At 71.0% G+C, this 57,671-nt stretch carries 46 protein-coding genes and 1 pseudogene (1 of these 47 running past the window's edge); 9 read left to right on the plus strand and 38 right to left on the minus strand.

Features of this window, described 5'->3' with window-relative positions; all coding sequences use genetic code 11:
- A pseudogene (locus tag AB0F70_RS17725) lies at window positions 1-535 on the plus strand (hypothetical protein); the annotation flags it as partial.
- A 62-nt stretch (window positions 536-597) separates the two neighbouring features.
- Here AB0F70_RS17725 and AB0F70_RS17730 read toward each other — a convergent pair.
- A complete protein-coding gene (locus AB0F70_RS17730; RefSeq protein WP_357450836.1) occupies window positions 598-2,067 on the minus strand; it encodes an RNA-guided endonuclease TnpB family protein in 1,470 nt (489 codons plus the stop codon).
- Window positions 2,068-2,115: 48 nt separating this feature from the next.
- Here AB0F70_RS17730 and AB0F70_RS17735 point away from each other — a divergent pair, with 48 nt between their 5' ends.
- Window positions 2,116-3,315, plus strand: coding sequence for a substrate-binding domain-containing protein (locus tag AB0F70_RS17735; RefSeq protein WP_357450840.1), 1,200 nt, complete (start codon window positions 2,116-2,118; stop codon window positions 3,313-3,315).
- Between the two features lie 122 nt (window positions 3,316-3,437).
- Here AB0F70_RS17735 and AB0F70_RS17740 read toward each other — a convergent pair whose 3' ends face one another.
- From AB0F70_RS17740 to AB0F70_RS17775, 8 genes are all read right to left on the minus strand, one after another.
- Complete coding sequence (locus AB0F70_RS17740; RefSeq protein WP_357450843.1) at window positions 3,438-4,976, minus strand: rhamnulokinase family protein; 1,539 nt, start codon at window positions 4,974-4,976, stop codon at window positions 3,438-3,440.
- On the minus strand, window positions 4,973-7,069 hold the full coding sequence (locus AB0F70_RS17745; RefSeq protein ID WP_357450846.1) for a bifunctional aldolase/short-chain dehydrogenase: 2,097 nt from the start codon (window positions 7,067-7,069) through the stop codon (window positions 4,973-4,975). The genes AB0F70_RS17740 and AB0F70_RS17745 overlap by 4 nt, the downstream gene beginning before the upstream one ends.
- Window positions 7,066-8,043 (minus strand): alpha/beta hydrolase fold domain-containing protein, encoded by a 978-nt coding sequence (locus tag AB0F70_RS17750; RefSeq protein WP_357450848.1) that lies wholly within the window; start codon window positions 8,041-8,043, stop codon window positions 7,066-7,068. Before AB0F70_RS17750 ends, AB0F70_RS17745 begins: the two co-directional genes overlap by 4 nt.
- Window positions 8,040-9,215, minus strand: a complete 1,176-nt coding sequence (gene rhaI / locus AB0F70_RS17755) for an L-rhamnose isomerase (RefSeq protein WP_357450851.1) — start codon at window positions 9,213-9,215, stop codon at window positions 8,040-8,042. Before rhaI ends, AB0F70_RS17750 begins: the two co-directional genes overlap by 4 nt.
- Window positions 9,216-9,396: 181 nt before the next feature.
- Complete coding sequence (rhaS, locus tag AB0F70_RS17760) at window positions 9,397-10,422, minus strand: rhamnose ABC transporter substrate-binding protein (RefSeq protein WP_357450853.1); 1,026 nt, start codon at window positions 10,420-10,422, stop codon at window positions 9,397-9,399.
- 11 nt (window positions 10,423-10,433) lie between these two features.
- Window positions 10,434-11,429, minus strand: coding sequence for an ABC transporter permease (locus AB0F70_RS17765; protein ID WP_357450854.1), 996 nt, complete (start codon window positions 11,427-11,429; stop codon window positions 10,434-10,436).
- Window positions 11,426-12,457, minus strand: a complete 1,032-nt coding sequence (locus AB0F70_RS17770) for an ABC transporter permease (protein WP_357450857.1) — start codon at window positions 12,455-12,457, stop codon at window positions 11,426-11,428. The genes AB0F70_RS17765 and AB0F70_RS17770 overlap by 4 nt, the downstream gene beginning before the upstream one ends.
- The gene (locus AB0F70_RS17775; RefSeq protein WP_357450860.1) at window positions 12,454-13,998 is read right to left on the minus strand and encodes a sugar ABC transporter ATP-binding protein; all 1,545 of its coding nucleotides are present in this window, start codon (window positions 13,996-13,998) and stop codon (window positions 12,454-12,456) included. Before AB0F70_RS17775 ends, AB0F70_RS17770 begins: the two co-directional genes overlap by 4 nt.
- A gap of 237 nt (window positions 13,999-14,235) precedes the next feature.
- Here AB0F70_RS17775 and AB0F70_RS17780 point away from each other — a divergent pair, with 237 nt between their 5' ends.
- Window positions 14,236-15,681, plus strand: a complete 1,446-nt coding sequence (locus AB0F70_RS17780; protein WP_357450863.1) for an APC family permease — start codon at window positions 14,236-14,238, stop codon at window positions 15,679-15,681.
- A gap of 120 nt (window positions 15,682-15,801) precedes the next feature.
- On the opposite strand, the gene AB0F70_RS17785 is transcribed toward AB0F70_RS17780, so the two are convergent.
- On the minus strand, window positions 15,802-16,185 hold the full coding sequence (locus AB0F70_RS17785; RefSeq protein WP_357450866.1) for an L-rhamnose mutarotase: 384 nt from the start codon (window positions 16,183-16,185) through the stop codon (window positions 15,802-15,804).
- Between the two features lie 62 nt (window positions 16,186-16,247).
- Between AB0F70_RS17785 and AB0F70_RS17790 the strand changes: the two genes are divergently transcribed.
- Window positions 16,248-17,273, plus strand: a complete 1,026-nt coding sequence (locus AB0F70_RS17790) for a LacI family DNA-binding transcriptional regulator (RefSeq protein WP_357450869.1) — start codon at window positions 16,248-16,250, stop codon at window positions 17,271-17,273.
- Between the two features lie 9 nt (window positions 17,274-17,282).
- Here AB0F70_RS17790 and AB0F70_RS17795 read toward each other — a convergent pair whose 3' ends face one another.
- Window positions 17,283-17,519 (minus strand): hypothetical protein, encoded by a 237-nt coding sequence (locus AB0F70_RS17795; protein WP_357450871.1) that lies wholly within the window; start codon window positions 17,517-17,519, stop codon window positions 17,283-17,285.
- Between the two features lie 160 nt (window positions 17,520-17,679).
- Window positions 17,680-20,025, minus strand: coding sequence for a rhamnogalacturonan lyase (locus tag AB0F70_RS17800; RefSeq protein WP_357450875.1), 2,346 nt, complete (start codon window positions 20,023-20,025; stop codon window positions 17,680-17,682).
- A gap of 167 nt (window positions 20,026-20,192) precedes the next feature.
- Here AB0F70_RS17800 and AB0F70_RS17805 point away from each other — a divergent pair, with 167 nt between their 5' ends.
- A complete protein-coding gene (locus AB0F70_RS17805; RefSeq protein WP_357450879.1) occupies window positions 20,193-23,039 on the plus strand; it encodes a Tat pathway signal sequence domain protein in 2,847 nt (948 codons plus the stop codon).
- 28 nt (window positions 23,040-23,067) lie between these two features.
- Here the strand turns inward: AB0F70_RS17805 and AB0F70_RS17810 are convergent, their stop codons facing one another.
- From AB0F70_RS17810 to AB0F70_RS17820, 3 genes are all read right to left on the minus strand, one after another.
- Window positions 23,068-23,721: a Poxvirus protein I5 gene (locus AB0F70_RS17810; RefSeq protein WP_357450882.1), complete on the minus strand. Its 654-nt coding sequence runs from the start codon at window positions 23,719-23,721 to the stop codon at window positions 23,068-23,070.
- A 151-nt stretch (window positions 23,722-23,872) separates the two neighbouring features.
- Window positions 23,873-25,168, minus strand: coding sequence for an extracellular solute-binding protein (locus tag AB0F70_RS17815; protein WP_357450884.1), 1,296 nt, complete (start codon window positions 25,166-25,168; stop codon window positions 23,873-23,875).
- A gap of 159 nt (window positions 25,169-25,327) precedes the next feature.
- Window positions 25,328-26,401 carry a substrate-binding domain-containing protein gene (locus AB0F70_RS17820; RefSeq protein WP_357450887.1) on the minus strand — a complete coding sequence of 358 codons (1,074 nt, stop codon included), beginning with the start codon at window positions 26,399-26,401 and terminating at the stop codon, window positions 25,328-25,330.
- A gap of 98 nt (window positions 26,402-26,499) precedes the next feature.
- Here AB0F70_RS17820 and AB0F70_RS17825 point away from each other — a divergent pair, with 98 nt between their 5' ends.
- Entirely contained in the window at window positions 26,500-28,530 is a 2,031-nt protein-coding gene (locus AB0F70_RS17825; RefSeq protein ID WP_357450890.1) for a DUF2264 domain-containing protein, read from the plus strand.
- A gap of 19 nt (window positions 28,531-28,549) precedes the next feature.
- On the opposite strand, the gene AB0F70_RS17830 is transcribed toward AB0F70_RS17825, so the two are convergent.
- From AB0F70_RS17830 to AB0F70_RS17875, 10 genes are all read right to left on the minus strand, one after another.
- Window positions 28,550-29,479, minus strand: coding sequence for a carbohydrate ABC transporter permease (locus AB0F70_RS17830; RefSeq protein ID WP_357450892.1), 930 nt, complete (start codon window positions 29,477-29,479; stop codon window positions 28,550-28,552).
- The gene (locus AB0F70_RS17835; protein ID WP_357450895.1) at window positions 29,476-30,465 is read right to left on the minus strand and encodes a sugar ABC transporter permease; all 990 of its coding nucleotides are present in this window, start codon (window positions 30,463-30,465) and stop codon (window positions 29,476-29,478) included. Before AB0F70_RS17835 ends, AB0F70_RS17830 begins: the two co-directional genes overlap by 4 nt.
- Window positions 30,466-30,467: 2 nt before the next feature.
- A complete protein-coding gene (locus AB0F70_RS17840; RefSeq protein WP_357450898.1) occupies window positions 30,468-31,802 on the minus strand; it encodes an extracellular solute-binding protein in 1,335 nt (444 codons plus the stop codon).
- A gap of 286 nt (window positions 31,803-32,088) precedes the next feature.
- Entirely contained in the window at window positions 32,089-33,201 is a 1,113-nt protein-coding gene (locus tag AB0F70_RS17845; RefSeq protein ID WP_357450901.1) for a Gfo/Idh/MocA family oxidoreductase, read from the minus strand.
- Between the two features lie 133 nt (window positions 33,202-33,334).
- The gene (locus AB0F70_RS17850; protein WP_357450904.1) at window positions 33,335-34,837 is read right to left on the minus strand and encodes a mannitol dehydrogenase family protein; all 1,503 of its coding nucleotides are present in this window, start codon (window positions 34,835-34,837) and stop codon (window positions 33,335-33,337) included.
- Window positions 34,830-35,684, minus strand: coding sequence for an ABC transporter permease subunit (locus AB0F70_RS17855; protein WP_357450907.1), 855 nt, complete (start codon window positions 35,682-35,684; stop codon window positions 34,830-34,832). Before AB0F70_RS17855 ends, AB0F70_RS17850 begins: the two co-directional genes overlap by 8 nt.
- The gene (locus AB0F70_RS17860) at window positions 35,684-36,619 is read right to left on the minus strand and encodes an ABC transporter permease (RefSeq protein WP_357450910.1); all 936 of its coding nucleotides are present in this window, start codon (window positions 36,617-36,619) and stop codon (window positions 35,684-35,686) included. The genes AB0F70_RS17855 and AB0F70_RS17860 overlap by 1 nt, the downstream gene beginning before the upstream one ends.
- Window positions 36,616-37,737, minus strand: a complete 1,122-nt coding sequence (locus AB0F70_RS17865) for an ABC transporter ATP-binding protein (protein WP_357450913.1) — start codon at window positions 37,735-37,737, stop codon at window positions 36,616-36,618. Before AB0F70_RS17865 ends, AB0F70_RS17860 begins: the two co-directional genes overlap by 4 nt.
- Window positions 37,738-38,967 carry an extracellular solute-binding protein gene (locus AB0F70_RS17870; RefSeq protein ID WP_357450915.1) on the minus strand — a complete coding sequence of 410 codons (1,230 nt, stop codon included), beginning with the start codon at window positions 38,965-38,967 and terminating at the stop codon, window positions 37,738-37,740. It lies immediately after the preceding gene.
- A 55-nt stretch (window positions 38,968-39,022) separates the two neighbouring features.
- A complete protein-coding gene (locus AB0F70_RS17875; protein WP_357450918.1) occupies window positions 39,023-40,033 on the minus strand; it encodes a LacI family DNA-binding transcriptional regulator in 1,011 nt (336 codons plus the stop codon).
- Window positions 40,034-40,160: 127 nt separating this feature from the next.
- Between AB0F70_RS17875 and uxaC the strand changes: the two genes are divergently transcribed.
- A complete protein-coding gene (gene uxaC, locus AB0F70_RS17880) occupies window positions 40,161-41,588 on the plus strand; it encodes a glucuronate isomerase (protein WP_357450920.1) in 1,428 nt (475 codons plus the stop codon).
- Window positions 41,589-41,662: 74 nt separating this feature from the next.
- On the opposite strand, the gene AB0F70_RS17885 is transcribed toward uxaC, so the two are convergent.
- Window positions 41,663-42,868, minus strand: a complete 1,206-nt coding sequence (locus AB0F70_RS17885; RefSeq protein WP_357450923.1) for a GDSL-type esterase/lipase family protein — start codon at window positions 42,866-42,868, stop codon at window positions 41,663-41,665.
- Between the two features lie 168 nt (window positions 42,869-43,036).
- Here AB0F70_RS17885 and AB0F70_RS17890 point away from each other — a divergent pair, with 168 nt between their 5' ends.
- A complete protein-coding gene (locus AB0F70_RS17890; RefSeq protein WP_357450926.1) occupies window positions 43,037-45,109 on the plus strand; it encodes an alpha-glucuronidase in 2,073 nt (690 codons plus the stop codon).
- 43 nt (window positions 45,110-45,152) lie between these two features.
- On the opposite strand, the gene AB0F70_RS17895 is transcribed toward AB0F70_RS17890, so the two are convergent.
- From AB0F70_RS17895 to AB0F70_RS17940, 10 genes are all read right to left on the minus strand, one after another.
- Window positions 45,153-45,359, minus strand: coding sequence for a pyridoxamine 5'-phosphate oxidase family protein (locus tag AB0F70_RS17895; protein ID WP_357450929.1), 207 nt, complete (start codon window positions 45,357-45,359; stop codon window positions 45,153-45,155).
- A gap of 206 nt (window positions 45,360-45,565) precedes the next feature.
- Window positions 45,566-45,904 carry a YnfA family protein gene (locus tag AB0F70_RS17900; protein WP_357450932.1) on the minus strand — a complete coding sequence of 113 codons (339 nt, stop codon included), beginning with the start codon at window positions 45,902-45,904 and terminating at the stop codon, window positions 45,566-45,568.
- A gap of 47 nt (window positions 45,905-45,951) precedes the next feature.
- Window positions 45,952-46,203, minus strand: a complete 252-nt coding sequence (locus AB0F70_RS17905; protein ID WP_357450935.1) for a hypothetical protein — start codon at window positions 46,201-46,203, stop codon at window positions 45,952-45,954.
- Window positions 46,204-46,305: 102 nt separating this feature from the next.
- Window positions 46,306-47,226: a hypothetical protein gene (locus AB0F70_RS17910; protein WP_357450938.1), complete on the minus strand. Its 921-nt coding sequence runs from the start codon at window positions 47,224-47,226 to the stop codon at window positions 46,306-46,308.
- A gap of 57 nt (window positions 47,227-47,283) precedes the next feature.
- Window positions 47,284-47,988 (minus strand): DUF624 domain-containing protein, encoded by a 705-nt coding sequence (locus AB0F70_RS17915; protein WP_357450941.1) that lies wholly within the window; start codon window positions 47,986-47,988, stop codon window positions 47,284-47,286.
- Window positions 47,985-50,045, minus strand: coding sequence for a beta-galactosidase (locus AB0F70_RS17920; protein ID WP_357450944.1), 2,061 nt, complete (start codon window positions 50,043-50,045; stop codon window positions 47,985-47,987). Before AB0F70_RS17920 ends, AB0F70_RS17915 begins: the two co-directional genes overlap by 4 nt.
- Window positions 50,046-50,124: 79 nt before the next feature.
- The gene (locus AB0F70_RS17925; RefSeq protein ID WP_357450947.1) at window positions 50,125-51,645 is read right to left on the minus strand and encodes a xylan 1,4-beta-xylosidase; all 1,521 of its coding nucleotides are present in this window, start codon (window positions 51,643-51,645) and stop codon (window positions 50,125-50,127) included.
- Window positions 51,646-51,730: 85 nt separating this feature from the next.
- The gene (locus AB0F70_RS17930; RefSeq protein WP_357450951.1) at window positions 51,731-53,377 is read right to left on the minus strand and encodes an extracellular solute-binding protein; all 1,647 of its coding nucleotides are present in this window, start codon (window positions 53,375-53,377) and stop codon (window positions 51,731-51,733) included.
- A gap of 76 nt (window positions 53,378-53,453) precedes the next feature.
- On the minus strand, window positions 53,454-54,347 hold the full coding sequence (locus AB0F70_RS17935; protein WP_357451151.1) for a carbohydrate ABC transporter permease: 894 nt from the start codon (window positions 54,345-54,347) through the stop codon (window positions 53,454-53,456).
- Between the two features lie 53 nt (window positions 54,348-54,400).
- Window positions 54,401-55,324: an ABC transporter permease subunit gene (locus tag AB0F70_RS17940; protein WP_357450954.1), complete on the minus strand. Its 924-nt coding sequence runs from the start codon at window positions 55,322-55,324 to the stop codon at window positions 54,401-54,403.
- A 194-nt stretch (window positions 55,325-55,518) separates the two neighbouring features.
- On the opposite strand from AB0F70_RS17940, the gene AB0F70_RS17945 reads away from it, so the two are divergent.
- On the plus strand, window positions 55,519-56,535 hold the full coding sequence (locus AB0F70_RS17945) for a LacI family DNA-binding transcriptional regulator (RefSeq protein WP_357450957.1): 1,017 nt from the start codon (window positions 55,519-55,521) through the stop codon (window positions 56,533-56,535).
- 10 nt (window positions 56,536-56,545) lie between these two features.
- Here the strand turns inward: AB0F70_RS17945 and AB0F70_RS17950 are convergent, their stop codons facing one another.
- Both AB0F70_RS17950 and AB0F70_RS17955 read right to left on the minus strand, forming a co-directional pair.
- Complete coding sequence (locus AB0F70_RS17950; RefSeq protein WP_357450960.1) at window positions 56,546-57,541, minus strand: SDR family oxidoreductase; 996 nt, start codon at window positions 57,539-57,541, stop codon at window positions 56,546-56,548.
- Between the two features lie 28 nt (window positions 57,542-57,569).
- Window positions 57,570-57,671, minus strand: partial view of a sugar kinase gene (locus AB0F70_RS17955; protein ID WP_357450963.1) — the final stretch only. The gene runs 999 nt beyond the window's last position; the window shows 102 of its 1,101 coding nt (coding positions 1,000-1,101); its start codon lies beyond the right edge, outside the window; its stop codon occupies window positions 57,570-57,572.

Here is a 57,671-nt window from a genome sequence, read left to right on the forward strand (position 1 = left end):
GACGGCGGCCGCGTCGTCGGTGAGCTGCTCGACGTCGGTCACGGTGAGCGTGTGGAACGTTGCGGTCACGTCAAATCTCCTTCACGTCTGGCAAGCCCGGCTGGATCTTGGCGGGGCCTATCCGGTGGACGGGCTCGAGCACTGGTGGCGTGCGGTCAGCCTGGATCCGGACGCCGAGGCGGTGACCGTCGAGGACTCCTGGACCTTCTCGGCCCCGCACATCCCGGCGTCCGCCGACAGCTCAACGGCCTGGCACTGGCTCCTCGCCGGCGACGTCACGCTCGTGCCCGGCCGTGCACAGGTCCGGTTCACCCCGGACGGCGGCCCGGCGACGGCACGCGCACTCTCCCTGACCTGGGATCCTGATGCCGTCGACGCCGAGCTGGACGTGCGCGACCTGGACGACCCCGAGCTGGCCGCCGTTTGGGGCGAACAGCTGACCCGGTTGCGGCTGACAGCGCGTACCGAGGCGCCGTCCGGCACATTCCGCGTAACGATGAGACCCACGGGGTCCGGACCGCAGGAGGTTGCATGACTGACAGCGTGTCTGTGAACTGTGGTGCTCATAGACACCGCCCTTCTCGGGCGTCCCCTGGTTCAGGCCGCGGGTGCGGTCTGGGCCGGGGTTCCTGCGTCGTCCGGGCTGGTTTCACTCACACGGGTGTGTGGGCCAGTGCCGTCCCGTCGGCAGGCGTTGATCACGGGGCCGGCTGCTTGACGGTCCCCGTCCTGGACTTCTTCACCACGGGTGTGGTCCTCGGCCCAGGCGGCGAGGTTGGCGGCGGCATTCAGATCCCGGTCTCGGACGAGACCACAGTGACCGCAGGTGTAGGTGCGCTCCCTCAGGCTCAGGACCTTCTTGACGTGCCCGCAGGACGAGCAGGTCTTGGACGACGGAAACCACCGGTCCGCGATCACGACCTGCCCGTTACGCCAGTGTTGTTTGTAGGTGATCTGGCGGGCCAGCTCACCCCACGCGGCATCACCGACGGCTCGGGCGAGCCTGCGGTTGGACATGATGCCGGTGATGTTCAAGTCTTCCAGGACCAGCCTGTCGTGGGTCTTGACCAGCTGGTTGGAGACCTGGTGCAGGAAGCGCTGCCGGGTGTCCCGCACCCGGAGATGATGCCTAGCCAGGCGCGTGGTGGCCTTGCGGCGGCCCATGGAGCCGCGCTTCTTGCGCGAGACGGCGCGTGCCAGACGCCGCTGCTGACGCAGGCCCACGGCCAGGACCTTCGGGGCCTGGACCCGCAGGGTCTCGGTACCGTCCCGCGTTCCGGCGACGACCAGGGCGTGCAGCCCACGGTCGACGCCGACCCAGCCGGTCGTGTCGTGGGCCGGGCGGGCGGGGTGCTGGATGGCGGGGTGCACCTCGGCGGCCTCGACGGTGATGGAGATCCACCAGCGGCGGACACCGCGGGTGATGGTGGCTTGCAGGATCCGGGCACGACCGTTCGCGATCATGCGGCGCAGGCGTCGGGTGTCCTCCTGGACCCGGAGGGTGCCGATCTTGGGCAGCGTCACCGACCGCAGACAGTCTGCGGTTCCGACGCGAATCGAGGACCAGTTGCCCCTGGTTCTGTTCCGCATCCGGAACGATCCGGCGGTGTGGTTCTTCTTCTTGAAGCGCGGGTGTCCCACCCGAGGTCCAGTGCGCTTCCCAGACCGGGACGCGGTCCACGCGGCCAGGCCGCGGCTGACGTCGACCGCGCCTTCCTCGAGTACTTCCGCCAACACCTCGCCCCGCCAGGCCAGGCCAGTCACCTCGACCTGCGTGACACCGCCACCCGTGACCAGGAACCGGCGTCCGGCGTCCTCAGACGCCTTCCACCGATTGAGCGCGTTGATCAGGCTGAACCGCGACCACGGCACCGCGTCCCGAGCCCGGTCCATGGTGTCGGCGTCGGCACCGCGACGGATGAGGGCGCGGTGGTGTTCGCGGGCGTCCAGGTGCAGCCGTAGGCACTGGTTGTACGCAAAGCGGGCCGCACCCACATGGCGGGCGAGCGCCACCGACTGCTCGACCGTGGGGTCGAGGCGGAACCGGAAGGTGGTGTGCCGAGCCATGACCCGAACGCTAGACCGAGACACTGACACTGACCCGAGCGAGGACACATGCCAAGTTCACAGACACCTTCTGCGGAAGCGCCGCTCCCCAGCGAGCGTCGGGCGCGCCTCATCGCGCGAGTGCGAGAGACCGGTTCGGCGCGCGTGAGCGACCTGTCGCGCGTGCTCGGCGTGACACCCGTGACGGTGCGACGAGACCTCGCCCTGCTCGTCGCGGACGGCACGCTGGAGAAGGTGCACGGCGGTGCCCGGATCCCGGCCCGCAGCGCCGGCCTGGGTGCTTACACGGGTGCAAGCACCGGCATCGCCCAGCCCGATCCGGCATCCGCCGGTCGTGTCGACCAGCTGACCATCGGCATGGTCGTGCCCTCCATCGAGTACTACTGGCCCGAGGTGATCCGTGGCGCGCGGGACGCCGCACGCGGCGAGGTGCGGCTGATCCTGCGCGGCGCGTCGTACGAGGTCGACCAGGTGCGGCGCCAGGTGGCCGCGCTCGTCGGCGAGGACGGCGGACCGGGCGTGGACGGCCTCCTCGTCGCACCGCCCGTCGACGGTCCCGAAGCGGCCGAGCTCGGCGAGTGGCTGGCCGGCCTGAGCGTCCCGGTGGTGCTGATGGAACGGCGGCTGGCGACCGGCCCGTACCGCGAGCCGCTGGAGTCGGTGGCCACCGACCACGCGCTCGGCTCCGGCGTGGCCACGCGGCACATGGCGGAGCGGGGGCACCGGCGGGTGGGACTGGTGACGTCGCGGACCAGCCCGACCTCGGCCGCCGTCCGACGCGGTTTTCTCGCGGTGGCGGACGAGCTGGGCCTCGACGTGGTGGTCGACCTGGAGACCGTGCCGATGTTCGACGCCGACTGGGCCGACGAGGCCGCTTCCGTGCTGGACAGGTGCGCGGAGACCGGGGCGACGGCGCTCATCGTGCACTCAGACCGGGAGGCGATCTCGCTGGTCGAGCAGGCGCAGGAGCGCGGCGTGCGCGTGCCGGCGGACCTCGCGGTGATCGCGTACGACGACGAGGTAGCCGGCCTGGCCGACCCCCCGCTCACCGCGGTGCGGCCGCCCAAGGCAGCGATCGGCGCGGGCGCGCTGGAGCTCCTGCTGCGGCGCCTTGCGGCCCGGGCGGATGCCATGGCGTCGCCGGGCAGCGACGGCGGCGACGCGGTGACCGGGGCGGACCGGCCGGTGCACCGCATCGAGCTGAGCCCGCGCCTGATCGTGCGCGCCTCCAGCGCTCCCCGCGGCTGAGGCTCGGAGAAGGACCTACTCCGCGGAGTGTGTTGCGCTCAGTGCACAACGTCTACTGAGCGCAACACACCTCACCCGGATACACATTGCCCGGCGCCTCCGCCCACGCCCACGCCGGGCGGCTACCTTCCCCGCGCGGGGTCATAGCGCCGCAGGGAGCTGCTCTCGCGCACCACGTCGCGGAGCGCCGTCAGATCGCCGGACACGACGCCGACCGCGCGTGCCTGCACGAGCACGTTCCCGAGCGCCGTCGCCTCGACCGGTCCCGCGATCACGGGCAGGCCCGCCGCCTCCGCCGTGAGCCGGCACAGCAGCTCGTTCCGCGACCCGCCACCGACCACGTGCACCGTGTCCACAACCACGCCTGCCAGGGCAGATGCCTCGGAGATCGCCCGAGCGGATGCGGCGGCCAGGCTGTCGAGGATCACGCGAACCAGAGCCGGCCGCGTACTGACCGTGTCCAGATGAAGCTCGACGCCGAGGCGGGCGACGGCGTCGGACACCCGGCGGGGCATGTCGCCCGGGGCGAGGAACTCGTCGCCGTCGACGTCCACGAGGCAGCGCCCTCCGGGCTCGGCCTCGGCCGCGGCGAGCAGGCCCGGCAGGTCGACGGGCGCGCCGTCGTCTGCCGACCAGGCCCGGACGCACTCGTCGAGCACCCACAACCCCATGACGTTGCGCAGGTACCGGACCGTGCCGTCGAGCCCGAGCTCGTTGGTGAAGTTCGCGGCGCGGCTCGCCTCGGTGAGCACGGGAGCCGACAGCTCCAGCCCGACGAGCGACCACGTCCCCGACGAGATGTACGCCGCCGAGGTCCCGAGCGGGGCCGCCGCGACGGCGGAGGCCGTGTCGTGCGAGGCGACCGCGAGCACGGGCACCTCGCCCAGCCCCGTCGCCTCCCGCACCTCGGGCAGCAGGTGCCCGACGGCGGCGCCGGGCTCGACGAGCCCCGGCAGCCGGTCGCGGAGCCCGGCGAGCTCGGGACGTGCTGCGGCGAGCCGGTCCAGGAGGTCGGCCGACCAGTCGCGCGAGCGAGCGTCGAGCAGGCCGGTGGTCGACGCGTTGGTCACCTCCGCGACCTGACGTCCGGTGAGCCAGTAGGCGATCAGATCGGGAATCAGCAGAAGCTGCTCGGCCCGCGCCCACTCACCTCGCCCACCGCTGGTCGAGCCTGTCGAGACCCCCGCAACCAGCTGGAACTCCGTGGTGAACGGCAGATGCTGCAAACCGTTGACCGCGTAGTGATCCGCGAACGGGATCTGCCGGTACACCTCGTCGGCGACCCCGTCGGTGCGCGCATCCCGGTAGCAGTGCGGGTCCGCCACCAGCTCGCCGGCGCCGTCGAGCAGCCCGTAGTCGACCGCCCACGAGTCGACGCCGATCCCACGGATCTCAACGCCCCGCTCGCGCGCGACGTCGCCCGCGGACCGCAGCCCGTCGAGGATCCCGCGCCACAGCGTGCGCACGTCCCAGCGGAGCTCGCCGCGCTCGTCGGATACGGGTCCGTTGGGGAACCGCCCGCACTCGACGAGCTCGACCCGCCGGTCGTCCACCACGCCGAGCATCACCCGGCCGCTGGTCGCGCCGAGGTCGATCGCGACGAAGCCGGAGGTCTCGACAGGCTCGACCGACGAAGCGGGCTCGGCCGACGAAGCGCTCACCGCAGGAACGCCGCTGACACGCCCGCGTCGACGGGTACGTGCAGGCCTGTCGTGTGCGAGAAGTCCGACGTGCACAGCGCGAACACGGCGGACGCGACGTTCTCCGGCAGCACCTCGCGCTTGAGCAGGGTGCGCTGCGCGTAGAACTCGCCGAGCTTCTCCTCCGGCACCCCGTAGACCGCCGCCCGGTTGGCGCCCCAGCCGGACGCGAAGATGCCCGACCCGCGCACCACGCCGTCCGGGTTCACGCCGTTCACGCGGATGCCGTGCTCACCCAGCTCGGCGGCGAGCAGCCGCACCTGGTGGGCCTGGTCGGCCTTGGTCGCGGAGTAGGCGATGTTGTTCGGCCCCGCGAACACGGAGTTCTTCGAGGAGATGTAGACGATGTCGCCGCCGAGCCCCTGGTCCACCAGCACCCGCGCCGCTTCACGTGAGACCAGGAACGAGCCCTTGGCCATGACGTTGTGCTGCAGGTCCCAGTCGGCCACCGTCGTGTCGAACAGCGACCGCGACAGGGACAGGCCCGCGTTGTTCACCACGAGGTCCAGACCGCCGAAGGCAAGCACTGCCTCGCGGATCCCGGCCTGCACGGCAGCCTCGGACGACACGTCCATGGCGACACCGATCGCGACGTCCGCCGAGCCCAGCTCGGCCGCGGCGTCGGCCGCCTTGGCGAGGTCCAGGTCAGCGACTACCACGCAGGCGCCCTCGGCGGCGAGCCGCTGCGCGATCGCCTTGCCGATGCCCGACGCCGCCCCGGTCACCAGGGCAACCCTCGTCGCCAGCGGCTTCGGCGCGGGCATGCGCTGCAGCTTCGCCTCCTCGAGCGCCCAGTACTCGATGCGGAACTTCTCGTCCTCGGCGATGGGCGCGTAGGTCGAGATCGTCTCCGCGCCGCGCATCACGTTGATCGCGTTGACGTAGAACTCGCCGGCCACGCGCGCCGTCTGCTTGTTGCGCCCGTACGAGAACATGCCGACGCCCGGGACCAGCACGATCGCCGGGTCGGCGCCGCGCATCGCGGGCGGCTCCTCGCCCCGCGCCCGCGCCGTCGCCGCGCCGCGCTCGTAGTAGGCCGCGTAGTCCGCCCGGTAGGCGGTGTGCGCCTCGCGCAGGGCGGCAACCGTCTCCTCCACGGTGGCCGACGTCGGCACGTCCACCACCAGCGGCTTCACCTTGGTGCGGAGGAAGTGGTCGGGGCACGAGGTGCCGAGCCCGGCGAGCGGCAGCAGCCGCTCCCGCGCGAGGAAGTCCAGCACGACGTCGGAGTCGGTGAAGTGGCCGACCTGCGGCGCATCCGCCGACGCGATGCCGCGGATCACCGGGGCGAGCGCTGCCGCCCGGGCGCGCCGCTCGGCGTCGGGCAGGGGCTCGTAGCCGGGGCGGACGGCGCCGAACGCATGCGTACCGTCGGCAGCGAGTGCCGCCGTCCGCGCCTCGATGAACGCCTCGGCACGGCGGATGATCCCGAGCGACCGCTCCTCCGCCTCGTCCGAGGTGTCGCCCCACGCGGTGATGCCGTGCCCGCCCAGGACGCAGCCGATGGCCTGCGGGTTCTCCGCCTTGATCGCCGCGATGTCGAGGCCGAGCTGGAAGCCGGGACGCCGCCACGGCACCCACACCACATCGGAGCCGAAGATCTCGCGGGTCAGCGCCTCGCCGTCGGCGGCAGCGGCCACGGCGATGCCCGAGTCGGGGTGGAGATGGTCCACGTGGGCGGCGTCGACCAGGCCGTGCATGGCGGTGTCGATCGACGGCGCCGCGCCGCCCTTGCCGTGGAGGCAGTAGTCGAACGCGGCGACCATCTCGTCCTCGCGGTCCAGGCCCGGGTACACATCGACGAGTGCGCGCATCCGGTCCAGCCGCAGCACGGCAAGGCCCTGCGCCTTGAGCGTGCCCAGGTCACCGCCCGAGCCCTTGACCCACAGCAGCTCGACGGGCTCGCCCGTCACGGGGTCGGTGGCGGTCCCCTTCGCGGACGTGTTGCCGCCCGCGTAGTTGGTGTTGCGGGGGTCGGCGCCCAGCCGGTTCGAGCGGGCGACGAGCGAGGTGACCGTCGGGTTGTCAGTCGCGTCGGCAGTCTGGTTCGTCATCGGGCTGCTGCTTCCGTTTCGGTGGGGTCCGCCTCGTTGGCCGAGCCTGTGGAGACCGAGGTCCCGGCGAGCTCGGCCGGCGGGGGCGTCGTCTTTCGGTAGTGCGGTGCTTCGTGCGGCGTGCCGACGAGGCCGTCGGCGGTGAGCCAGGTCGCGATGCGCGCGATGCTGCGTGCCGCGCCGGCGGTGCCTGGCTCGTTGAGGTGGCCGTGATAGGTGCTGTCCTCGCGGACGAGCAGCACGTCGACGCCGGCCGCGGCGAGCTCGGCGCAGTATGCCTCGCCCGAGGACCGCAGCGCGTCGTGGTCGGACGTGACGACGAACGTGGGCGGCAGCCCGCGCAGGTCCTGCCCTCCGGGGTGGGCGTACGGGGAGACCGGCAGGTCGCTGTTGCCGAGGTAGTTGGCGCCCATCGCACGCATCGCCTCGGGCGGGAAGTCCCGGTCGGGCGGCAGCGCGGCGATCTTCGCGGCGAGGTCCGGACTCGGCGCCGGGAGCTCGTAGTGCGCCACCGGGTAGGCCAGCACCATCGACCGCGGCTGCGGCCCGCCCGCGTCGCGCAGACGCAGCGACGCGCCGGCCGCCAGGTTGCCGCCTGCGCTCGCCCCGCCCAGCGACCAGCGGTCCGGCCCGACGCCGAGACCGGCGTCCCGCGCCCAGCCGTAGGCGAAGGTGACCTCCTCGGACGCGACGGGGAACCGCACCCCGCCGGGTGCCGCAGCGGCGGGCGGGTCCCGGTAGTCGAGCTCTGGCGCGAGCTGGTAGTCGACGCTCACGACCACCACACCGACGTCGGCGAGCCGCCGCGCGACCCAGTCGGCCTCCGGCATGTCGAGGTCGCCGTACATGAAGGCACCACCGTGCGCCCACACCAGACCGGCCACCCGTCCGACGTCGGCCGCCGGCTCGTAGACCCGTACCCGCAGGTCACCGTGCGGGCCGTCGAGCAGGCGGTCCCCGATGGTGACGCTCACGCGCCCCATCCGGCCTGGTCGCCCCCGACTCGCTCGGCGGCGACCTTCTCGGCGTACCCGGAGGCCGCGAAGGCCGCCTTGGGGTTCGGGTCGAGGCCCATCTCCTCGCGCACCTCGGCGACGAGCGGGCGGACGTCGGTGTCGTACGCGTCCATGAGCACGGCGTGCGCGCCGAGCACGTCACCCGAGAGCTGGGCCGCTGTGAGCGCCTCGACGTCGACGAGCAGTGCCTTCGCCGTCGCCTCCTGGACGTTCATGACCGAGCGGATCTGGGCCGGGATCTTCGGCTCGATGTTGTGGCACTGGTCGAGCATGAAGTTGACACCGCTGTCCGGCGCGTGGGCGCCGGCTAAAACGATCTCGTGCATGATCCGGAACAGCTGGAACGGGTCCGCGGCGCCGACCATGAGGTCGTCGTCGGCGTAGAAGCGGCTGTTGAAGTCGAAGGCGCCGAGGCGGCCCTGGCGCAGGAGCTGCGCCACGATGAACTCGATGTTGGTGCCGGGCGCGTGGTGGCCGGTGTCGAGCACCACCTTTGCCCGGTCGCCCAGGGCCATGACGTGCAGCAGGGACGTTCCCCAGTCCGGGACGTCGGTGATGTAGAACGCGGGCTCGAAGAACTTGTACTCGAGCACCATGTGCTGGTCGTCGTCGAGCGCGGCGTAGATCTCGGCGAGGGACTCGGCGATCCGGTCCTGCCGGGCGCTGATCGAGTCCTGGCCCGGGTAGTTGAGGCCGTCGGAGAGCCAGACCTTGAGGTCCTTGGACCCCGTTGCCCGCATGACGTCGATGCACTGCTTGTGGTGGTCCACCGCCTTGGCCCGGACCCGGGGGTCGGGGTGGGCGAGGGAGCCCAGCATGAAGTCGTCGTCCTGGAAGACGTTCGAGTTGATCATGCCGATCTGCACGCCCAGGTCCTCGGCGTGCCGGGCGAGCACCCCGAAGTCGTCGACCAGGTCCCAGGGGATGTGCAGGCTGACCCGCGGGGCGACGCCGGTGTACTGGTGCACCTGTGCGGCGTCGGCCAGCTTCTCGAACGGATCGCGCGGTACGCCCGGCTGGCCGAAGACCTTGAACCGCGTCCCCGAGTTGCCGAACGCCCACGACGGCAGCTCGATCGTCTGCTGCCGGAGCGCGGACTTGGCCGCCTCGGTTCGTGTGGATGCCGCCATGGCGTCCTTCCTCTCCGCGCACTTCCTCGTGCACCATCTTGAAACGATTCACTCGAACCCTAAACCGCCGCCGCCGCGCGGTCAAGGTGCCGTGACTCCTCGGTCGGTAGAACGTCAGGTGATCGGCAGCCCGAGCTGCCGATCACCTGACGTTCTACCGACCACGCGAACCCGCCGCGACCTAGAAGTCGAAGTCCGCGATGTTGCTCTCGTCGAACACGTACGGCTCGCCGAGCAGCACCTCGCCGTCCGCCCCGACCGTGAACTCGCCCAGGCGCCCCGCGGTGAAGGTGTCGCCCTCCTCGCCGGTGATGTCGCCGGCCGCAAGGGCCGCGGCGGCCTGCGTCGCCAGGTAGCCGAGGTCGGTCGGGTTCCACAGCGCGAACGCCTCGACGGTCCCGTCCTCGACGTACTCCCGCATCTGGTTGGGGGTGCCGAGTCCGGTCACCGCGACCTTGCCCTTGTACTCCGACGTCGACACGTAGCGGGCCGCGGCGGCGATGCCGACCGTGGTGGGCGAGACGATGCCCTTGAGGTCCGGGTGCGACTGCAGCAGCGCGGCGGTCTTGTCGAACGAGGTCTGGTCGTCGTCGTCGCCGTAGACGGTCTCGACCAGCTCGATGTCCGGGTAGTCGGAGGCGAGCTTCTCCTCCATGAGCGCGATCCACGCGTTCTGGTTGGTCGCGTTGGCCGACGCCGACAGGATCGCGATCTCGCCCTCGCCGCCGATCTGGTCCGCGACCAGCTCGAGCTGCTTGTCGGCGATGCCCTCGGGCGAGGCCTGGTTGACGAACAGGTCCCGGAACTGCGGCTCGGTGTCGGAGTCGAACGTGACCACCTTGGTGCCCGCCGACCGCGCCTCCTCCAGCGCGTCGCCGATCGCCGTCGGGTCGTTGGCCGAGACCACCAGGGCACTGACCCCCTGCTGGGCCGCGGTGTTGATGAACGGCACCTGGGCGTCGGGCGAGGCGGCGTCCGGGCCGACCTCCTCGACCGCGGCGCCGAGCTCCTCCGCCGCCTCCTCGGCGCCCGCCGTCGACGCCTCGAAGTACGGGTTGCCCAGGTTCTTGGGCAGCACGGTGATCGTCACCGCGTCGTCGCCACCACCGCCACCCCCGCCACCCCCGCCATCGCTCGATCCGCATGCGGTAAGGCCCAGCGCCAGCACGGCGGCCGTGCCGGCCGCGAGCACAGATGTGAACTTCATCGTCCGTCTCCTTACGTTCGCTGCCCGACGGCGCTCCGCCGTCGGACTCTCAGGCCGCCCGCTATGCGCGGGGCGACCACGGAAACAACCAGCGCCGTGCCGATCACTATGTTGATGACGTTGACCGTCACGCCCTCCAGGCGCAGCGCGCTGCCGAGCACCCCGATGAGCAGGACGCCCGCGACCACCCCGTGGATCGCGCCGCGCCCGCCGAAGATCGACACCCCGCCGAGCAGCACGGCGGCGACCACCTGCAGCTCCATACCCGTCGCGTTGTCGCCGCGCGCGCTGCCGTAGCGCAGCGTGTAGTAGACGCCCGCGAGCGCCGAGACCGCCCCGGACAGCACGAACAGGATCAGCAGGGTCCGCTTCACGTCGACGCCGGAGAACCGGGCGGCCTCGCTGCTGCGGCCGATGTCGAGCACGTTCCGGCCGAACGGTGTCGCGTGCAGCAGCACGGCGAAGACGGCGATCACGAGGAGCAGCCCGAGGGTGATGACCGGGTAGGGCGACTCCCCCAGCTTCGCCGTGGCGCCGTCGGTCCAGGACTCGGGGAAGCCGGTGACGGCCGTCGTGCCGAGCAGGCCGACGGCGAGGCCGCGGTAGAGGGCGAGCGAGCCGATGGTGACGGCCAGCGACGGCAGGCCCGCGTACGCGATCAGTGCGCCGTTGATCGCGCCGCACACCGCGCCGAGCAGCACCGAGATCAGCAGCGCGGCCCCGAGGCCGAGTCCTGCCTGGTGGAGCAGCCCGAACGTGACGCTGGACAGGCCGACCACCGACGCGACCGACAGGTCGATCTCCCCGGTGGCGATGATGAGCGTCATCGGGAGGGCGATGAGCAGCACGGGGGCGAGGTCGAGCACCAGGTAGGTGATGGTGAGCGGGCCGTCGAAGTTCTGCACCACCGCGGACGCGACGATCCAGGCCACCGCCAGGATCGCGATGGTGAGCATCTCGCGGGTGAGCAGCGCACGCTGCCACCAGGGACGGGCGTGGGTTCTCATGCGGTCGCCTCCTCACTGTCGCCCTGGCGACCGTCCGTACGGTCGTTCGGGCCGGTATCTCGCTCGGCGGCCAGGCGGCGCGAGCGGCGGTTGGCGAGCACCCGGTCCAGCGCTATGGCGCCGATGATGAGCGCGCCGACCACTGCACGCTGCCAGAAGTCGGGGATGCCCACGACGGGCAGCGCCCGGTTGATGGTGAGGAGCAGCATCGCGCCGAGGGCGGCGCCCGCGACCGTGCCGCTGCCGCCGAAGATCGCCACGCCGCCCACGACCACGGCGCCGACCACCTGCAGCTCCATGCCGGTTCCGGCACCGGAGGACACGGTCCCGTAGCGGGCGGCGAACATCACGCCGGCCAGCCCGGCGAGCGCCCCGTTCACCGCGAACGCCCACAGCAGCCGACGTCGGACAGGCAGGCCCTGGAGCGCCGCCGCGTCGGGGTCGGAGCCGATGGCGTACAGCTGACGCCCGCCGCGCGACGTGTACATGTAGTAGCCCACGGCGACCAGCACGATCGCCGCGACGATGGTCAGCACCGGCACGCCCAGCACCTGCCGCGTGCCCAGACCGAGGAAGGCGCGCGGCATGTCACCGGCGTCGATCCGGTCGCTGCCGGCCCAGGTCAGCGTCACGCCGCGGTAGACGTACAGCGTGCCGAGCGTGATGACGAGGGCTGGCACGCGAGCGAACGCGACGATCGAGCCGTTGACCAGGCCGAGCAGCGCCCCGACCGCGACCGCGACGAGCGTGACCACGACGATGGGCAGGTCCGGCGCCTCCAGGAACAGCCGGCCGGTCAGGTACGCCGTGAGGCCCAGCACCGACCCGACGGAGAGGTCCACGTTGCGCGTGATGACGACGACCGCCTGGCCCACGGCGAGCACCACGAGGATCGCGGGCGTGAGCAGCAGGTCGCGCCAGCCGCCCGCGCTGAGCAGGAAGCCGGGCTGGATCGCGGTGGTCACGCCGATCACGGCCAGAAGAGCGAGGGCGATGCCCGCCTCGCGGCGGCGCAGGACGTTCCTCATGCCGCCCCCTCGGTCTCGGAGCCGCTGGTCTCGACGCCGCTACGGGAGGCGCCCGGTGTCGCCGCGCGCATCACCGCCTCGGGCGTCGCCTCCGCGCGGCTCAGCTCGGCGGCGATGCGCCCCTCGCGCACCACGAGCACACGGTCGGCCATACCCAGTACCTCCGGCAGCTCGGACGAGATCATCAGGACGGCCAGCCCCTCGGCGGCCAGGGTGGACAGCAGCCGGTGCACCTCGGCCTTGGTACCGACGTCGATCCCGCGGGTGGGCTCGTCGACGATGAGCACCTTCGGCCCGGTGGCCAGCCACTTCGCCAGGACCACCTTCTGCTGGTTGCCGCCGCTCATCGTGGTGGCGAGCGCGTCCAGCGCCCCCGCCTTCACCTCGAGCCGGCCGGACCAGTCGCGCGCGAGCCGCGCCTCGGCGTCGGGCAGCAGGATGCCGAGACGAGCCAGGCGCTTCCTGGCGACCGCGGACACGTTGCGCACCACCGACGACTCGGTGACCAAGCCCTGCAGGCGCCGGTCCTCCGGGACCAGGGCCAGGCCCGCGGCGATGGCCGCCGCCGGGTCGCCCTGCCGCAGGGGCCGTCCGCCGACGGTGACCCGGCCGGCGTCGTACCGGTCGACGCCGAACACGGCGCGAGCGATCTCGCTGCGCCCGGCCCCGACGAGGCCCGCAAGGCCGACGATCTCGCCCGCCCGCACCTCGAAGGACACGTCGTGGAAGGTGCCCGTCGACTCCAGACCCTCCACCCGCAGCACGACCTCACCGACAGTGCTCGGCACCTTCGGGTAGAGCTCGGCCACGTCGCGGCCCACCATGCGGCGCACGAGCTCGTCGGGCGTGACGTCGGCGACGGGGTCCGTGGAGACGTGCTCGCCGTCGCGCATGACGGTGACGGTGTCGCAGAGGTCGGCCACCTCGTCGAGGCGGTGCGAGATGAAGACGACGGCGCGGCCGGCGTCGCGCAGCCCGCGGGCGACCGCGAACAGGCGGCGCACCTCGACCGCGCTGAGCGCCGCCGTCGGCTCGTCCATGACGAGGAGGCGGGCGTCCAGGGAGATCGCCTTGGCGATCTCGACGATCTGCTGGTCAGCGATGGAGAGGCCCTCGGCGGGACGGTCGGGATCCAGGTCGACGCCGAGGTCCCGGAACAGGTTCCGGGCGCCCTCGCGCATCGCGCGCCGGTCGATCCGGCGGAACCGGCCGAGCGGCTCGCGGCCCAGAAAGATGTTCTCCGTGACGGTCAGGTCAGGGAAGCTCGCGGGCTCCTGATGGATGACGGCGACGCCGGCGGCCTTGGCCTCGGCCGGACCGGCGAAGTCGACGGGCTCGCCGTCGAGCTCGACCGTGCCACCGTCCCGGCGGTGCACCCCGCCCACGATCTTGACCAGCGTGGACTTGCCCGCGCCGTTCTCTCCGACAAGGGCGTGGATGCTGCCCGGCTGGACCACCAGGGTCCCGGAACGGAGCGCTGCCACCGGCCCGAAGGACTTGGCGACTCCTTCTAGACGCAGCGTCGGTGCGGCGTTCGGCATATCTCTCCGTCGAGCTGTGCGGGCGGTCGACGATGACCGCAGGTCTCCTGTTGAACCGTTGAATCGTTCAAACGGTACTCGGAAGATAGACCCGCCAGGCCAGAGCGTCAAGAAGTTCCGGCGCGTCCGTTGCCGTGCGCTTTCACTTACGGAACTCTTGACCGACCAGGGGCGATCGCTGCCCACAGCACTTGGAGGCGGCCCGAGGAAGTACCGCCTCAGACGGAGGTGACCGGAATGACCCAGCCAACTGCCGAGGAGCACGCGCCCCCCGGCGAGGAGCCCACAGAGCTCAAGCGCGTCATGGGGCCGAAGCTCCTCCTGCTCTTCATCGTCGGCGACATCCTCGGTACCGGTATCTACGCGCTCACCGGCAAGGTGGCTGGTCAGGTCGGAGGTGCGGCCTGGGCTCCGTTCATCGTCGCGTTCGTCATCGCGCTGATCACCGCGTTCTCGTACCTCGAGCTGGTCACCAAGTACCCGCGTGCGGCAGGCGCCGCGCTCTACACGCACAAGGCGTTCGGCGTGCACCTGCTCACCTTCATGGTGTGCTTCACCGTCATGTGCTCGGGCATCACCTCAGCGTCGACGGCGTCACGGGCGTTCGCCTCGAACCTCGCGGTGGGCTTCGGGCTCGACGCCAAGAACGCGACCCTGGTCATCACCGTCGCGCTGATCTTCATGGCCGTGGTCGCCGCCGTGAACCTGCGCGGTGTCGGCGAGAGCGTCAAGGCGAACATCTTCCTGACTCTCATCGAGCTGTCCGGTCTGCTGCTCGTGATCATGATCGGCTTCTACGCGATGTTCGCGGGCAAGGTCGACTTCTCCCGGACGATCGTGTTCGAGGACCCGAACGACAAGGGCGCCTTCTTCGCGGTCACGGCCGCGACGGCGCTCGCCTTCTTCGCGATGGTCGGCTTCGAGGACTCCGTGAACATGGCCGAGGAGACGCACGACCCGGTCAAGAACTTCCCGAAGATGATGATCGCCGGCATCGGCATCACCGGCGTCATCTACGTGCTCGTCTCCCTGTTCGCGGTGGCGATCGTCCCGGTCGGTGTGCTGGCCGCGAGCGACACACCACTCGTGACGGTGGTCGAGACCGCCGCGCCAGGTATCCCGGCCGGCGACATCCTGCCGTTCATCTCGATGTTCGCCGTTGCCAACTCGGCGCTCATCAACATGCTCATGGCCAGCCGGCTGCTGTACGGCATGGCCAAGCAGAACGTGCTGCCCAGTGCCCTGGGTCGCGTGGGTGCTCGGCGCCAGACGCCGTGGGTGGCGATCCTGGTCACCACCGCCATCTCGTTCGGGCTCATCTACTTCGTGAGCCGCGACCCGGACAACGACGTGGTCTCCGCGCTCGGCGACACGACGGCCCTGCTGCTCCTGGGCGTGTTCGCGATCGTCAACGTCTGCGTGCTGGTGCTGCGCCGCGATCCGATCGATCGCAAGCACTTCATCGCGCCCACGGTGCTGCCGGTCATCGGAGCGATCGCCTGCGCATTCTTCGTCGGGCCATGGACCGGGCGCGATCCGCTCACCTATCAGATCGCGGGCTGGCTGCTGGGCATCGGCTTCATCCTGTGGATCCTCACGTGGATCACGAACCGGCTGCTCGGCCAGCGCACGGCGATCACGGACCCGGACGCGCTCAGCGAGCGCGAGGGCGGCGTCAACTAGACCAGGCCCCGCGGCTCGACCGCCGCGGGGAGACACCTGGTCGGCGGGATGTGTTGCGCTGCGTAGACAACGTCTACCCAGCGCAACACATCCCGCGCACGTGAGCTCTCCCCGGAGACGTCACTCCCCGGCAGTGTCGCCGTCGGACCCGGCCGCCAGCGCCGCCAGCTGCCCCTCCAGGTAGAAGACCTCGTCCAGCAGCACGAACCCGTCGTCGGGGTTGCCGTCGGAGGCGAAGAACTCCGACATCGCCGCCTGCCACCGCGCGTTGACCTCGGTCGCGGCCATGCCCCGCTGCGCCGCCTCGTAGTCGTCGGTCTCCAGGAACCCGACGAGCAGACCGTCGTCCCGCAGGAACAGGTGGTAGTCGCGCCAGCCCGTGTCCCGGAGGGCCTCCAGCATCTCGGGCCAGACGGCGGCGTGTGCCGCCCGGTACTCCGGGATACGGTCGGCCCGCACCCTCGACGTGAAACAGACGCGTGCACCAGCGGTGTTGCTCGACATGTCCGGTCCTCCGGTTCCTCGTGAAACGGTTCATAATGTAGCCCGAAGCAAGGAGGCTCCCCATGACCCAGCAGGCCGCTCACCGACGAGCATCCATCGCCGACGTCGCCCGTGCCGCCGGCGTCTCCGTCGGCACGGTCTCCAACGTCCTCAACCGGCCCGAACGCGTGCTGCCCGCCACTCGCGAACGGGTCGAGGCCGCGATCGAGGAGCTCAGCTTCGTCCGCAACGGGTCCGCCCGGCAGCTCCGGGCCGGAACCATCACGACCATCGGCGCCATCGTCCTGGACATCGCCAACCCGTTCTTCACCGACGTCGCGCGCGGCATCGAGGAGCGCCTGGACCGCGACGACTTCACGCTCATGGTGGCGTCCTCCGACGACGACCCCGACCGCGAGCAGCGCTACCTGCGTCTGTTCGAGGAGCACGGCGTGCAGGGCGTCATGGTCGTACCGGCGACCGACGACATCGAGCACCTGCTCGCGATGCGCCGCCGTGGCACCGGCGTCGTGCTGCTCGACCGTCCGTCGTCGGACCCGAGCATCTCGTCGGTGGCCGTCGACGACGTCCGCGGGGGCGAGCTGGCAGCACGCCACCTCCTGGACGAGGGCCACACCCGGATCGTCTTCCTCAACGGGCCGCACACGATCAGGCAGTGTGCCGACCGGCACGAAGGCGTGGTCAAGGAGCTCGCCGCCGCCGGGCTCGACCCGGCGTCCGCGCTCCAGGAGATCACCGTGACCAGCCTCAACGCCGAGGGTGGCGAGGCAGCGATTCGCAGACTCCTGGAGTCGGGCGAACGGCCCACCGCCGTGTTCTGCGTGAACGACCTGGTCGCGCTGGGCGTGCTGCGCACGCTCCGCACGGAGAACATCGCGGTCCCCGCCGACATGGCGGTAGTGGGATACGACGACGTCGCGTTCGCCGCCGAGCTGTCCACACCCCTGACCTCGATACGCCAGCCGACGCACGAGCTCGGCGCCCGCGCCGCGGACCTCCTGCTCAGCGGCCCCGACGCGACGGCGGAGCACGTGATGTTCCAGCCCACGCTGGTGGTGCGGGGCTCCAGCTCTATGCCGGCGAGGTAGTCCCCGGCGTCAGCCCTGCCGGTCCGACGAGCGGACCTTCACCGGAACCGGGCGCCTGCCACGGGACGCGAGGAAGGCCGCGGGCCCGAGGACAGGTACGACGACGATGACGAGCAGCGTCAGGACGGCCTCCCCGGTCCGCTCCCAGGGCGTCCGGAACCAGACGACGAGCGCGGCGAGGGTCAGCGCGACAGCCACCAGCGCACCAGCTGACCAGATCAGGTCGTACGGCGAAACCGCGAACATGGTCGTCCAATCGGGTCGGGGCAGGTCGTGACGGCCGACGCTACTCCACGGCCCCGCGGCCTGTCACTCGAATCGGGCGGTGCACCCCGCATGGACACGAGGTCTCGACAGGCTCGACCAACGGTGCCCTGGGGCACCGGTGGTCGAGCCTGTCGAGGGGTCAGCCGCGGCCCGGGATCGGGACCGTGGACCAGTCGGTGTCCGAGGCCAGGTAGAAGCCCGGGTACGACGGCTGGTTGTACGTCGTCTGCTGCCGCGCCACCTCGGCGCGGTACTGCCGGTCCTGCATGAGCGTGTACATGGCGATGTCCGTCGGCTCGGTGGTCGTGAACAGCCGCAGCGCGCTGGAGTCGGTAGTCCGCACCAGCACCTCCTCACGCCAGTCGCCGAGCACGTCGGCCACGAGGGACGGCGTGCCCTTGGTGCCGTTGTTCGTCAGCGTCCCGTCCAGGGTCTTCACGACGCCGCGCGACCAGTCGGTGATCGTCGGCGTCTGCGCCTCCGCACCCCCGATGATCTGCGTGGTTCCGTCTCCGGCCCAGCGCACCGACTGGTTGGTGCCCATGGTCGTCGTCGAGAGCTGCGCGCCCGTGGCGCTCAGCGTGCCCGACCCGAGGGTGCCGTCCGGCATGGACGCCCACACCTCGACGCCCGGCACGTCCGAGCGCACGTCACCGATCATCGCCCGGCCGGTGTCCCGGCCGGAGTACTGCCCGAACAGCACCTCGCCGGTCGCGGCGTCGCGCAGCGCGGAGCCGTACGGCGCCCATGGGCCGCCCTCGTGCGCGGTCCAGATCTCGAGCCCTGGCCTCGCCGGGTCGATGTCGGTCACGTGCATGGCGTCACCGTGGCCCAGCCCGGCGCGCGCCCCGGGGTTCGCGGAGCCCTCGGGCAGCGTGTCGAACGACGAGTAGAGCAGCGACCCGTCGTCGTCGAGCGTCGCCGAACCGTAGACGACCTCCTGCTTGCCGTCGGCGTCGACGTCGGCAACGGACAGGGAGTGGAAGCCCTGCGTCGTGATGCTGCCCCACTCCGGCGAGCTGCCCGGCACCCCGTGCGGGCTGTCGTTGAACGGGTTGCTCATCGCCGTCCATCCCGAGTCCGCGAGCCAGCGCTTGGTCAGGTGCCTGCCGTTCCAGTCGTAGGCCGCGACCGTGGAGCGCGTGTAGTAGCCGCGCGCGAAGATCGCGCTGGGCCGACCCTCGGACAGGTAGGCGACGCCCGACAGGAACCGGTCGACCCGGTTCCCTGGCTCGATGCGGGCCATCGCGTAGTCGCCCCAGCGCAGCCCGTCGTCGGTGCGGCCCGGCTCGTAGTCGACGGTCTCCATGGGCTTGCCGCTGCGGCCGTCGAAGACGGTGAGGTACTCCGGCCCGCTCACCACGAAGCCCTCGAACTTGCGCAGCTGGTTCCGGGTCGAGCGGGCGGGTGCGTAGACGTCGATGAAGTGGTCGGCCGCGGCCCGCGCGTCGGCGTCGGACAGCGGGTACGACCACCGGCCGTCGATGCCCCACGCCTCCTCCAGCGTGGCGGGCCACTCCCCGCTGGTCACCTCTGGCCGTGTCGACCAGCCGCGGAACATCTCCACGAGGTGCTCGTAGTAGTCGCCGGCCGACATCCGGTAGTCGTCGGCGTGGGTCACGCCGTCCGCCCGGTCGTCCCGGGGGATCCCGATGTAGCGCTGACCGGCAGGCTCTCCGTCGTCGTACGTGGTCACGTGCGTGCCGGGGGCGGTCTTGACCATCAGCTCGGCGCGGCCGTCGCCGTCGAAGTCGTAGACGGGGAACTGCGTGTAGTGCGCGCCCGCCCGGATGTTCACACCCAGGTCGATGCGCCAGAGCTGCGTGCCGTCGAGCTCGTAGGCGTCGAGGTACACGTTGCCCGTGTAGCCGACCTGGGACACGTCCTTGGAGTTGGACGGGTCCCACTTCACGACGATCTCGTACTCGTCGTCGCCGTCGAGGTCCGCGACCGAAGCGTCGTTGGCGCGGTACGTGTACGCCTCGCCGGCGGGTGTGACGCCGTCGGCCGGCTTGTTCAGGGGGATGTCGAGGTGCCCGTCGCCCCACACGGTGGCCGACGCCGACCGGCCCGCGTTCGGCCCGCTCAGCGGCACCACCCGGTACCTGGAGCCGGCGGTGCCCGCCGGGTCGACGTAGTTGGTAGAGCCCGACACCTTCGCGATGCGCCTGCCGTCGCGGTATACCGCGAAGTCGGGGCTCTTGAGCCCGGCGGAGGTATGACCGGTGACCTCGGGCGCGAGCAGCCGCCAGCTCAGGAAGACGCCCTCGCTGGTCGACGCCGCGACCAGGCCGCGCTCGAGCCGTTCGGTCCCGGACCCCTGCCCGGGCCGGTCGCCGTGGGTGGTGGGGTTCTCGCCGGCCGACGTCGGTAGCTGCGCCGGGCCGGACGCCGCGCCCGCCGACGCCGCGACGGTCATACCGCTCAAGCCGAGGCAGAGCGCTGTCGCCAGGACGGCACCTGCCCGGATTCTCCTCGGGACCATTGTCGAATTCCTCTCTGAATTCAGTGCTGGGGACTCAGTGCTTGGGGCACCCGACAGCGACCCTGCCGCCGGGCATCACGATCCTGAAAGGATTCAAGACCAGGAACGAGGCTGTCCCTAAATCGGTACAAGGTCAAGACCCACGCCGATCTGATGGCTGCCCGTAAATGTCCGTTCCGCCATCCGACGACGTCGCCGGACCTACCTTTCCTGCTGGAACCGGCCCGTCGACGCCGACCGGGCTCAAGCTCGACATCCGAGTGCACCAGCCGAGGGAGATGAACAACGTGGTTCATGTCAGCCGCCGTACCGTCCTGACCAGTGCCCTGACCGCGGGTGCCGCCGCACTCGTACCGCGCGACGCGCGCGCCGCCGTCCCGGCGTCCGCCCCACCGCCGGCCCTGCGGTCCCATGCCCCGGTCGAGCTGCGCTGGCTCGATCACGACGCGCCCGCCGCGCTGGCCGGTGGCACCACCTGGGGCGTGCCCTGGCCGCGCGGCGCGTTCGCGCCCGACCAGCCGTTCGCGCTGAGCACCGCGGCCGGCGAGGCGGTGCCCGCGCAGACGTGGCCTACCGCCTGGTGGCCCGACGGCTCGGTGAAGTGGACGGCGCACGCGATCAGCGAGGACGCACCCCGCGCCGAGACCTACCGGCTGGGCGCCGGCCGGCCGGCCACCGGTCCGCACGCGATAGCGGTCAGGGAGTCGGCGGGCGAGATCACCGTCGACACCGGCGTCGTCCAGGTCGCGTTCGCCCGGCACGGGAACCAGGTGGTCCGTTCGGTGCGGCGCGGTGGAACGGTGATCGCGCACTCCGGCCGCCTGGTGGTCTCCCGCCAGGACAAGCCGGACACCGACGACCCCCAGGCGATCCGCTTCGAGTCCTTCACCGGGTCCGTGCGGTCGGTGGTCGTCGAGCAGTCCGGTCCGGTCCGCGCGGTGGTCCGGGTCGAGGGGAGGCACCGCAAGGGTGCCCGCGAGTGGCTGCCCTTCGTGCTCCGGTTCTCGCTGTTCGCCGGCTCCGACGGCATCCGCGTCGTCCACACGTTCCTGTTCGACGGCGACGAGGAGCGCGACTTCATCAACGGCATAGGCGTGCGGTTCACCGTGCCGATGCGGGGCGAGCCGCACGACCGCCACGTGCGGTTCGCGGGGACCGACGGCGGCGTCCTGTCCGAGGCCGTGCGCGGCATCACCGGGCTGCGCCGCGACCCGGGCGCCGCCGTCCGGCAGGCGCAGGTCGCCGGCGAGGCGCTGCCCGACCCGGCCACCTGGGACCAGCGCGTCACGTCGCGCCTGCACTGGATCCCCGCGTTCGGCGACTACAGCCTCAGCCAGCTCACGGCGCACGGCTTCGAGATCCGCAAGCGCACGGGCCAGGGCCACTCGTGGCTCCGGGTCGACGCCGGTCAGCGGGCCGCTGGGCTCGGGTACATCGGGACGCCGTCGGGCGGGCTGGCCTTCGGGATGCGCAACTTCTGGCAGCTCCACCCCACGGAGCTGGAGATCACCGGGGCCGCCACCGAGGAGGCGGAGGCGACGGTGTGGCTGTGGTCGCCGCGCGCGGGCGCGATGGACCTGCGGTTCTACCACGACGGCCTGGGCCAGGACACCTATCCCGAGCAGCTCGACGCGCTCGAGATCACGTACGAGGACTACGAGCCCGGTTTCGGCACCCCGTACGGCGTCGCCCGGACCAGCGAGCTGATGTTCTGGGCCCTCGACGCCACGCCGACCGCCGAACGGTTCACCGAGCTCGCCGTCGCGAACAGCGCGCCGCCGCTGATCGTGAGCAGCCCGGAGCACAACCACGCCGCGGGTGTGTTCGGTTCCTGGTCCCCCGTTGACCGGTCGACGCCGGCCCGCGCGGAGATCGAGGACCGGCTCGACGCCATCCACCTCTACCACCAGGACCAGGTGGACCAGCGGTCCTGGTACGGGTTCTGGGACTACGGCGACGTCATGCACTCCTACGACGGCGACCGGCACCAGTGGCGCTACGACGTCGGTGGCTACGCCTGGGACAACTCGGAGCTCTCCACCGACCTGTGGCTCTGGTACCACTACCTGCGGACCGGCGACGCCGCCGCCTTCCGGCTCGCCGAGGCGATGACCCGGCACACCGGCGAGGTCGACGTCTACCACCTCGGGGTCTGGAAGGGCCTCGGCACCCGGCACAACGTGCAGCACTGGGGCGACAGCGCCAAGCAGGTCCGGATCAGCAACGCGAACTACCGGCGCTTCTACTACTTCCTGACCGGCGACGAGCGCACGGGCGACCTGATGCACGAGCTCGTCGACTCCGACCGCACCTACCTGGTGCTCAACGCGACCCGCAAGATCGACGGGTCCACCGGCCCCTACGACCCCGACCCGGCGGCCCTGCCCTTCGGCAAGACGACGGACTGGGGCGCCGTCGCCGGAGCGTGGCTCACCGAGTGGGAACGGAACGGCGACCCTGCCGCGCGGGAACGCCTGCTCGCGAGCGCCCGGTCGATCGCCGCCCTGCCCAACGGCTGGGTCCAGGCGGACACCACCTACGACCTCGAGACGGCGAGGTTCAGCTCGGGCGCCGACAAGACGGTCTCGGTGGGCAGCCTGAGCTCCGTGTTCGGGCTGATCGAGGTGATGACCGAGCTGCTCGATCTCGTCGACGAGCCCGAGGTCAGGGCCAAGTGGGTAGAGTTCTGCCGGCTGTACAACGCGACGGCGGCCGAGCAGCTGGCAGTCACCGGCTCGTCCTGGGGCAGCCTCAACCTGCGCCAGGCCTACTCGCGGGCCACCGCGTACGCCGCCGTCCGGCTGGACGACGACGCGCTCGCCGACCGCGCCTGGCAGGAGCTGCGCACCGGCCACGCCGGGTACCCGGACGGCCAGGACTGGGGCACGCGCCGCATCGAGCCGCCCCGGGTGCTGCACCCGGTGGACGAGGCCGGCTTCTCGACCAACGCCAGCGCCCAGTACGGCCTGGCGGCGATCCAGTGCCTGGCCCTGGTCGGGCACCGGCTCCGCTGAGCGCGGATGCGCCGCGGTAGGCGAGCGGTCAGGAACGGTTCGTTCGGCGGGTCTCTACCGCTACCGCCGCCAGGCTCAGCAGGCCGCCCGTCACCAGCACGAGGGGCACGAGCATCCAGACGAGCACCACGCACATCACCAGGGCGGCGACCAGCAGCGCCGATCCGGCGACGTCGTCGCGGAAACGGGCGGCGCCGCGCGACAGCAGCTGCCGCACACCGCCGGCGCCCGGCGCGGCCTCGGAGCCGGGCGCCGGGTCGTCGTCGGACCAGGCGGCCGCTGCACGCACCAGCACTACTGCCGCGCACGCCGCGGCCGCCCAGGTCACCCAGCGGACGGCGGACGAGCCCGGGAGCGCGCCCGTCGTCGTCAGCCCGGTGTTGAGGACGACGACGACCACGGCGACCACCAGGAACACCCCCAGCAGCCAGAGCTCCCGCACCGCCGCCAGCCAGTCCCGCACGAAGGTGCGGACGGAGGTGTCGTAGCCGCCGAGATGGCGGCGCAGGTGCGCGACGCCGGCCGCGAGCGCAGCGGGCAGCGTCACCACGGGCACGCTCCCGACGAGGACGAGGAGCCCGGTCAGCAGGGTCTCGCCGAGCAGGGCGAACCGCCCTTCGCCCGGCACGCGAGCGCGCTCCGGCTGCTCCTCGGGCTCGTCGGCCTGCTCCTGAGAGTTCACGGGGACTCCGACTCCTCTGTCGGACGGCGGTCGGCGTCTGCGTCGCTCGTCGTCGGTCCTGAAACGATACAAAGGGACCTTAGCAGCCGTGCGTACGGGTCGAGCCTGCCGAGAGGGGTCTCGACAGGCTCGACCCGCAGTGGGTGGGTGGTCAGCGTCCCGCGGCCAGGGCAGCCTCCGCCTCCGTGAAGAACTGGTCCACCGCGTCGTCCAGGCTGACCGCCTCGTGCGCCAGGTCGCCGTTGATCCGCACGAACGCGGTCTCGACGGTGCCGAATCCCGCGACGGGCGGCGGCGCCGAACCGGTGAGCTGCGGTTCGAGTGCCGCCTCGTACTCCGCCACCTGCGCATCCACGCCCACTGGCTCGAAGCCCTCCAGTGCGGTCGACGACGCCGGGACACCGCGCGAGATGCCGAAGACCTCGCCGACCTCCGGGTCGTTGGTGATGAAGTCGATGAGGGCGGCCGCCTCTTCGGGATGCTCCGACCCTGCGCCCATGGACAGCATCAGGGAGGGCTTGAGGAACAACCCGCGCTGCTCGGGGTCGTCAGCGGGCAGGGGCAGCATCGCGAGGTTCGCGCCGTCGGCGCCCTCGCTGAACCGCACCAGGAAGTTGTCCCAGCTGATCTCGGACGCCGTCTCCTTGGCGCCGATGGCGTCTATCCCCTCGAGCTGGTCCAGGCGCTCCGCCGGCAGGAAGGAACCGTCCTCGTGCAGAGGAGCGGCACGTCCCCACCACTGGGCCAGGTCGTCCTTCGTGAAGCCGAGCGCGCCGTCCTCGAACAGGCTCTTGCCCTGCTGCCCGAGCCAGATCTGGAACAGCCAGAGGAGCTGCGTGTAGTCCACGGAGCCGTGCACCACCGGGTCCTCGCCGGCGCCCGCCTCGGCGACGTCCGCCAGGAACGCGTCGTACTCGTCCCAGGTCAGGTCGCCCTCCGGCACCTCGACGCCGAGCTCCCCGAGCAGGTCCGTGTTCACTATCGTCGCCAGCGTGTTGGTGCTGGTCGGGATCGCGAAGGTCTGGCCGTCGAGCTGCGTGGACTCGACCAGGCCATCGGGCAGCGCCGAGGTGTCGATCTGCTCGCCGACGTGCTCGTCGAGCGGGGCGATGCGCCCGCTCTGCCCGTACTCGGCGAGATAGGCGAGGTCCATCTGGATGACGTCGGGCAGGCTGCCGCTCGCCGCCTCGGTGTTCCGCGCGCTCCAGTAGTCGCCCCACGCCGCGAAGTTGGTGCGCACCTCGACGCCGGGGTTCTGCTCCTCGAAGAGCGCCACCGCCTCCTCGTACCGCTCGGCGCGCGACGTGTCGCCCCACCAGGCGAAGTCGAGGACCACCGTCTCGTCCCCGGCGCCGGTGTCGCCGGCCGAACACCCCGTCATGACCAGCGGCAGCACAGCTGCCGCGGCGATCAGGGCCCGGGCGCTGCGTGCGTCCGTCCGTTTCATCGTGAGCCTCCTTGCTCAGCCGTCTGCGCCTCCGCGCACACCAGGATCCTGCCCGTGGAGCACGGCGAACCGACGGAAACGGACAACAACGGTCAAGCGCATCGACATGTCGGAAGTGCCGGTCACACCGGGGGTCACGCAGGGTTCTGACGGGTCGGTTCAGCGCTGCGCACCGCCGCACGACTCCCGGACCGTGAGCCGCGGCAGCAGGTCGACGTGCCGCGGTGGCCGCCGGTCCTCGTCCTGCTCGGCGATCCGGTCGACGAGGAGGCGGAGCGCCTCGCGACCCAGCTCCCACCGGGGCGGCGTGACGGCGCTCAGCGGCACCGCCGCCAGCTCGGCGTTCTCGTCGTCGTACGCCACGATCGCGAGATCCTGCGGTACGCGCAGCCCCCGGTCCAGCGCGGCCTCCACGAGGCGCGCCGCGTGGTGGTCGGTATGCACGATGACGGCGCGCACCCCGGTGCGGACACACTCGTCGAGCAGGCGGCCGACGGCGAGCTCCAGCTCGGCCGGGTCGTCCTCCCCCTTGGGCAGGGACGCCGTCGGCGCCGCCCCGAGCCCGATCCTGTCGACCGCCTGTCGGTACCCCTCGCGCACGTAGGGGGCGGTCGGTGTCCGGTCGTAGACGGCGAGCGCTATGCGGTCGTGACCGAGCGCGGCAAGGTGCTCGACGGCGACCACCGCGCCGTGGGTCAGGTCCGTCCGGGCCAGGTCCAGCTCGCTGAGCCGCGTCATCCCGTCGATACGGCGCTCCACCAGGACCACCGGAACGGGGATGCCGCACGCCCACGCGGCGAGGTCGGCGGGTTCCCGGCCGCGGGTGGTCGGGGCGATCGCGATACCCGCCGCTCCGAGGGCGAGCATGCGCGCGACCTGCGACTTCTCGACCTCTGGCCGGTAGTGCGAGACACCGAGCACCAGCCGGGCCCGGACCGCTGGGGCGAGGGACTCCATGCCGCGCACGAACTGGGGAAAGTGCGAGGTGGTGCTGGGTACGACGACCCCGATGAGGACGCGAGCCGCCTCGGGCCCCCGCGACGCGCGGAGCGCTATGGCGCCGCCGTGCACGCGCGCCAGCTTGCCGGCCCGGTCGAGCGCCATGATGTCGCGGCGGATCGTGACCTCGGAGACGCCCAGCCGTTCCGCGGCCTCGGCCGACCGGAGGCTCCCCCGCAGCTCGACCTCGCGCAGCAGGTACTCATGCCGGGCCCGCGGCAACCGCACGCTCACCCCGCCCCTCCCTCTGTCGCCCGCCTTGTCGTGGGCGTGGGTTGAGCGGAAATGTTCGATCGGACGCATCGTGCATCCGGGTCGGTGAGACTCCCGCAGTGACGAGTCCTGATACCGCTGTCCATCCCGCCCTCCGACCCGGTCACCGCTGGACCCGCGACCGGTGGCTGACCACCGCCGACCGGCTGCTCGACGCGACGGCGACGTACGCCTCCCCCGGCCGGTCGCTCGTCCGGCTGCCGGGCCCCGTCAGCGCCTCGGGTGCGTGGAGCGACGGGCTGGAGGGTTACGCCCGCACGTTCCTGCTCGCCGCATTCCGCCTGCGGGGCGAGGACGGCGCCGACCCGGGCGGGCTCCTCGAGCGCTACGCCGAAGGCCTGCGCCACGGTACCGACCCCGCGCACCCGGAGCGCTGGCCCCGCATCGACGAGCGGCGCCAGGCCGTCGTCGAGGCCGCCTCCGTCGCGGTCGGGCTGTCCGAGACGCGGGAGTGGCTCTGGGACCGGCTCGACAAGACGACCCGGGAGCGCACTGTCGACTGGCTGGCCGGGATCGTCGGCACCCGGGGATACCGCAACAACTGGATCTGGTTCCAGAACATCGTCGAGGAGTTCCTCGCCTCGGTCGGCGGCCCGTGGGACCAGGCCGACCTCGACCACAACGAGGAGCTCCAGGAGCGCCTGTACGTGGGCGACGGCTGGTACTCCGACGGGCACGGCCGCGACGGCCGGCGGCAGTCCTTCGACTGGTACGCGGGCTGGGCCTGGCACTTCTACCCGGTGCTGCACGCGCGCATCCAGGGCCGTCCGCTCCCGCAACGGCACGCCGACCGGCTGCACGCCTACCTCGGCCAGGCCCAGCACCTGGTGGGCACCACTGGCGCGCCGCTCCTGCAGGGCCGGTCCGCCACCTACCGCCTGGGCATGCTCGCCCCGTTCTGGGCGGGCGCCCTGGCGGGGGCGACGCCGCTCGCACCCGGGCAGACCCGCGCGCTGACGGGCGCGGTCGCCGAACACTTCCTGGCCGCCGGGTCGGTCGACGAGCAGGGGCTCCTGCCGGTCGGCTGGCACGGCCGCTACGACCGCATCCGGCAGCTGTACACCGGCGCGGCGTCGCCGTACTGGGCGAGCAAGGGATTCCTCGGGCTGCTGCTGCCGCCCGACCATGCCGTCTGGACGGCGGAGCCCGAGACGCCCGAGCCCTGGCACGACGGCGCGGTGGTACCGCTGCGCGCGCCGGGCTGGCTCGTCTCCACCACGCCGGAGGACGGTCTCGTCCGCATCGTCAACCACGGTTCCGACCGTCTCATGGAGCATGCGGCGGAGCCGCACGCCGACGACCCGTTCTACCGGCGGACCGCCTACGCCAACCTGGTAGCGCCCCAGCTCTCTCAGGACGCGATAGCCGCGCCCGTCGAGTCCCACGTCGCGCTGCTCGACGCCGACGGCGTGCCGTCCCACCGCGACGGCGTCGACCGGCTCGCGCTCGGCGATCATGTGGCCACCTCGTGGTCGCGGGTGCACTGGCTGGACCTGCCCGCGTCGTCGTCGGACGGCGCCGCCGCCACCTGGGCGTCGATGCGCCGCGGACCGCGCCTGGTCACCGCGTCGGTGGTGCGCGGGCGGTTCGAGGTCCGCATCGGCTGGTACCTCCAGGACGTGCCGGACGGCGTGCCCGGCGACGGTGCGGACGTCGACGGCGCCGCGGCGTGGCCGCTCGACGTCGGCCCGTGGAGCCTGCACGTGGGCGGCTGGGCCCTGGCCGCGCCGGATGCGGCGGGCCTGACCGTCGAGACCGGCTCGGACTGGGTGCGCGCCATCCGGCCCGATGGGCTGTCGTCGCTGGTCAGAGGCCTGACCGGGCTGAGCGTGCCCGGGATCAGGCGACGGCTCGGGGCCGACCCGCTGGGTGCGGCGTCGGCCACCCCGTGGGTGCGCAGCAGCCGGCCCGTGACGCCAGGCGAGGTGGGTGCGGCGCTCGTCGTGCTGACGGGCGCCCCGTCGCCGCTCGACCTGGATGCGGTCGAGTCGGTGACGAGCCTGCCCGACGCCGACCGCACCCGGGTCGCCGTCCGCTGGCGGGAAGGGGCGGTGGACGTCGTCGACGGACCCACCAGCCCTGCCCCGTGAGCGTGCCCCGGTGGGCCGGTCAGCCCTTGAGGCCCTGCGTCGCGACCCCGTCGACGAGGTACCGCTGGAACAGCACGAAGAACAGCAGCACCGGCAGGAGCGCGAGCACTGCCATGGCCATCTGCGCGCCGTAGTCGGAGATCGATGTCTGGTCCACGTACATCCGCAGCGCGATGGGCAGCGGGTAGGTGTCGGGCTGCTTGAGGTAGAGCAGCGGCCCGAGGAAGTCGTTCCACGACCAGATGAAGGCGAAGATCGAGCTGGTGATCACCGCCGGGCGCATCAGCGGGAGGAGCACGAGCCGGAAGATGCCCCAGTGCCCGCACCCGTCGATGCGCGCCGCCTCGTCGAGCTCACGGGGCAGCCCGCGCAGGAACTGCACCATGAGGAACACGAAGAACGCCTCGGTGGCCAGGAACTTGGGCGCCAGCAGCGGCAGGAACGTGTTCACCATGCCCATGGAGTTGAACAGGATGTACTGCGGGATGATCACCACGTGGAACGGCAGCAGCATCGTGCCGATCATGATGGCGAAGTACACCCCGCGCCCCGGGAAGCTGATCCGGGCGAACGCGTACGCCGAGACGGTCGACGACAGGACTACGCCGACCACCGAGCCGACCGCGAGGATCAGCGAGTTGAGGACGAAGGTCCAGAACGAGATCCCGCCGATCCCGCTGAGCGCCGAGACGTAGTTGTCGAGCGTCCACGTCTCCGGCCACAGGTTCACGTTGCCGACGATGTCGCCGTTCGGCTTGAACGTGCTCATCAACATCCACACGCCGGGGTACAGGATCACCACGGCGATCGCGAGCACGGCCACGTGGAAGATCACCGAGCCGGTGCGCCGCCGCTGGCGTGCCTTGCTCGACGACGAGTGGTCCCGGTCCGCACGCGGAGCGGTCCCCGCGCCCAGCGCGGTCGGGCTCGGGTAGCTGGTCTCGCTCATCGCACGTCTCCCGTGTAGTGGACCCACGCACGCGAGGTGCGGAACAGGACGGCGGTGATGATCCCGACGACGAGCACGAGCACCCAGGCCATCGCCGAGGCGTACCCCATCCGGAACTCCGTGAAGCCCTTGATGTAGAGGTAGAACGTGTAGAACAGCGTCGAGTCTGCAGGACCACCGGTACCGCCGGAGATGATGAAGGCAGAGCTGAACACCTGGAACGCGCCGATCGTCTCGAGCAGCAGGTTGAAGAACAGCACCGGGGACAGCAGGGGGATCGTCACCGAGATGAACCGCCGGATCGGCCCCGCGCCGTCGACCTCCGCCGCCTCGAGCAGCTCTGCCGGGATCTGCTTGAGCCCAGCCAGGAAGATCACCATGGGGGCGCCGAACTGCCACACCGCCAGGAGGATCATCATCGGCATGGTCATGTTGGGATCGCCCACCCAGCCACCGCCGGGCAGCCCGAAGAACTGCTGGACCTGGTCGGCGATGCCGTCGTCGATGAACATCGCACGCCACACGATCGCCACGGAGACGCTGGCCCCGATGAGCGACGGCGCGTAGAACATCGAGCGGTACGCGCCCTGGCCGCGGTGCTTCGCGTTCAGCAGCAGCGCCACCGCGAGTGCAGCGGCGAGCTTTACCGGCACGCCCACCAGCACGTAGATGGCGGTGACCTGCGCGGACTTGAGGAACCGCGGGTCGGCGAACAGCGTGGTGAAGTTGTCGATGCCGACGAACTCCGGCGCCTCGAACAGGTTGTAGTCGGTGAACGCGAGGTACAGCGACATCAGCATCGGGCCGGCTGTCAGCAGCCCGAACCCCAGGAGCCACGGGGACAGGAACGCGTAGCCGGCGCGGATGTCGCTCCGCTTGCGCGGCGACCTGCCGGCGCCGCCCCGCGCGGGGGCCGACGTCGCCGTCGTCCCCCGCGCGCTGCCGCGCCCGGCCGCTTGGCCGCGCTCGGTAGTGGTAGCCGACATGGTCATTCCCCGCCGAGGTTCGCTTCGGCGCTCTGGAACCACTGGTCGGCGAACTCCTCGGCGTTGATGTTGCCGTACGCGAGCTCCTCGCCCAGCCGCTTGAACTCGGCCTCGACGACGCCGTAGCCCTCGCCCGGGAGCGGCGTCTCGGCGGTCACCAGGTCGGCCACCTCTTCCTCGTAGGTCACGATCTTCGAGTCGATCGAGCCCTCGGCCAGCTCCATCGCGTCCTTCTGGGCCGCGACGGCGGGCACGCCCTTCGACGTACCGAAGATCTTGCCCACCTCGGGGTCGTTCACCAGGAAGTCGATGAGCGCGGCCGCGGCGTCCGGCTCGTCCGTGTTGGCGGACGACGAGAGCAGCATCGACGGCTTCCAGAACTGCTGCGAGCCGTCGGCGCCCGTGGGCACCGGCAGGATGCCGAGGTTCTCCGTACCCGCACCTGCCGCGTATCCGGCGAGCATGTTGTCCCAGGTGATCTCGGTGGTCGCCTGGCCGACCTGCATCCCGCCGAGCGGCTCGACCTGCTTGGCCCGCTGGATCGGGAAGAACACCTTGTCGTCACGCAGCGGCTGGGAGCGCTCGACCCACGCGACGAGGTCCGCCTTCTCGAAGGCCGGGGAGCCGTCCTCCGCGAACGGAGCCTTGCCCTGCTGGACCAGCCACTGGATGAAGATCCAGAGGGCGCCGGTGTAGTCCGTACCACCGTAGACCTGGGGGTCCTTGTCCGCCCCGGCCTCGCTGACCTCGCGGAGCCAGGCGTCGTACTCGTCCCAGGTCAGACCCTCGGCCGGCGGCTCGATGCCGAGCTCGTCCAGGAGGTCCTGGTGGTAGAACATGCCGAGCGTGTTGGTGCTCGTCGGGATGCCGAACTGGCCGCCGTTGACCGAACCGGAGCCGAGCAGCGTCTCGTCGTAGTCGCCGGTCTCCAGGTTGACGCCGACCTGGCTCGACAGGTCGAGCAGCTGGTTGTTCGACGCGTACTGGTGGATGTACGCGAGGTCCATCTGGAAGACGTCGGGGAGGGTCTGGCCTGCTGCCTCGGTGGTGCGGGCGGTCCAGTAGTCGTCCCAGGCCTGGAACTGGGGCTTGACGTCGATGTTCGGGTACTTCTCCTCGAACAGCTTCACCGCTTCCTCGTAGCGGTTCGCGCGGTCGTCGTCTCCCCACCAGACGAGGGACAGCTCGATGTCCCGGTCGGTGGCGACGGGCGCGGCCTCGGCAGTGGTGGCGGCGTTACCGCCTCCCCCGCACGCCGAGAGGGTGAGCGCGGCGACCGCCGCGATAGCCGTTGCGTGGACGGCGGCCTTACCGGTGGTGGTGCGTGTGCGAACCACGTGAGCCTCCTTGCTCGTACTGCTGTTGGCGCGCCGGCTGCGTCCTCGACGGCCGACTGAATCGATACAATACCGCTCCGGGAAGCGTTGTCCAGGGCTTCAGGTCAGGAATTCGTAACGAAGTGCACCGATACAACCCATCCGCCCCCGACCGCAGGCCCGGTCGCTGGACCGGCCGAGCGTAGGTCTGGTCGCCGCGCGAGCGGCCATGCAGCGACCAGACCTACGTCCGTGCGACGGAGGCGACCAGGCCCACGTTCGACGCCGTCGTGGCGGAGCCGGGCCGTCAGGGCGCGACGGCGGGCGCCGGGGCGACGTCCTTCACCGGGGCCCACGCCGGTCCCGTACCGCGCATGGACTCGTGGAACGGGTCGCCCGGCCCGATCTCGCCCGCCCGGACGACCGCGCCGGTGAACGCCGACCGGTAGATGGCGGCGACCAGCTCGAGCGTGCCGCGCGTGTCACCGACGGTGACCGGGGGCGCCTCGCCGGCCGCGAAGGCCTGGTAGGTCGGCAGGAGCTGGGCAAGGTGTCCGGAGGGCAGGGCCGCGGGGTCCGACTGCCAGAGCTGGCCGACGTCGGCCCGGTCCTTCGCGGGCGTGAACGTCCAGTCGGCGTCGTCGTACCCGTACAGGTGCGACAGCTCGATGGTCGCCGCCTCGGTGTCGAACCGCAGGTCGGAGGTCTCCCGCGGGGACAGCAGGGAGTTGGTGATGGTCGCCATCGCGCCGTTGGCGAAGCGCACTATCGCCATCGACACGTCCTCGGTGTCCACGCGCCGGGCGAGCCGTCCGGCCATCGCCGTCACCTCGGACCAGGGTCCGAGGACCGCCAGCAGCAGGTCGAACTGGTGGATGCCGTGGCCCATCGTGGGCCCGCCGCCCTCGGTGTCCCATCGCCCGCGCCACGGCACCTCGAAGTACTCGGGCGCGCGGAACCACATGGTGTCGCAGGTCGCGACGAGCGGGCGGCCCAGCGCACCGTCGTCGAGCAGCCGCCTGAGCTGACGCAGGCCGTGCCCGAACCGGTGCTGGACCACCTGGGTGAACGTCGCGGTGGAGGCGGCCTCGGCCTCCGCGATCAGGTCGATCTCGGCGAGCGAGAGCGTCGCCGGCTTCTCCACGACCACGTGCACGCCGGCCTTGAGCGCGGCGACCGCCGCGTCCACGTGAGCGCCCGGCGGGGTGCACACGTGCAGCACGTCGGTGTCGGCGAGCACCTCGGCCAGGTCGGTGCCGTGTCCGGCGACGCCGTACTGCTGGGCGAACGCCTCAGCCCGTGCCGGGTCGATGTCGAGGGCGTGCGCCAGGACGGCGTCCACCCCGTGCTGCGGCAGCGCTGCGATCGCTTCCGCATGGGTCCCGGCGATGGCACCCGTACCCAGGATCGTGACTCTCATGTCTCTCCGTCCTCATCGACGTGGTGAATCGTTTCACCGTCCGCTGCCGACCGTACCAGCCCTCGTTGAGTGCGGGATATTCGCCCCTGCAGCTGGGCTCAACGGGCGAATATCCCGCACTCAACAGAGAGGGTTAGCGGACCGAGGCGATCTCCTCCGCCACCGCGTCCAAGAAAGTCTCCGGGGTGGTTTCCGGCAGCAGGCCCTGCAGTCCGAGCAGGGCCCGGACGTCCTCCTCGGCACCGGCCAGTCCCTCGACGTCGCCCAGACCGTCGGAGCCGCCCGGTACCTCGAAGGCGCTGACCACCGCCTCGAGCTCCTCGGCCCGCGGGTCGTCCACGCCCTCGCCGGAGAGCGTCCGACGCCGGACGAACTCCGCCCAGGCGGCCAGCGCGAACGCCACACCGCGCGGCTCCCGGCCGGCGGCCAGCGCGTCCGCGAGGACGCCGCCCCACCGGTACGGGATCTTCTGCGTGCCGTCCATCGCCACCTGCGCCGTGGTGTGCCCGGTGTGCGGGTTGGCGAACCGGGCGAGGATCTGCTCGCCGTACTGGTGCAGGTCCAGGCCCTCGGGCGGGGTGAGCGTCGGCAGCGCGTCCTCGAAGAGGTACTGCCGGGCGCGCTCGGCGATCGCGGGGTCGGCCATCGCCGCCGCGATCGTCGTATGCCCCGCGAGCCACCCGGAGTACGCGACCAGGGAGTGCGTCCCGTTCAGCAGCCGCAGCTTGGCCTGCTCGAACGGCGCGACATCCTTGGTCAAGGTGGCCCCGGCCGCCTCCCACGCGGGGCGCGGGCCGGCGAACCGGTCCTCGATCACCCACTGCGCGAACGGCTCACCCACCACGAGCCCCTCGTCCCGCGCGCCCAGCGCCTGCGCGACGTGGTCGCGCTGCTCCGGCGTCGTCGCGGGCACTATCCGGTCGACCATCGAGCACGGGAAGGTGACGTGCCCGTCCAGGAATCCGCGCAGGGCATCACCCTCCGCCCCGGGCAGGCCCGCGTCCACGGCCTGCCGCACCAGACGTTCGAGCACACGCCCGTTGTCCACCATGTTGTCGCAGGTCAGCACGGTGATCGGCGCCCCGGACGCGGCGCGCGCCGCGAGGCCGCGGACCAGGAGCCCGATCGCCGACGTCGCCGGGCGCACCGGCGACCCACCCTGGGCACCGGCCTGCACACCGGCCCGGAGCACCTCGAGGTCCCCCGCGACGGCGTCCAGGTCGAGCGCCCCGTCCGGCGTCCGGGCGTACCCCTTCTCCGTGATCGTCAGCGTGACCACATGGGTGGACGGCGCCGCGAGCGCCGCCAGCACCCGCTCGGTCTCCTCCGCGGGGTAGGCGACGTCGACCACCGAGCCGATCAGCTCGACGGACGACTCCTGCTCGCCCGCCGTCAGCACCGCGTACACGCCGCCCTGCGGGCGGAGCTGGTCGCGGACGGTCGCCGACCGCTGGGTCACGCCGAGGATCCCCCACGAGGTGTCGCCCGTGGCGATCGCCGCGCGTTCGGTATAGACGGCCTGGTGCGCTCGGTGGAACGCCCCGATGCCGAGGTGGACGATGCCCACCGCCGTCGGCATCACCGGCGCGTCGATGCCCACGGGGACGTTGTCCCGGTGCAGGCGGTCGTCAGTCATCGCGTGTCTCCTTCACCTGTGCCACGAGCTGCGTCGGGTTCACGAACCGCAAGGCAGCCACGAGCATGACGAGCATGGTCGCTGTATAGATCACCGACATGGCCGAGATGAGCTGTCTCGCCTCACCACCGCCGGCGGATGTCATGCCACGGTAGATCGCTACGACGAGTGTGTCCGATCCAGGGCCGGACACGAGGAACGTCAGCTCGAACAGCCCGACGGTCCGGACGAGCACGAGGATCGCCGCGGCGAGGATACCGGGCACGAGCAGCGGGGCGAGGACCCGCGTGAACACCTGCCGGGTCCGCGCCCCGCACATCCGGGCGGCGGACTCGATGGCCGGGTTGATCTGCTCGATGAACGGCGTCATGGTCAGGATCACGAACGGCACGGACGGGACGAGGTTGACCAGCACGACGGCGGTCAGCGTGCGCCCGAGCCCGAACGAGTACATGACCGTCGCGAGCGGGATGCCGTAGGTGATGGGTGGCATGAGCACCGGCAGCAGGAACAGCAGCATGATCGCGCGCTTGCCCGGGAAGTCGCGGCGGGCGAGCACATACGCGGCGGGCACGCCAACGGCCACGGAGATGACGACGACGAGCGCCGCCACGCCGACCGTGACGCCGACGACCTCGCCCAGCGCGAACCGGTCCCAGGCCTCTGTGTAGCGCTCGGTGGTCAGGCCATCGGGCAGCCAGGTGTCGAACCACTGCCGTCCGAACGAGTCGACGACCACCGCGACGAGGATGCCCAGCAGGAACACCCCGAACGCCGTCATGCCTGCCCAGACGAACCAGGTGGACGGCCGGGCGGCGATCGGCCGCTCGAGCGTTGAAGCGGCCATCAGCCCTTCCCTCCGGTCGTCCCTCGGTACAGCAGCGACCGCAGGCCCAGCACGGCCACCACGACGATCAGCTCTACCGCGCCCATCATCAGCGCGATGGTGGACGCCATCGCGTAGTCGTTCTGCTCGCCGAACGCCCGGAACGCCATGAGCGACATGACCCGGGTCTCGCCCATGGCGTCACCGACGAGCCGCGCCGACGGGAACACCGAGAAGGCGAGCACGAACGTCAGCACGAAGGTGGTCGCGAGGCCCGGCGCCAGCAGGGGCAGGATGATCCGCCGGAACCGCTGCCACCAGCCTGCGCCGAGCGTCTTGGCCGCCCGTTCCAGCGACGGGTCGATGCCCGACAGATAGGACGAGATGAGCAGGAACGCGAACGGGAAGCCGGTGATGACCAGGGAGAACATGACGCCCAGGTAGTTGTTCACCAGCTTGAGCGGTTCGTCGATGAGGCCGATCTCGAGCAGCGTCCGGTTGATCCAGCCCTGCCGTCCCGCGAAGATCAGCAGCCCCTGGGCGGTGAGCACGGTGCCCAGCGTGATGGGCAGCACCAGCAGCGACGTCAGCAGCCGCTTGCCGCGGAACCGGTGCCGCAGCACCATCGCGACCGGCACCGACGCCAGCACGTTGAACAGGGCCGCGGGGAGCGCGAGCCGCATGGTGATACCGACGGAGTCGAACACGAACGGGTCGCGGAAGAACGCCACGTAGTTCGCGAAGATCCCGCCGCCCCACTGTTCCTGCATCGCCGCGGTGGGCTGGACGGTGAGCCCTATCCCGTACGAGAACGGGTACACGAACAGCGCGACCGCCACGACGAGGCCGGGCACCAGCAGGAGCAGGATCGGGTCGACGCCCCGCTCGGCCAGGCGGTGCCGCAGGCTCGCGGTGGCGCGCCCGGCCCGCGGCCCGCCACCCCCGCTCGAGCTCATGCCGCCACCTGCACCGGCGCGACGGCGTCCAGCGACTCCGGGAACACCAGTACCCGCTCGACCGGCGCCGTCAGCCGGACCGCACTGCCGACCTGCGGGGCCGCCGGCGTCCTTGCGTGCAGCATCGTGTCGCCGGTCTGCACCCCGACGGCGTGCTCGCGACCGTGGTACTCGACCACGGCGACCGTGCCGGGAACGGCGCCCGCTCCGCTGGTCGATGCGGGCTCGCCCTGCTCCACCACGAAGTCCTCCGGCCGGATCGCCACCCGCACCTGGTCCCCCGCGCTCAGGGCGCCGACCGCGCGCCCCGTGAGCCGGACCCCGCCGTCGGCCGTCCCGGGGAGGGCGACCACCACCTCGCCCCCGGACGCCGACACGACAGTCGCGGTCAGGATGTTGCGGTACCCCATGAAGTCGGCGACGTACCAGCTCGTCGGGCTCTCGTAGAGCTCGTCGGGCGTGCCCACCTGCTGCACGCGACCCTCCCGCATGACGACGAGTCGGTCGGCCAGGGACAGCGCCTCCTCCTGGTCGTGCGTCACGTAGATGGTCGTGAGCCCCAGCGACTGGTGCAGACGCCGGATCTCCGTGCGCATGTCGAGGCGGAGCTTCGCGTCGAGGTTCGACAGGGGCTCGTCCATGAGCACCAGCGACGGTTCGAGCACCACCGCGCGCGCGATCGCGACTCGCTGCTGCTGCCCGCCCGAGAGCTGGCCCGGCAGCTTCTTCGCGTGGTCGCCGAGCTTGACGAGCTTGATCGCCTCGCGCACCCGCGAGTCGATCTCGGCCCGGGGCCGCCCCTGCATCTGCAGGCCGAACGCGACGTTCTTCTCCACGGACAGGTGCGGGAACAGCGCGTAGGACTGGAACACCATGCCGAACCCGCGGCGCTCGGGCGGCAGGGTGTCGATGCGCTTGCCGTCGAGCAGGATCTCGCCGTGCGTCAGCGGGAGCAGGCCGGCGAGGCAGTTCAGCGCGGTCGACTTGCCGCAGCCCGACGGCCCGAGCAGGGCGACGAACTCGCCGGACCTGATCGTCAGGTTCAGGTCGGACAGCGCGTCGACCCCGCCGAACCGCCGTCCGACACCGCGCAGCTCCAGGGAATCGAAGTCGCTCACCTAGGACTCCTCCTCCACCTTGCCGCCGCCGACCTCGCGGTCCCAGATGTCGAACGCCTTGACCATCGACTCGGCGTCGAGCGGCACGACGGCGTCCTGCGACTCGATGAGCTCGTCGAACAGGGGCCGACCGAACTCCTCGATCACGTCCTGCGACTTCTGCGGCGCGAGGTCCAGCGTGGCGCCCTCGACGGCCGGGCCGGGGTAGAAGTAGCCGGCGTCGTACGCCTTGGCGTTCTGCTCGGGAGTGAGCATGTCCTGCAGCAGGAGCATGATCGCGCTGATCTTGTCCGCGCTCTGCCCCTTCGGGATGGCCGCGTAGTGCGCGTCGGTCACCCACGTGAAGTCGTCGAACGCGGCGGCCTGCAGCTTGTTCGGGAGCTGGCCCTCGGCGCGCGGGGCGATCTCCCAGCCGGTGGTGGTGGGGATCATCGCCCAGGTGCCGTCGGCCATGTTGGTCACGACCTGGCCGGTGCCCGTCGGGTAGGTGTCGACGTACTCGCCGAGCTCCTTGAGGTACGCCCAGGTCTTGTCCCAGCCGTTCTCGGGGTCGGTCGGGTCCTCGTCACCCAGGATGTAGGGCAGGCCCATGAGGAACGTCCGGCCGGGACCGGAGTTCGCGGGGCGGGCGTACCCGAACTTGCCGGGGTTGGCCTTCGCCCACTCCAGCAGCTCCTCCGGGGTCGCGGGCGGCGCGTCGACGACGTCCGGGTCGTACTGCAGCAGCGGCCCCGACGGGTAGTACGTCGTCACCACACCGAAGCCCTGGGCGAGCTCCTGCATCTTCGCGGCGGGCTCCAGGTAGTTCTCCTGGTTCGACACCCGGTCGCCGTAGTCGTCCACGATCGGCAGCCACAGGTCCTGGCTGATGCCGGCGGCCAGCCCGTCGTTACCGGTGAAGACGACGTCGATGGACAGGTTGCCGCTGTCGACCTGCGGCTTGACGATGCCCGTGACGTCGGGGGCGCCGCCCGTCTCCCAGGTGACCGACTCGATGACGTCCGGGTTGTTCTCGACGAACTCGTCGACCATGCCCTCGGTGAGCCGCTGGTTGCCCGCGACGTCGAGGATGTTCAGCGTGACGGGCTCGGAGGGCGTGTCGGGGACGTCCGCCGCGTCGGTGACGGCTCCGCCTGCCTCGCCGCCGGGGGGCGCGGGCGGGGTACACGCGGTCAGCAGGGTCAGTGCCGCGACGCCGGCGAGCGCCACAGCCTTCTTCGAGGTGCGCATGGTGCCTTCCTCTCTCTCGGGCTCCTTCGCCCAGGGATTGTTGCCGGGACGGGCGTCAGTTGACCGGCCCGGCAGGGACGGGTCCTGTGGACCCGCGAATCGTGAGCTCCACGGGGAGCTGTGAGCTGACGGACGTCCCGCCGCGCAGGCGGGCCAGTAGCAGGTCGACGGCGCGGCGGCCCAGCCGGGCGAGCGGTGCGTGCACCGTCGTGAGCGCGGGCGAGACGAGGGTGGCGAGCTGGACGTCGTCGAACCCGACGACGGACATCTCGCCCGGTACGTCCACGCCGCGGTGCCGGAGCCGGTCCAGGATCCCGAGCGCCATGAGGTCGTTGAACGCGACGACGGCGGTCACGCCGCTCGCCAGGGCGTAGTCGGCTGCCTGGGTGCCGCCCGCGAAGTACGGCTGGAAGGTACCGAGCTCCACCAGCTCGACGTCCCGCTGCTCGGCGGCAGCCTTCAGCCCGGCGACACGGCGGCTGCCCGACCAGGACGACGGCGGGCCGGCCGCGACGCCCACCTTCCGGTGCCCGAGCGCGTACAGGTGCCCGAGCACCTGGGCGACGCCGTCGGCGTCGTCCACCGAGACGCACGGGACCTCCGGCGTCTCGGGGTCGGAGCCGCCTGTCAGCTCCCGGCTGGCCAGGACGGCGGTCACGCCCACGAGCGCCGCGCGCAGCTCCGCGTCACCCGACCGCGGCGAGGCGAGGACCAGGCCGTCCGTCCGGGCGGCGAGTGCGCCGATCAGCTCGGCCTCGACGTCCGGGTCCTCGTCGGAGTCGGCGACGAAGACCTCGTAGCCCTCCGCGCGGGCGCGCGCCTGCACTGCCTTGGTCACGGTGGCGAAGTAGGGGTTCTCCAGGTCGGGCACCAGCAGGCCGACGGCGTGCGTGCGCCCCATCCGCAGGCCGCTCGCCGCCTGGTTGGGCCGGTAGCCGAGCTCGGTAGCGATGCGGGTGACCCGGTCGCGGGTCTCTGCGGCCACACGTTCCGGGGAAGCGAGGGCGCGCGACACCGTGGAGATCGAGACCCCGGCGGCGCGAGCGACGTCGTGCACCGTGACCATGGCACCCCCTCGTAACCGTTGCGACGCTGCAAACGTTTGCACCATACCCTAGGTTAGAGTGCAAACGTTCGCACCACCCTCCGTCCGGCCGCCCGACCGGCCCGGCAATGACGCCAGGAGCACACGAATGACCGCATGGACCCTGCACCCCGACCGAGCGCTACCCGCAGACCCCGTGACGCGGCCGATCGCCCGCGAGATCTACGAGGCGGTGCAGGACCTCCCGATCGTGTCGATGCACGGCCATGTCGACGTCACGGCCTTCGCCGACGACGAGCCGTTCCCCGACCCGGCGCAGCTCCTCGTGGTGCCCGACCACTACCTGACGCGGATGCTCGTCTCGCAGGGTGCGCGGCTTCCGGAGCTGGGTGTGGGGCCTGCTGACGGGCCGGGGTTCGAGTCGGACCCCCGCGAGATCTTCAGGCGCTTCTGCGCGGGCTGGAAGCACTTCCGCGGCACGCCGACGCGGTACTGGATGGAGCATGAGCTCGTCGAGATCTTCGGCGTCACGGTGCGGCCCTCCGCCGAGACCGCCGACGAGATCTACGACCAGATCGCCGAGACCCTGGCCGACCCGGCGTTCCGGCCGCGCGCCCTGCTCGACCGGTTCGGCATCGAGATCATCGGCACGACCGACCCTGCCTGGAGCACGCTCGAGGAGCACGCCCGCCTCGCCACCGAGCTGCCGGGCCGCGTGCTGCCGACCTTCCGCCCGGACCCGCTGCTGCACCCCGCCCGGGCGACCTGGCACGGCGACCTGGAGCGCCTCGCCACGGCGTCGGGCATCGCGACCGATACCTATGCGGGCTACCTGGCGGCGCTCCGCGAGCGCCGCGCAGCCTTCGTCGCGGCAGGCGGCCTCGCCACCGACCACGGCCACCTCAGCGCGGACACCACCCCCCTGCCGGACGACGTCGCGAGCAGCCTGTTCGAGAAGGCACTGCGGGGCGACGCCGACGGATCCGGGATCAGCACGGCGGAGGAGTCCGCGTTCTCCGCGCACATGCTGTTCCAGATGGCGGCGATGTCCGTGGAGGACGGCCTGGTCATGCAGTTCCACCCCGGTGTGCTCCGGGATCACGACCCCGCCGTCGCCGCCACGTTCGGCCCCGACAAGGGGTACGACATCCCCGTCGTCACCGAGTTCGCGCGCGGCCTGCGGCCGGTCCTGGAGGCGTTCGGCAACTCGGCGAGCTTCCGGATGATCGCGTTCACCGTCGACGAGGACGTGTACTCGCGCGAGCTGGCGCCGCTGGCGGGCGTGTACCCGGCGCTCCGCCTCGGCGCGCCCTGGTGGTTCCTGGACGCTCCCGATGCGATGCGCCGGTTCCGGGAGGCGGCGACGGAGACCGCGGGGTTCTCGAACATGTCGGGCTTCGTCGACGACACCCGCGCGTTCTGCTCGATCCCCGCACGCCACGACCTGGCCCGCCGGGTCGACGCCGGCTACCTGGCCCGGCTGGTCGCCGAGCACCGCCTAGATCTGGACGAGGCCGTCGACACGGCCGCCGCCCTGGCCTACCACCTGCCGAAGCAGGCGTACGCGGCCCGCTGACCCGAGCTTGTCGGGACCCAATCCCCTTCGAGGTCTACGTTTCTCCCTTCTGAAGCGTTTCAGAGCGGAGAAACCTAGACCTCGAGGGGGAGGCGGCCGGGCCGCAGGGACGGGGCCAGCGGAGCGCCCGGAGCGAGCGCCAGCTTCGCGAAGCGTTCGCCGATGCGGCGGTGCGTGGCGGAGTCCGGGTGGAGCCGGTCGGGCAGGGGCAGCTCCTCGGCGTCGGCGTGGCCGTACAGCTCGAGACCGTCGAGGTGGTGCAGGTTCGGATCGTCGGCCGCGCGCTCGCGCACTATCCGGGCGAGCTGTTCGCGGATGACGGTGAGGGTGAGCTTGCCCGCCGCGCGCTCGGCAGGGTCGCCGGTCGCGCGGAACCGGAGCTGGCCCTCGGCGAGGGCGTCGGTGTCGAAGGCGCCGGGGCCAGGTGTGTCCTCGTGGATCGGGCAGAGGATGGGCGAGATGACCAGCAGAGGCGTGTCCGGGTGTCCGTCACGCACGGTGTCGAGGAACCCGTGGACGGCGGGCCCGAACGCGCGCAGGCGCATGAGGTCGGTGTTCACGAGATTGATGCCGATCTTCAGGCTGATCAGGTCGGCCGGGGTGTCGCGCATGGCGCGGGCGGTGAACGGGTCGAGCAGCGCGCTCCCGCCGAACCCGAGGTTGACCAGGTCGACGCCGCCGAGGGCCGCAGCGACCGCCGGCCAGATGCCCGTAGGACGCAGCGCGTTGGAGCCCTGGCTGATCGAGCTGCCGTGGTGCAGCCACACGGGCCGCCGATCCGCCGAGGGCCGCACCGGCGCGTCCGTGCGCAGCTCGACGAGCTCTACCGTCTCGTTGTGGGGCAGCCAGAGCTCGACGGACTTCTCGCCGTCGGGCAGCCCGTCGAACCGGACGCCGTCGACGCCGCCCTCCGCGACCTCGCGTGATCCGGTGGCCATGTCGATGGTCACGACGGTGGCCGAAGCAAGGCTCCCCTGCCCGACGAGCCGGCCGTCGACGACCAGGTCGAAGACGCCGAGGGGGCGAGCGGGAGCACCGCGGAAGCCGAACCGGGTAGCGAGCGCCCGCAGCTCGATGCTCGTGGCGGCGGTGGTGACGGCGAGCCGCACGCCGGACGGCTGCGACTCGACCATGGCGAGCTGCGGGTCGGCGGCCTGGGCGAGCGCCCGGGCCGGCAGCCGGTGCACGCGCACGCCGGTCGGCGTCTGCTCGAGCTCGGGTGCGCCGCGCAGCAGGTCAGCGGTCACAGGGGTGGTGTGCGTGTGGAGCCGTGCGGTCATGTCCCACAGCGTATGGGCGCCGGTCCCGGATTCGCTGTGCGCTGTGCCTACCGCATCGTGGAGAGGGAACCCCCTGCCGGGAGTAGACCTGAGCCCGCTCGCTGAGGCACAGTTCAAGCACGCCCCCCACATATCTGCATATCAACCGCAAGACGGACGGGACGATCCATGACCGGTGACAGTAAGCGCTCCGTGCCCCATCCGGCCTGGCTGCCCGACGACGCGTTCGCCGCGATCGGCAGCCGCCGCGTGGTGGTGGCCGGCGACGGCGTCCTCGCGGGAACGGTCGCGGAAGAGGTGGCGGCCGCGACGGCGCGGTTCGGCGGGGCGTTCTCGCGCCTCGAGGCGGGCGACGGCGTGGCCGACGCCGAGCTGGTGCTGACGCTCGCGCACTTCGACTCCTCGTCGGCAGACCACTCGCCCGACGAGAGCTTCCGGTTCACGCGCGAGGCGGGCGCCGTCGTCGTGCAGGCGGAGACCGATGCCGGGCTGCTGCACGGCCTGTTCCACGTGGTGCGCCTGGGCGAGGCGGCGTTCGAGAGGCCGGACGCCGACGAGACGCACGCCCCCGCCACCGGCCTGCGGATGCTCGACCACTGGGACAACGTTGACGCGCACCCCGTGATGGGCCAGGTGGAACGTGGATACTCCGGCGGCTCCATCTTCTACGACAACGGTTTCGTCCGCGCGGACCTGTCGCGAGTCGAGCGGTACGCGCGGCTGCTGGCCGCCGTCGGGATCAACCGGGTGGCGATCAACAACGTCAACGTGCACCAGCGCGAGGCACGCCTGCTGACCGACGACCTGGGCGACGTCGTCCGGATCGCCTCCGTCTTCCGGCGCTGGGGCATCCAGGTGCACCTGTCGGTGTCGTTCGCCTCGCCGATCACGCTCGGCGGCCTCGCCACGTCGGACCCGCTCGACCCGGGTGTGGCGCACTGGTGGGTGCGCACGGCGGGACGGGTGTGGGACGCAATACCGGACTTCGGCGGGTTCGTGGTCAAGGCCGACTCCGAAGGTCAGCCCGGTCCGTTCGCCTACGGGCGCACGCATGCCGACGGCGCGAACATGCTGGCCGCCGCCGTCGAGCCGTACGACGGCCTGATCCACTGGCGCGCCTTCGTCTACGACCACAGGCAGGACTGGCGCGACCGGTCCACCGACCGCGCCCGCGCCGCCTTCGACCACTTCCAGCCGCTCGACGGCGCCTTCTCGGACAACGTGATCGTGCAGGTCAAGTACGGCCCGCTCGACTTCCAGGTGCGGGAGCCGGTCTCACCGGTCCTCGCCGCCATGCCCCGCACCCGGATCGCCCTGGAGCTGCAGGTCACCCAGGAGTACACGGGTCAGCAGAAGCACGCCGTCTACCTCGGGCCGCAGTGGAGCCAGCTCCTCGGGTTCCGGTTCTGGGACCTGGCCGGAGGGGACGGCGGTTCCCCCACCGTCGCGGACCTCGCGACCGGCCGCGGTGAGTCCGCCGAGGACCCGGGTACGTGGCACAAGCCTGCCGGCGGCTTCGCCGCCGTCTCGAACGTCGGCGACGACGAGTTCTGGACCGGGCACCCGTTCGCCCAGGCCAACCTCTATGCGTACGGGCGGCTGTGCTGGGACCCGACCCTGGACCCGGCCACCGTTCTCGACGAGTGGGTGGGCCTCACCTTCCCGGGTGCGCCCGACGCCGTCGGGCAGGCGGTGCACGCGGTGCTCGACCGGTCCTGGGAGACGTACGAGCAGTACACGGCGCCGCTCGGCGTGGGCTTCATGGTGCGCCCCGGCCACCACTACGGGCCCGACGTCGACGGCTACGAGTACACCCCGTGGGGCACCTACCACTTCGCGGACCGGGACGGGATCGGCGTCGACCGGACAGCGCGGAGCGGCACCGGCTACACGAGCCAGTACCCGTCACCCTGGCGCGAGACCTACGGGTCGCTGACGACCTGCCCGGACGAGCTGCTGCTGTTCTTCCACCACGTGCAGTACGCGCACGTGCTGCACAGCGGGAAGACCGTGATCCAGCACGTCTACGACACCCACTTCGAGGGCGTCGAACGGGTCGAGGCGATGATCCGCGCCTGGTCGGCCGTCTCGAAGCTCGTGGACCCACGTCTCTCCGAGCGCGTCGCGGAACGGTTCGCGGAGCAGCTCCGCTCCGCCACCGAGTGGCGCGACCAGGTGAACACCTACTTCCTACGGAAGTCGGGCGTCCCGGACGAGCGGGGGCGCAGGATCTACCCGTAGCGGCGGCACGACCGGCCCGGACGCTTGATGGAAGTCCGGTCGTTCAGGCCGGTCGCGGGACGTGCCGGGTGTGGCTGAACGTGCCCTTGCCGAAGGCCAGCGGCGCGACGTGCGGGCGCCCGTCGGCGCGCACGGTGGTCACCCAGGTCATCTGGGCGTTCTCGAGCACCTCCTGGGTGGCCTGCCAGCTGGTCGGCTCGGCGTCCGGCTCGCTGAACCGGGTGTCGATGGCGGTGATCGGATCGTCCATGATCGCGCTCCTCGGGCTTGTGCGGAAGCGGCTGAGCTCCTCCCCTTCGAGGTCTAACTTTCTCCCCTATGAATCGGTTCAGTGCGGAGGAAGTTAGACCTCGAAGGAGTGGACCCGTGGCGCCGCTACCAAGCCCGACGGTCTAGGGACGCGGAACTCATCGCCGTGGTGGACTGCTCGGCGTTTGGCCAGGTGCCGGAGACCGGCTAGGCCGTTTCCCCGCGCGGGCCGTACATGATCACGGCGACGCCGGCCAGGCAGATCAGCGCCCCCATGACGTCCCAGCGGTCGGGGCGAAAGCCGTCGACGACCATGCCCCGGACCAGGGATCCGGCCACGAAGACGCCGCCGTAGGCCGCCAGGATGCGGCCGAAGCTGGCGTCGGGCTGGAGGGTCGCGAAGAAGCCGTACAGGCCCAGCGCGATCACTCCGGCACCTATCCACAGCCAGCCCCGGTGCTCACGGACGCCCTGCCACACGAGCCAGGCGCCGCCGATCTCGAACGCGGCAGCGGCGATGAACAGGATGATCGAGCGCATGACCATGCCACGACGGTAGACCTTCGAGTCGGCTCGAAGGTCAAGCACGGAGATCAGCCCGCGTCGAACCGCTCCTCGCCCTCCAGGTCGGGGTCGTCCTTGGGGTGCTCGCCGGGGATCGCCTTCTCCCCCGCCGGGTCCTCGGTCGTGCGGTCGAGGTCGTCGTCCTGCCCCGGCACGTCACGCGGTCCCGGGTTGCTGCTGCCCTGTACGTCGTCGTCGGCGGAGACGGGGTCGACGCGCGGTCCGGGATTGGCCTGCGGCGTCGGTGCGTCTTCGGTCCGGTAGTTCTCGCTCTCGCTCATGCTGGACTCCCTCCGGCTCGGTGATGCGGCGGCGTGGCCATAGGGACGACCGCGCCACCTTCTCGACCGTACGGCGGTGCCGTCCCGCTCGCACCCGCCCCTCTACGACGGCGTATCGCCGGGCACCTTCACGTCCTCCACCTGGGCGCGCGCCGGAAGGCCGGTATCCCAGAACTGGATGGTCTGCAACGCCCAGTAGAGCGCGAAGATCAGCATCATCGCCGTCTCGACCACGAACAGCGTCTGCGGGAACAGGTCCGGCAGGAACCGGTCGAGGACCACCATGGTCGCCATGCCCACCACCAGCACGGCGGCCATCGCCGCCGCGATCCAGCGGTACCAGACCCGGTACGCCCGGGCCGACATACCCCGCAGCCGCTCGAGCGCCTGAGCCGTGACCGCGTGGTCCGAGCCGTTGATCCAGGCGACGGCCACCAGGCACGCGAACAGCAGGACCGCCGCCGTGTAGTGCGCCGACCGCAGGAAGCTCGCGGGCCACACCAGCAGCCACACGCCCGTCCCCGCCCAGGTCAGCCACGTGAGCCAGAGGTCCCAGCCCCCGCGCCCGCCGAGGTCACGCCGCCGCGGCCAGGTCGCCAGCACCAGGACCAGCCCACCGACGAGGAGCAGCGTGCCCACGTTGTTGCCCACCCGCTCCGGCACCTCGACGCAGTACGGCTCGTCACCGCACATCACGGCGTCGAGGGGCGTCGGGATCAGCGCCACCAGGACCGCGAACATACCCGCGAAGTTCAGCAGCACCTCCTCGGCCCCGTGCCTGCCCTTGATCGCGATCAGACACGTGCCGATACCCACCAGCGTGCCCACGAAGATGCTCTGCACGGGCGAGTAGAAGTACGCGCTGATCGACGCGTGCCACCACTCCTCGCCGGAGTCGAGCCTTCCGTGGTCGGCGGCTATCTGCATCGTCAGCGACACGAACAGCACCAGCACCCCCGCCACTATCGCTACCCGCAGATAGCGGTACGTCAGCCGTACCGGGTCCCCCTGCTTGATCGCCATGCGCTCACTGTGGCGCACGTGCCACAGATCGGACAATGTTGCACCGGCGACGTCCGGTCACGATCCGCCGGTGAACCGCTCCTCGACGTCGGCCAGCAGGGGGCCCGCGTTCCGCAGCACGAGGCCGAGCCATACTGCCGCGAGCAGGCCGAACAGCGCCTCGGTGGTCAGTGCCACGATCCCCGCGGCGAGAACCAGCAGCGAGAGGGCGCCCAGCGTGACGAGCGGGCGCGCACCGAGGAAGTGCGCGGCGAGGCGGGCGGCGTCCCGCGTCCGGAAGCCGAAGAACGACACGATGGTCAGCGCGTTCACCAGCCACAGGAGCAGAACCACGCCGACGGCCACCAGCACGCCGGCGAACCAGCCGGGCACCCCGCCCGCGCCGACGTTCGCCAGCCCCAGCAGGATCACCAGCCCGAGCACCAACCCGGGCACCCACACCTTGAGTGCGTCCGCCCAGTTCAGCCGGTATCCGCGCCAGAACGACGACGCCGGGGTGAGCCCCTCGGCCTTGCTGCGGTCGCGGAGCGCGAACAGCGCCGCCGACACCGCGGGCCCCACGGGCACCAGGCACAGCGCGAACAGCGGCGCGTTGCCGGGCGCGCGATCCAGGAAGAGCGAGGCCAGCGCCCCGGGCAGGACGGCGACCATGAGCAGCACCTCGACGATCAGGTACCAGTAGACGACGGCGGTCGCGCGCCCGAGGACGCCCTCCCCGAACTCGCGGCGCTCGCCCTCACGGGGCCCTCCGCCGGTGCTCACGCGGGGGCTTCCGGGGAGTCCTCGCGCAGCAGCAGCACGTCGGTCGGGTTGAGCACCAGGTTCTCTCCTCGTCGCACGGTCCGGCCGGTCAGCAGGTCGACGCCGGAGGCGTGCGCCGCCACCTCTACCGGCTCGGCGGCGTGCGACAGCACGAACGCGAACCGCACACCGTCCTTGGACCGTACCGCGAGCTCGACGTCCGGCGTGTCGGCGTACGGGCCCACGAGCCCGTGCCTGTCGAGCACCCGCCGCACCACCCACTCCACCCCGGCGTCGTCCAGGCCGGTAGCGACGTACCAGGCCTCGCCACCGTCGGGTCCGCCGGGCCGGTTGCGCGTCACGGCGGGCGTGCCCGCGTAGAACTCGGCGCCGTAGGTGCCGACCACGTCGGCGCCGTCGGGCACGAGCAGCTCGAAGACGAGCGTCGCGTCGGAGACGAGCCCGTCCCGTTGGTCGGGGTCCTGCAGCGTCACCGGGTTCGCCACCCCGGGCTCCGCCGAGTCGGTCTCCTCGACCCGCACGCCCAGCACCCGGCCGAGCGGCCCGGGTGCGTCCATGAGGTAGGCGTTGGCGTCCTCGTCCGCACGGCCCGACCAGAACGTCGTCAGCAACGAGCCGCCGCGCTCCACCACTGCCTCCAGCCGCTCCGCGGCGTCGTCCTTGAGCATGTGCAGCAGCGGCGCGACGACGACGTCGTACCGCGACAGGTCCGCCGTCACCGGCACGACATCGACCTGCGCACCCGCCGACCACAGTGCGCGGTAGTAGGCCACCACCACTGCCGGGTACTTCACGTGCCGGTTGAGACCGTCGGTCATCTCGGCCGTCCACCAGGAGTCCCAGTCGAACAACAGCGCCACGCGGGCCGGCGTCCGCGCGCCGAGCACCGCGTCGCCCAGGGCGGAGAACTCCGCGCCCAGGCCGGCGATCTCCCGGAAGGACCGGGTGTCCGTACGCCCGGCGTGGTCCAGGACGGCGCCGTGGTACTTCTCGCTCGCACCCCTGGACTGCCGCATCTGGAAGTAGAGGACCGCGTCCGCACCGTGCGCGACGGCCTGCCATGACCACAGCCGCAGCACGCCGGGCCGCTTCACCGGGTTCACGTCCCGGGAGGCGGTGACGGTCGGCGTCTGCTCCATGACCCAGAACGGCGCGCCGTCCTTGAGGCCCCGCATCAGGTCGTGCGCCAGGGCCATGCGAGCGTGGTCCCGCGGGCCCGGCGGGTAGTTGTCCCACGAGGCGAAGTCGAGGTCTTCCGCCCAACGGTGGTAGTCGATGTGCCGGAACATGCCCATGAAGTTCGTGGTCACCGGGGTCGCGGCGTCATGCTCGCGGATCCGGGCCTTCTCGTCCCGGTAGTTCCGCAGCATCGCGTCCGACATGAACCGCCGGTAGTCCAGGGTGATGCCCTGGAACGCCGTGTGGTCCTGTCCTCGCCAGTGCTCGCTGAGCATGTTCGGCGGGACTATCTGCTCCCAGTCGGTGAAGGTGTGCGACCAGAACGCCGCGTTCCACGCCTCGTTCAGGCGTTCGAGCAAGCCGTAGCGCTCGCGCAGCCAGTCCCGGAAGCCCGCCGCGCACAGGTCGCACCAGCAGCCGCCGTCGAACCCGCCGTACTCGTTGCCGACATGCCAGGCGACGAGGCCGGGCGTGCCCGCGTAGCGCTGGGCGATCCGGCCCGCGAGCTCCGCGGAGAGGCACCGGTAGACGGGCGAGCTCGGACAGGCGTTGTGCCGCTGCCCGTACACGTGCCGCCGTCCCTGGAAGTCCGTGCGCTCGACCTCGGGGTGCCGGTGCGCCAGCCACGGCGGCAGCGCGCCGGTCGACGTGGCCAGCACTATGCCGCGGCCGCCCTCGACCGCGCGGGCCACTATCTCGTCGAGCTGCGCGAAGTCGTAGGTGTCCTCGTCCGGCTGCACGGTCGCCCAGGAGAAGACGTTCAACGTGACCGTGTCGATGGTCGCGAGGTCGAAGGCCGCGTAGTCCTCCTCCCAGACGTCGCGGGGCCACTGCTCGGGGTTGTAGTCGCCGCCGTAAAGAATCTTGGACCCGCTCAAGTCTGCTCCGTCCGCTGAGTGCTGGGTATTTGTGGGTTCGAATCGTTGTGTGGCAACAGATAGCCAGCACTCAACGGGGCTACGGCCGGCCGAGGATGCGTGTGTCGTCCAGCCAGGGTGGGGTCTCGTCGCGGACCGGGTCCAGGGTTACCAGGGTGACGCCGTGGCGTCCAAGGGTCAGGTCGAGGTCGACGCGCGGCTCGCCCGGCGAGACCGGCAGCGAGTACGCACGCCGGGCGGGTTCGCTCGCCTCGTGCAGCGCGTCCAGCTGTCTGCCCGACGGCGAGGCGGGCCGGCCCATCTCGCGCCAGGCCGTCCAGGCGTTGCCCGCGTGCTCGTCGACGTCGTACCGCATGACGAACACCCGCCCCCTGCCGGCGACCGGGATGCTCAGGCGCAGCTCGTGGCGGTCCGGTTCGGACGGGTCGTCCGTGCCGCCCACCGGCTGCCAGGCCAGTACCGTCACCTGGCCGGTGGCAGGATGCCGCGTCACCAGGTGGTCGACACCCCGGGCCAGCACCTCCTGCCCCATCCGCGCCATGAACGCGTACAGGTGGAAGGTCGGCTTGCGCACCTGCCGGTGGGCCACCATGCCGAACCCGCCGTGGAAGAACGATGCGGGCACACCCTCCTCCTCGAAGACGTCGCTGAACGTCCAGTAGGAGAAGGAGGCCGCGTGCTCGCCGCCCTCCGCGAGGACGGGTGCGAGGTAGGCGGCGTTGTACGCGGTGTCGTGCACGGGGTTGTCGGGCCGGTAGCTCGTGTTGAACTCGGTGATGTGCAGCGGCCGGTCCGCGAGCGCCGTCCCGGAGAGGATCTTGTGCGGCCTGGCGAACTGGTCGAGCAGGTGCTGGGGCCGCTGCAGGGTCTGGTAGACGCCGAACGGCACGTGCTGTGCGGGGCCTGAGCTGTAGGCGTGGACGGACAGGAAGTCAGCGGGCAGGTCGTGCGCGGTGACGAACTCCGCGAAGGGTTCCCACCAGTCGTCGGCTCCCGGTGAGATGGCGGGACCACCGACCTGGAGCTCGGCGTCGACGTCCTTCACTGCGCGGACCGAGGTCTCGTAGAGGCGGAAGTACGCGGCCTGGTCGGCGTCCTGCCAGAAGTGGGTGAGGTTGGGCTCGTTCCACACCTCGACGGGCCAGGTACGCACCTCGTCGAGGCCGTACCGGTCGATGAGGTGGCGGAGCAGAGCCTGCACGAGCCTCGCCCATTCGGTGTGGTCGCGGGGCGGGGTGACGTTGCCGAGCCACCAGAACACCGTCTGGTCGCCGGAGGCGAGGCCCTTCGGCATGAACCCGAGCTCGAGGAACGGCTTGATCCCGAGCTTCAGGTACGCATCGACCACCTGGTCCACATAGGTGAACACGTAGGCGGTGCCGCGCCGGCCGCCGACGTCGTACGGGCGGTGGACGGCGACGTCGTCGTGCAGCAGGCCGTGGCCGCGGATGTACCGGAACCCGATCTCGCGCTGCACGAGGGCGAGGGAGTCCTGGTAGTCCTGCCGGAGCGCGAGGTTGAACCGCCCGGTGCCGACGCAGGTACGCCAGGCCTCCCCGAGCGTCCCGACCGCCCTGACGGGAACGTTGATCCGCTCCACACCTCTCCTCTCCTGCCGTGCTGAGTGCGGGATATTCGCCCTTCCGGCCGGGCTGGAAGGGCGAATATCCCGCACTCAACGGTGGTTACTGGTTTACGCCTGCTGCCTCGTTGACCGTGTCCACGTAGGTCTGCATACCTGCGGACTCCAGCTCCGCGACGTACGCGTCCCACTCGTCCATCGGCCGCTCACCCAGGAGGAACTGGGAGGTCGCCGTCATGACGACGTCCTGCAGGTTGGTCTGCAGCAGCGAGGCTTCCTCGCGCTGCATCTCGTCCATGGCGATCCCCGGACCGTTCTCGGCGACGTCCTTCTTGTTCATCTCGTCGAGGAAGGCCTGCACGTCAGGCGTCAGCGTCGACTTGACGAGGTCCTCGGTGGAGCCGTGGGCCAGGGAGAAGACGCCGTTGTAGTAGCCGAAGTCGGTGTTCAGCATCTTGGGTGCGCCCGCGTTGAGGCCGCCCCAGTCGACGTCGTCGGCCAGGGTGCGGACGCCGTCCGCGTCCTTGGTGTAGGTCTCACCCTCGACGCCCCACTTGGCGAACTCCAGGCCCTCGTCGGAGTAGTAGAGCCAGTCGACGAACTGCAGGAGCGCGACGAAGTCGTCCCGCTCGGCGGCGTTCGACGACAGCGCGATCCCGGACTCGAACTGACCGCCGGTGGTGGCGTCCATGATGTTGCCTGCCGGGCCGGCGGGGACCACGAGGTGCTTGACCTTGGCGTCCTTGTCGCCCGCCTCCTCGAAGCCCGTGCGGTACACCACTGCCTCCTGGTCGTTCGACCCGATGGCGGCAGCCTTTCCGGTGGTGAACTTCGCCTTCGCCGGGTCGTCCTCCTGCGTGAGGCCCTCGGGGTCGAGCAGACCGCTGTCCACGAGGTCGGCGAAGTAGGCGATGAGCTCCTTGTAGCCCTCGGACGCGCCCGTGTACTCGTACTCGGAGCCGTTCCAGGTCACGCCGTCGCCGTAACCCCAGCCGGCCTCGGTGCCGAAGCCGCCGGCGGCCGCCTGGAGGGTGGCCTCCATCGGCCCGTTGATGGACCAGCGCTCGGTGTACGGGTAGTCGAGCTCCGGGTTCTCCTCCTTGATCACCTCGAGCTGGTCGGCGAACTCGTCCCAGGTCTTGGGGTCCTCCAGGCCGGCGTCCGCCCAGAGGTCCTCACGGATGGCCACCGAGTAGGAGGGCTTGGGGTTCTCGTGCAGGCCGGGCAGCACGTAGAACTTGCCGTCCGCCTGGCGCAGCCGGTCCAGGTCCTCCTGCAGGCCCCACTTCTCCACCTTGTCCTGGAAGTTCGGCAGGTAGTCGAGGTAGTCGGAGACCGCCAGGAGCGCCCCGCCGGAGGTGAGCGTCTCGACGTCGGCCGCGTAGGTGGACGGGATGAGGTCGGCGGCGTCGCCGGAGCTGATCAGGAGCGACCGCTTCTGCTCGAAGTCGGCCAGCGGCACGGACTGGACGTCGAAGGTGACGTTCCGGTCCTCCTCGAGGTGCTTGAGGACCGACCAGTCGTCCTTGAGCGGGTAGTTCGGGTGGTCGCGGTACATCAGGCCGAGCTCGATCGGCTCGGTCGCCTTGAAGCTGGTGCCGACGCCGTAGTCCTCCATGGCGCCGACCATCTTGTCGGCCATGTCGACGGGGGCGCCGTCGTCGTCGCCGCCCGACGAACATGCAGTCAGCGTGAGCGCGAGGGCCGCGACGGCGGTTGCCGCGACAGCCTTCCTGCGAGTGATCCTCATGGTTCTCCTCCGGGGTATGAACGTCGTCGTTCGACGGCGGATGGTTCTCGACGGGCGTCGGCGCGCCAGGCCCTGCTCAGCCCTTGACGGAGCCGAGCATCACGCCGGACACGAAGTACTTCTGCACGAACGGGTAGAGGCACACGATGGGCAGTGCGGTGAGCAGCATCGTCACTGCCTTGACGTTGGCGCCGATCTGCACGGCGATGTCGCTGAGCCCCTCGCCGGTGCCGGTGGCCCCGGCGATGATGTTCCGCAGGAACACGGTCACGGGGTACAGGCTGGGATCGTCCATGTACAGGAACGCGGGGAACCAGGAGTTCCAGAACCAGACCGCGTAGAACAGGACCATCGTGGCGAGCACCGCCTTGCTCAGCGGCAGGACCACCCGGAAGAAGATCCCGTAGGTGGTCAGGCCGTCGATCGCGGCGGCCTCCTCGAGCTCGGTCGGGAAGTTCTCGAAGAACGACTTCATGACGAGCAGGTTGAAGACGTTGATCGCCTGCGGGACCACGATCGCCCAGATCGTGTTCTTGAAGCCGAGCTCGCTGACCAGGATGTAGTTCGGGATGAGCCCGCCGGTGAAGAACATGGTGAAGACCGCGAAGCCGACCAGCAGCATGCGGCCCTTCAGGTACTTCTTCGACAGCACATACGCGAAGGTCGTGGTCAGCGCCATGGCGATAGCGGTACCGACCACCGTGTAGACCACGGTGTTCAGGTAGTTGCGCCAGAACAGGTCCTGCTCCAGCACCGACATGAGCGTCGTCGTGTTGAAGCCGATGGGCCACACGGTGACGGCACCGCTGCGGATACCCGCCTCCGAGCTGAACGCCCGCGCCGCCAGGTTGACGAACGGGTACAGCGTGATGGCGGCGACCAGCGTCAGGACTGTCGCGTTGACCCACCGGAACACCGTGTAGCCAGGGGTGTCCTTGATGGTCGTGGTCTCCGGACGCGGGCGGGCCAGGTCCGGGGCGGTGCTGCCGGCGGGGTCGGCGGGGTCGACGGTGGGGGCGATGTTCACCACAGGGAGCTCCCGGTGACTCGGCGCGAGATGGCGTTGGCGGAGAAGACGAGGACCAGGCCGATCACTGCCTCGAACAGGCCGATCGCCGTCGCGTAGCTCAGCTGCCCGGAGGTCAGGCCGACGCGGTAGATGTACGTGGAGATCACGTCCGCCGTCGGCTGCGTCAGGGTGTTGTAGAGAAGGAAGATCTTCTCGAAGCCCACCTGCATGAACTGGCCGATGTTCAGGATGAGCAGCACCATCATCGTGGGCCGGATGCCGGGCAGCGTGACGTGCCAGGTCTGCTGCCAGCGGTTGGCGCCGTCGATCCGCGAGGCCTCGTAGAGCTGCGCGTCGATGGTGGTCAGCGTGGCCAGGTAGAGGATGGTGCCCCACCCGACCGTCTGCCAGACCTCCGACGAGATGTAGATGGTGCGGAACCAGTCCGCCTGCTGCATGAACGAGATCGGGTCCCCGCCGAACAGCTGGACGAGCCGGTTCACCGTGCCGTCGAGCGACGTCAGCTCGAACACGAAGCCGGCGACGATCACGATGGACATGAAGTGCGGCAGGTAGCTGACCGTCTGCACGAACCGCTTGAACAGTCGCGAGCGGAGCTCGTTCAGCAGCAGCGCCAGGATGATCGGCAGGGGGAACACGATGACGAGCGTCAGACCGCCGATGATCACGGTGTTCTGGAACGCCTGCCAGAACGCCTGGTCCTGGATGAACCGCTCGATGTAGTAGAACCCGACCCACTCGTCGCCGAAGATCGAGCCGCCCGGCCGGAACCTGCGGAAGGCGATGACGTTGCCCGCCATCGGCAGGTAGCGGAACACCAGGAACCAGGCGATCGGCAGGATCGCGAAGGTGTAAAGGCGCCAGTGCTTGCGCAGGGCCAGGCCCCACGTCTCCTTGCCCCGCAGCTCCGTTGCCATCCCCACCTCGTTGTGGAACGTTTTCGAAACTATCGACGTCTTCGCCGATAGTGCTTTCGTCTGGGACAGTAGAGTCGGAGGCAGCACATCGTCAAGGTGGTCCCATAACCTGGTGACCGCATAGCGGTCACGATTGCGAAACGGTGTACCGTCGCTCCGAAAGTTTCCGCGAACAATGTCGAAAGGCAGAGGCGATGACCGGCGTAAGCCCCGGCCCCACGATCGCGTCGATCGCTACCGAGCTCGGCTTGTCCGTGCCCACCGTCTCCAAGGTCCTCAACGGCAGGGCCGACGTCGCCCCCGCCACCCGGGACCGCGTCGAGGCGGCCCTGGAGAAGCACCAGTACCGCCGCAGGCGTCCGGCGACGGCGCCCGCGGGCACCGGCCTGATCGACCTCGTCTTCCACCGGCTCGGCTCCGGCTGGTCGATGGAGATCATTCGCGGCGTCGAGGCGGCGGCTGCCGAGTCACGGACCAGCGTGATCCTGTCCGAGCTCGGCGGCGAGCACCGCCCGCCCGCCAGGTGGCTCGACACGACCATCGCCCGGCCGCCCCTTGGCGTGCTGCTCGTGGCCGCGAACCTCTCGGAGGCGCAGCACCAGCAGCTCGACCGGCGCAGCATCCCCTACGTGGTGATCGACACCGACGGCGAGCCCCCGGCCGACGTCGCCTCGGTGGGCTCCGACAACTGGAACGGCGGGCTGCAGGCCACCCGGCACCTGCTCGCGCAGGGCCACCGCCGGATCGGCATGATCACCGGCCCCTGGGACATGCTGTGCAGCCGCGCGCGCGTCGACGGGTTCCGCTCGGCGCACGAGGAGGTCGGCGCCGTCGTCGACCCGGCGCTCGTCCGCGAGGGGAACTTCTACGTCGAGGCAGGCTTCGACCAGGGGCTGGAGCTGCTGTCCCTGCCGGACCGGCCGACCGCCGTGTTCGCCGGCTCCGACATGCAGGCCCTCGGGCTGCTCCGCGCCGCCCACCAGCTCGGCCTGCGCGTGCCCGAGGACCTCTCGGTGGTGGGCTACGACGACCTGCCGCTCGCCTCCTGGGTCGGCCCGCCGCTCACCACCGTGCGGCAGCCGCTCGCCGAGATGGGAGCGGCCGCCACACAGATCCTCCTCGACATCGCGCGCGGCAGGTCGCCGAAGGTGCGCCGGCTCAACCTCTCGACCGAGCTGGTGGTCCGGGAATCGACGGCGCCACCGGCCTGAGCGTCCTCGCTCAGATCGAGCGCGCGTGCTCCGCGAGCCGGTCGAAAGCGGCGTCCAGCTCGGCGTCGACCACCTGCGCCTGGGGGTGGGCGTCGTACCAGGACACCTGCTCCGCGGCGCCGACGTCGTAGGTGATGGTGGTGCCGAACTCCGGCACGAGCGTCCGTACCTTGGAGATGTCGAAGACCATCGAGTGGGCCTTGTCCCCCACCAGGCCGGGCCCCATGTCGGGCAGGACCCTGGCGATCGTCTCGGACGCGACGTGCACCAGGTCGGGGTTCGGCACGCCCGCCGCCTCGGCGAGCCAGGTGTAGATCTGGTCCCACGTGGGGGCGTGCGTGCCCGTGATGTGGAAGGACTCCCCCACGGCGAGCGGGTGGCCGAGCAGGCCCACGAACCCGACGGCGAAGTCCTCGGTGTGCGTCAGCGTCCACAGCGAGGTGCCGTCGCCGTGGACCACCACGGGCTTCCCCGCGCGCATCCGGGCCACGTCGGTCCAGCCGCCCGACGTCGGCAGCAGCGTGCGGTCGTACGTGTGCGACGGGCGCACGATCGTCATGGGGAACCCGTTCTCGCGGTACTCCCGGACCAGTACGTCCTCGCACGCGATCTTGTCCCGCGAGTACTGCCAGAACGGGTTGCGCAGCGGCGTGGACTCCCGGACGGGCAGCCGCGCCGGCGGCGTCTGATACGCCGAAGCGGACGAGATGAACACGTACTGCCCGGTCCGCCCGGCGAACTGCGCGACGTCGCGCGCCACGTGCTCCGGGCTGAACGCGCGGAACTGCGCGACGACGTCGAACTCCCGGCCACCCAGCGCCGCGGCCACACCCTGCGCGTCGTTCGCGTCCGCGACGAGGGTCTCCACGCCGGCCGGAAGCTGGCGCGCCGAGGATCTGCCTCTGTTGAGCACCGTCACCCGGTGCCCGAGCCGGTCGGCCCGGGCCACCGAGGCGTGGCTGATGATTCCGCTTCCACCGATGAACAGGATGCTCTTGGACGACATGCCGCAATCCTTGCACCAACTGGGCAGGTCAGCGCTGTACGCGGGCACTTCCTCCGCCGGCGAGCTTCGCGACCTCTGCGAGCGTCACCATGGTGGTGTCACCGGGGGTGGTCATGGCCAGCGCGCCGTG

Origin of the sequence: Promicromonospora sp. NPDC023805 (assembly GCF_040639635.1) — a bacterium.
Lineage (GTDB): Bacteria > Actinomycetota > Actinomycetes > Actinomycetales > Cellulomonadaceae > Promicromonospora.

Excerpts from the sequence above, each read along its gene's own strand:
- AB0F70_RS17885 (WP_357450923.1), bottom strand. The coding sequence starts at position 42,868 with ATGACCGCACGGCTCCACACGCACACCACCCCTGTGACCGCTGACCTG.
- AB0F70_RS17790 (WP_357450869.1), top strand. The coding sequence starts at position 16,248 with ATGACCCAGCAGGCCGCTCACCGACGAGCATCCATCGCCGACGTCGCC.
- AB0F70_RS17900 (WP_357450932.1), bottom strand. The coding sequence starts at position 45,904 with ATGGTCATGCGCTCGATCATCCTGTTCATCGCCGCTGCCGCGTTCGAG.
- AB0F70_RS17830 (WP_357450892.1), bottom strand. The coding sequence starts at position 29,479 with ATGAGCGAGACCAGCTACCCGAGCCCGACCGCGCTGGGCGCGGGGACC.
- AB0F70_RS17945 (WP_357450957.1), top strand. The coding sequence starts at position 55,519 with ATGACCGGCGTAAGCCCCGGCCCCACGATCGCGTCGATCGCTACCGAG.
- uxaC (WP_357450920.1), top strand. The coding sequence starts at position 40,161 with ATGACCGCATGGACCCTGCACCCCGACCGAGCGCTACCCGCAGACCCC.
- AB0F70_RS17785 (WP_357450866.1), bottom strand. The coding sequence starts at position 16,185 with ATGTCGAGCAACACCGCTGGTGCACGCGTCTGTTTCACGTCGAGGGTG.
- AB0F70_RS17745 (WP_357450846.1), bottom strand. The coding sequence starts at position 7,069 with ATGACGAACCAGACTGCCGACGCGACTGACAACCCGACGGTCACCTCG.
- AB0F70_RS17795 (WP_357450871.1), bottom strand. The coding sequence starts at position 17,519 with ATGTTCGCGGTTTCGCCGTACGACCTGATCTGGTCAGCTGGTGCGCTG.
- AB0F70_RS17735 (WP_357450840.1), top strand. The coding sequence starts at position 2,116 with ATGCCAAGTTCACAGACACCTTCTGCGGAAGCGCCGCTCCCCAGCGAG.
- AB0F70_RS17855 (WP_357450907.1), bottom strand. The coding sequence starts at position 35,684 with ATGGCCGCTTCAACGCTCGAGCGGCCGATCGCCGCCCGGCCGTCCACC.
- AB0F70_RS17905 (WP_357450935.1), bottom strand. The coding sequence starts at position 46,203 with ATGAGCGAGAGCGAGAACTACCGGACCGAAGACGCACCGACGCCGCAG.
- AB0F70_RS17875 (WP_357450918.1), bottom strand. The coding sequence starts at position 40,033 with ATGGTCACGGTGCACGACGTCGCTCGCGCCGCCGGGGTCTCGATCTCC.
- AB0F70_RS17775 (WP_357450860.1), bottom strand. The coding sequence starts at position 13,998 with ATGCCGAACGCCGCACCGACGCTGCGTCTAGAAGGAGTCGCCAAGTCC.
- AB0F70_RS17770 (WP_357450857.1), bottom strand. The coding sequence starts at position 12,457 with ATGAGGAACGTCCTGCGCCGCCGCGAGGCGGGCATCGCCCTCGCTCTT.
- AB0F70_RS17800 (WP_357450875.1), bottom strand. The coding sequence starts at position 20,025 with ATGGTCCCGAGGAGAATCCGGGCAGGTGCCGTCCTGGCGACAGCGCTC.
- rhaI (WP_357450851.1), bottom strand. The coding sequence starts at position 9,215 with ATGGCGGCATCCACACGAACCGAGGCGGCCAAGTCCGCGCTCCGGCAG.
- AB0F70_RS17845 (WP_357450901.1), bottom strand. The coding sequence starts at position 33,201 with ATGAGAGTCACGATCCTGGGTACGGGTGCCATCGCCGGGACCCATGCG.
- AB0F70_RS17940 (WP_357450954.1), bottom strand. The coding sequence starts at position 55,324 with ATGGCAACGGAGCTGCGGGGCAAGGAGACGTGGGGCCTGGCCCTGCGC.
- rhaS (WP_357450853.1), bottom strand. The coding sequence starts at position 10,422 with ATGAAGTTCACATCTGTGCTCGCGGCCGGCACGGCCGCCGTGCTGGCG.
- AB0F70_RS17950 (WP_357450960.1), bottom strand. The coding sequence starts at position 57,541 with ATGTCGTCCAAGAGCATCCTGTTCATCGGTGGAAGCGGAATCATCAGC.
- AB0F70_RS17870 (WP_357450915.1), bottom strand. The coding sequence starts at position 38,967 with ATGCGCACCTCGAAGAAGGCTGTGGCGCTCGCCGGCGTCGCGGCACTG.
- AB0F70_RS17765 (WP_357450854.1), bottom strand. The coding sequence starts at position 11,429 with ATGAGAACCCACGCCCGTCCCTGGTGGCAGCGTGCGCTGCTCACCCGC.
- AB0F70_RS17850 (WP_357450904.1), bottom strand. The coding sequence starts at position 34,837 with ATGACTGACGACCGCCTGCACCGGGACAACGTCCCCGTGGGCATCGAC.
- AB0F70_RS17895 (WP_357450929.1), bottom strand. The coding sequence starts at position 45,359 with ATGGACGATCCGATCACCGCCATCGACACCCGGTTCAGCGAGCCGGAC.
- AB0F70_RS17860 (WP_357450910.1), bottom strand. The coding sequence starts at position 36,619 with ATGAGCTCGAGCGGGGGTGGCGGGCCGCGGGCCGGGCGCGCCACCGCG.
- AB0F70_RS17910 (WP_357450938.1), bottom strand. The coding sequence starts at position 47,226 with ATGGCGATCAAGCAGGGGGACCCGGTACGGCTGACGTACCGCTATCTG.
- AB0F70_RS17805 (WP_357450879.1), top strand. The coding sequence starts at position 20,193 with ATGTCCGTTCCGCCATCCGACGACGTCGCCGGACCTACCTTTCCTGCT.
- AB0F70_RS17890 (WP_357450926.1), top strand. The coding sequence starts at position 43,037 with ATGACCGGTGACAGTAAGCGCTCCGTGCCCCATCCGGCCTGGCTGCCC.
- AB0F70_RS17835 (WP_357450895.1), bottom strand. The coding sequence starts at position 30,465 with ATGTCGGCTACCACTACCGAGCGCGGCCAAGCGGCCGGGCGCGGCAGC.
- AB0F70_RS17930 (WP_357450951.1), bottom strand. The coding sequence starts at position 53,377 with ATGAGGATCACTCGCAGGAAGGCTGTCGCGGCAACCGCCGTCGCGGCC.
- AB0F70_RS17780 (WP_357450863.1), top strand. The coding sequence starts at position 14,236 with ATGACCCAGCCAACTGCCGAGGAGCACGCGCCCCCCGGCGAGGAGCCC.
- AB0F70_RS17730 (WP_357450836.1), bottom strand. The coding sequence starts at position 2,067 with ATGGCTCGGCACACCACCTTCCGGTTCCGCCTCGACCCCACGGTCGAG.
- AB0F70_RS17815 (WP_357450884.1), bottom strand. The coding sequence starts at position 25,168 with ATGAAACGGACGGACGCACGCAGCGCCCGGGCCCTGATCGCCGCGGCA.